The organism is Nonomuraea sp. NPDC049028 (genome assembly GCF_043197735.1).
Taxonomy (GTDB): Bacteria; Actinomycetota; Actinomycetes; order Streptosporangiales; family Streptosporangiaceae; genus Nonomuraea.
On record NZ_JBICTR010000023.1, the window covers coordinates 56,775 to 112,706 of the forward strand.

Genomic DNA, 55,932 nt, shown 5'->3' on the forward strand with positions numbered 1-55,932 from the left:
TGGCGTGCGCCTTGACGGCGTCATGCGTCACCTGGGCGAAGTCCTGGTCCTTCCAGTCACGCCTGGCGAACCCGACCAGCGAGAAACCGGGCGGCAGCAGCCCTCGGTTGCCCAGGTCGTAGATCGCCGGCAGCAACTTGCGCTTGGCCAGGTCACCCGTCACGCCGAACAACACCAGCACACACGGTCCGGCCACCCGGGGCAGCCGCTTGTCGCGCGGATCGCGCAGCGGGTTGGCGGCCGCCACTTCCAAGGTGGTGGAGGTGGCCGCGGCCGAGGTGGCTACCGTGGCCGCGATCGTCTCCTCAAAGTCGAGCGCCTCCTCCGAGGGTGTTTCCGGGTCTTTCATCTCAAGCCTCCTGTGCGGCTGCGAGCAGGTGCGCGACTCCGGCCGCGCGATCGGTCAGGTGCAGGCGTACGGCCGGCCGGCCGCGCCGCAGCAGTGCCCCGAGGTCGCCGAGGGCCTGCGCGAGCTCAAGCCCGCCCAGCGTGTACGGCCTGCCGGGCACCGGCACGTCGTCGGCCACGGCACCGGTGATCTGCAGGAACACCCCGTTCTGCGGGCCGCCCTTGTGATATTGGCCGGTGGAGTGCAGGAACCGCGGCCCCCACCCGAAGGTGACCGGCCGGTCGGTGCGCAGGGCCAGCAGCGCCCGCAGCGTGGCCGGGTCGGCCGCCATCCACGCGTCGGTCATCTGCTCGAAGTCGGCGCCGTCCGGCACGAACACATCGAAGGCCGACAGCCGGTCCAGATACGCCATCACGGCCAGGTAGCCGTCTTCGGGCACCGCTTCGAGCAGCTCGGTCAGCACGCCCGGCAGATCCCTGGCCTTGGTGGCGCCGTACACCTCCACGGGCCCGTCGACGAAGGCCGGCTCGCCCAGCGGCAGCGCCTCCATGTCGAGCAGCGCGGCCGTGTTGTCCTTGGACTCGGCGACGTTCGGCTGGTCGAACGGGTCGATCCCCAGCAGCAGCCCGGCCACGGCCGTGGCGTACTCCCAGATGAGGAACTGCGCGCCGAGCGGCCCGTCGACGCGCACGTCGCCGTCGTCGGAGTCGATCCCGACGACCAGCTCGTCACGGGCGCCGTTCGGCTCGGCGCCGGCGACCGGCAGGATGCCCAGGCCGTTCTTGCCCGTGGACTCGGCGACGAGCTGCTCGATCCAGTCCGACAGCCCGCTGATCACCGACAGCCGGTCGTCGACGATCAGCTTGTCGCGTCCGGCCAGCGCCGCCCCGCCGAGTGCCACGCCCAGGTCGAGCCCGGGGTTGCCGGCGTCGAGCGAGAGCAGCGGCAGCACCTCGTCGGCGTCGTCGAGCAGCCGTTCGACGTCGGCCCCGGCCAGCGCGCTGGGCACCAGGCCGAAGGCCGACAACGCCGAGTAGCGGCCGCCCACGTCGGGCACGGCCGGGACCAGGCGGTAGCCGGCGTCCACGGCCGTCTGCTCCAGCGGCGAGCCCGGGTCGGTGACGACCACGATGCGGTCGGCCGGGTCGATGCCCGCCTGGCGGAAGAGCTCCTCGTAGACGCGCAGGTGACTGTCGGTCTCGACCGTCGAGCCGCTCTTGCTGGCCACGACCACGATCGTGGCCTCCAGCGGCTCGGCCAGCGCCCGGCGTACCTGACCCGGGTCGGTGGTGTCCAGGACGGTCAGCGGCACGTCGGCGCTCGCGCAGATCACCTCGGCCGCCAGCGACGAGCCGCCCATCCCGGCCAGTACCACGTTGGTCAGGTGCTCGGCGCGCGCCCGCTCGGCCAGCTTGCCGAGCTCGGGCAGCAGCTCGCGCGAGGTGCGGGGCAGGGTCAGCCAGCCCAGCCGGACGGCCGCCCCCGCCTCCGCGTCGCTGCCCCACAGCGTGGGATCGCCGGCGGCGAGCCGCGCGGGCACGCCGTCGGCGACGAGCCGCCCCGCGGCGGAGGAGGCGGCGTTGGCCACCCCCTCCTCGCGGTACGAGACGGTCATCAGCGGGCCAGGTTCTTGCTGACGCTCTCGAGGAGTTCGTTCCAGGACGCCTCGAACTTCTCGACGCCCTCGTCCTCCAGCACGTTGACGACGTCGTCGTAGTCGACGCCGGCCTCCTTGAGCGCCGCCATGGTGTTCCACGCGTCCTCGTAGAAGGGGCGCACGGTGTCACCGGTGATGTTGGCGCCGGCGGCGGTCGCGTCGACCGTCTTCTCCGGCATCGTGTTGACGGTGCCGGGGGCGACGAGCTGGTCGACGTACAGCGTGGGCGAGTAGTCGGGGTTCTTGACGCCGGTCGAGGCCCACAGCGGGCGCTGCGGGCGGGCACCGGCGGCGCGCAGCCGCTGCCAGCGCTCGGAGTTCATCACTTCCTCGAACGCCGCGTAGGCCAGGCGCGCGTTGGCCACGCCCGCCTTGCCCTTGAGCTCCGGCCGGCCGAGCTGGTCGAGCCGCTTGTCGATCTCGGTGTCGACCCGGCTGACGAAGAACGACGCCACCGACTCGATCGAGCCCAGGTTGAGACCCTTGGCCTGCGCGGCCTCCAGGCCGGCCAGCCAGGCGTCCATGACCGCGCGGTAGCGCTCCAGCGAGAAGATCAGCGTGACGTTGACGCTGATGCCCTCGGAGAGCGCCTGCGTGATCGCGGGCAGCCCCTCGAGGGTCGCCGGGATCTTGATGAACAGGTTGGGCCGGTCGACCAGCCACCACAGCGCCCGCGCCTCGGCCACGGTCTTGTCGCTCTCGCGGGCCAGCCGCGGGTCCACCTCCAGGGACACGCGGCCGTCGACGCCGGCGGTGGCGTCGTAGACCGGGCGCAGCACGTCGGCGGCCCAGCGGATGTCGTAGGCGGTGATGGCGCGTACGGCCTCGCCGAGGTCGACCCCGCGCACGGCCAGGTCGTGCAGCTGGGTGTCGTAGGCGTCGCCCTTGCTGAGCGCGCCGGCGAAGATGGTCGGGTTGGAAGTGACGCCGACCACGTTCTTCTCGCGGATCAGCTGCTCCAGGTTGCCCGTGCGCAGGCGCTCACGGCTGATGTCGTCCAGCCAGATGGACACGCCCTGGGCGGACAGCTTCTTGAGGTTCTCGCTCATTTCGTTCAGTTTCCCGTCGTCTCGCCTTTGTCGTGGCCCAGCTTGGCGAGGCTCGCCTTGGCCGCGGCGGCCACGCGCTCCGCCGTCAGCCCGAATTGCTCGTACAGCGTCTTATACGGCGCCGACGCGCCGAAGTGTTCAAGGCTGACGACCTCGCCCCTCTCGCCGACGAACTCACGCCAGCCCAGAGCGATGCCCGCCTCGACCGCGACCCGGGCCTTGATCGCTGACGGCAGAACACTCTGCCGATACGCAATGTCCTGCCCTTGGAACCACTCCACACACGGCATCGACACGACCCGCGTCGGGATGCCTTCGGCTTCGAGGAGTTCGCGGCCGTTGACGGCCAGCTCCAGCTCGCTGCCCGTGGCGATGAGGATCACCTGGGGCTGCCCGCCGGACGCCTCGTGCAGGACGTAGCCGCCCTTGGCCACGCCCTCGGCGCTGGTGCCCTCGAAGATCGGCAGGTTCTGCCGGGTCAGGGCGAGCGCGGCGGGCCGGTCGTCGTGCTCGAGCACTGCCTGCCAGGCGTACGCCGTCTCGTTGGCGTCGCCGGGGCGCACCACGTCGAGGCCGGGGATCGCGCGCAGCGCCCACAGGTGCTCGACCGGCTGGTGGGTGGGGCCGTCCTCGCCCAGTCCGATGGAGTCGTGCGTCCACACGTAGGTGACCGGCAGCTTCATCAGCGCCGCCAGGCGCACGGAGGGGCGCATGTAGTCGGAGAAGACCAGGAACGTGCCGCCGTAGGGCCGGGTGCCGCCGTGCAGGGCGATGCCGTTGAGAATCGCGCCCATGCCGTGCTCGCGGATGCCGAAGTGCAGCGTGCGGCCGTAGCGGTTACCGGGGAACTCCTTGGTCTGGTATTCCTCCGGGATGAAGGACGGCTCGCCCTTCATCGTGGTGTTGTTGGACTCGGCCAGGTCGGCCGAGCCGCCCCACAGCTCGGGCAGCACCGGCGCGAGCGCGTTGAGCACCTCGCCCGACGCCTTGCGGGTGGCCATCGAGCCGCCCTTGTCGAAGGCGGGCAGCGCCTCGGTCCACCCGGCGGGCAGCTCGTGGCGGGAGATGCGGTCCAGCTCGGCGGCCCGCTCGGGGTTGGCCTCGCGCCAGGCGTCGTAACCCTTCTGCCAGGCGGCGTGCGCCTCGTGACCCCTGCGGGCCACCTCGCGCGCGTGCTCCAGCACCTCGGCGGGCACGTCGAAGCTCTTTTCCGGGTCCATGCCGAGGACCCGCTTGGTGGCGGCGACCTCGTCGGCGCCGAGGGCGGAGCCGTGGATCTTGCCGGTGTTCTGCTTGTTCGGGGCGGGCCAGCCGATGATCGTGCGCAGCCGGATGAACGTCGGCCGGTCGGTCTCGGCGCGGGCCGCCTCCAGCGCCGCGTGCAGCGCCTGGATGTCCTCCACGTACTCACCGGACTCGGTCCAGTCGACGCTGAGCGTGTGCCAGCCGTAGGCCTCGTAGCGCTTGACCACGTCCTCGGACTTCGCGATCAGCGTGTCGTCCTCGATGGAGATGTGGTTGTCGTCATAGATGACGGTGAGGTTGCCCAGCTTCTGGTGGCCGGCGATCGAGCTGACCTCGTGGCTGATGCCCTCCTCGATGTCGCCGTCGCTGACCATGCACCAGATGTGGTGGTCGAAGGGCGAGGCGCCCGCCTCCGCGTCGGGGTCGAACAGGCCGCGCTCACGGCGGGCCGCCAGGGCCATGCCGACGGCGTTGCCCAGGCCCTGGCCGAGCGGGCCCGTGGTGGTCTCAACACCGACCGTGTGCCCGTGCTCCGGGTGACCGGGGGTCAGGCTGTCCCACTGGCGCAACCCCTTCAGGTCGTCCAGGTCGAGTCCGTATCCGGACAGGAACAGCTGGATGTACAGCGTCAGGCTGGAGTGCCCGCACGACAGCACGAAGCGGTCACGCCCCAGCCACGTGGGATCCGTGGGGTCGTGGCGCATCGCGTGCTGGAACAGCAGGTACGCGGCGGGAGCCAGGCTCATGGCGGTGCCCGGGTGACCCGAACCCGCCTTTTCGACTGCGTCCATGGCCAAGGCTCGAACGACGTCGACCGCTTGCTTGTCTAGGTCGGTCCATTCGAGGTCTGGCACGAGTTCGGTGCTCAAGTGCTCGGTCTCCGGAATCTAGTTGTCATTGGTGGTACCGGTTGGCATATCCCGCCACACCGGACCCTAACTGAGTGGAGTCGGCGAAAGATTCCCCTTCCACCCCCGTGCGTGTCCCCCCATTGGCCGGACCGGACGACCCTGCTACTACAGTTTGGTTGTTCTCGTTGTCATCACAGGGACGCCGTGGCGTCCGTCCATGAGATTCCGCTCCAATCAGAGGTTACGCGTTGACTCCGCACGTGCTGGAAGCGCCTTGACGGTGCTGACGAACAGGCAGACGACGGCCCCCGCTCCCGCGGCCGAGCCGCCGAGGACGATCGGCATGCTCGTCAAGGCCTACATCGCTCTGACCAAGCCGCGGATCATCGAGCTCCTGCTGATCACGACCCTCCCTGTGATGTTCCTCGCGGCGGGCGGGCTGCCGCCGCTGTGGACGTCGATATCGGTCATGGTGTTCGGCACCCTGTCCGCGGGCAGCGCCAACGCGCTCAACTGCTACGTGGACCGCGACATCGACCAGAAGATGCGCCGCACCAGGCGGCGTCCGCTGGCCAGGCACCAGGTCTCGCCGACCGGCGCGCTCGTCTTCGGCATCGTGCTCGGCGTGCTGTCCTTGGTCGGCCTCTGGCTGACCACCAACTGGCTGGCCGCCATGCTCTCCACCGGCGCCATCCTGTTCTACGTCATCGTCTACTCGATGATCCTCAAGCGGCGCACCGCCCAGAACATCGTCTGGGGCGGCATCGCGGGCTGCATGCCGGTGCTGATCGGCTGGGCGGGCATCACCGGGCGGCTCGACTGGGCGCCGCTGGCGCTGTTCGGGGTGGTGTTCTTCTGGACGCCGCCGCACACCTGGACGCTGGCCATGCGCTACAAGGAGGACTACGCGGCGGCCAAGGTGCCGATGCTGCCCGTGGTGGCCACCGAGCGCCGGGTGATCCTGGAGTCGATCGCCTACACCTGGGCCACCGTGCTCTGCTCGCTGGCCCTGTGGCCGGTGGCGCACACCACGCTGTTCTACCCGATCGCCGCCGCCGCCCTGGGCGCCATGTGTCTGTGGGAGGTCCATCGCCTCCTGGCCCGCCTCAACTCCGGCAAGACCGGTGTCGACCTGCGCCCGATGCGCTTCTTCCACTGGTCCAACGCCTATCTGGCGCTGCTGTTCCTCGCCGTCGCCATCGACCCGCTGCTGAGCTGAGCCCACCGCCCGTTGCGGTGGGCTTCGTGCTGTCGTTATGGTGAACACATGAACAGCTCTTCAGGTGTTGTGGCTTCGCTCGACGGCTGCGTCGTTCAGGAGCCCGACGCCGAGCGCGTCGCGGCCACCCGCGACCGGCTGGTGACGCCGGACACCGGCTGGCCGACGCGCACGTACGGATGCTGCTCGACCTCAGCCGCGAGCATATGAGGGAGGAGCGCTGATGGGCCACGGTCACGGGCATGGTCACGGGCACGGCCACTCGGCCGACGCCGACAAGCGCTACCTGGTGGGCGCGCTCGCGCTGATCGTCGGCTACATGGCGATCGAGGTGATCGCCGGGCTGATCGCCAACTCGATCGCGCTGATCTCCGACGCCGCCCACATGCTCACCGACGCCAGCGCGATCGCGCTGGCCCTGGTCGCGATGCGCTTCGCCGCCCGGCCCGCCCGCGGCGCCTACACCTTCGGCTGGAAGCGCGCCGAGATCCTCTCGGCCCAGCTCAACGGCCTCACCCTGCTGCTGCTCGTGGCGTACTTCTGTTACGAGAGCGTGCGCAGGCTGCTGGAGCCGCCCGAGGTCTCCGGGCCCATCGTGGTCGTCACGGCCGTGGCCGGCATCGTGGTCAACGCGCTGGCCGCCTGGCTGCTGTCCAGGGCCGACCGGCGCAGCCTCAACGTCGAGGGTGCCTTCCAGCACGTGCTCAACGACATGTACGCCTTCATCGCCACCGCGATCTCCGGCGTCGTGGTGTGGCTGACCGGGTTCCGGCAGGCCGACGCGATCGCCGCGCTCGTGGTCGCCGCGCTCATGCTCAAGGCCGGCTGGGGGCTGCTACGCGATTCGTCCAGGGTGCTGCTCCAGGCCGCGCCGAGCGACCTCGACCCCGACGAGATCGGCGGGGTCCTGGCCGGCGACCCTGACGTGGTCGAGGTGCACGACCTGCATGTCTGGACGGTGACCAGTGGCTATCCGACGCTGTCGGCGCACGTGATCGTGGCCCGCGGGTCCGACTGCCACCAGGTCCGCACCCGCCTGGCTGACCTGCTGCACGATCGCTTCGAGATCGGCCACACCACGCTGCAGGTGGACCACGGTCTCAAGGACCGGACGGAGCATTGTGAGGACCCGCACGGACCGCGCCACCTGGGCAGGACAGCGCCTTTTTGATCCGTTACAGTCACGGTATGGCGTCCCGTGATCCACGCTGGGTGTTGAAGGACCGCCCGTCGTTCACGTTGATCATCGGGCTGATCGTGACCGGCCTGTGCGCACTCGTCTCCTTCGCCTTCGACGTGCTCAACGGCGCGCCCGTGCAGTTCTTCATCTCGCTGATCCTGGCGCTGGCGCCGGTGCCGCTGCTGCTGGCCGCCGTGCTGGCGCTGGACCGCATGGAACCGGAGCCGCGCAGCAACCTCATCTTCGCCTTCGCCTGGGGAGCGGGCGTGGCGGTGCTGGTCGCGGGCGTGATCAACTCGCTCAACCTGCACTACATCATCGACGCGGCCAACCTCAGCGCGGCCAGCGCGCGCAACGTCGCCGCCACCTTCGGCGCCCCCGTGGTCGAGGAGACGATGAAGGGGCTGGTGCTGCTCGGGCTGCTCAGATTCCGCCGGGCCGAGCTCGACGGGCCGACCGACGGCATCATCTACGCCAGCATGGTCGGCCTCGGCTTCGCGATGAGCGAGAACGTCAGCTACTACATCGCCGCGCTCAACTCCGACCAGGGCGGCATCGGGCTGGCCGTCACAGTGGTGCTGCGCGGCGTGCTGTCGCCGTTCGCGCACCCGCTGTTCACCTCGATGATCGGTGTCGCGGTCGCCTACGCCGCCCAGCGCCAGGGGTCGGACCGGGTCTTCTCCATCCTGGCCGGCTGGGTCGGCGCGATGCTCCTGCACGGCCTCTGGAACGGTCTGAGCTCCTACGGCGGCTTCCCCGGCCTGGTCATCGCCTACCTGGTGCTGCTGGTCGTGCTCGTGGTGCTGATCGCGCTGGTGATCAGTGATCGGCGGCGCATCGTCGCCCTGATCCAGCGCTACCTGCCGCCGTACGAGCCGACCAAGCTGGTCAACCCGGCCGACATCCACATGCTGTCCGCCCTGTCACGGCGTCGGCGGGCCAGGCAGTGGGCCAAGGTCCACGGCGGCAAGCGCGGGCTGCGCGCGATGAGCGACTACCAGCTCGCGGCGACCGAGCTGGGCCTGCTGCACGAGCGGGCGGCCCGGCGGATGATCGACGAGCAGACCTTCCACGAGGAGCAGCGGGCCCTGCTCGAATGCATGAGCACCGCCAAGGCGAGCTTCCCGGTGCCGCCCGCCCACCTCGGGGCCGCGGCGCGGGGCACCCCGCCACCGGGCTACGCGCCCGGCTGAGCCAGGATCGCGCGCAGCGAGGTCTCCCGCGGGCCGGGATAGACGGGGTCGGAGTGCAGCAGAAGCGCGTCGGCGAACGCCTTGCCGGTGGCGAACACCTCGCGGGCGGCCGAGGCGTAGGTGGTCGCCGCCCACTGCTTGACGGAGTCGTCGCCCACGCCGAAGGTCGTCAGTCCCGCCGTACGGCAGAGCGTGACCGCTCTCGGCAGGTGGAACACCTGAGTGACCACGGTCAGCCGCTCGGCGCCGAAGACCTTGCGGGCCCGCACGCACGAGTCCCAGGTGTCGAACCCGGCGTAGTCGAGCACCATCACCGCGTCCGGCACGCCCTTGGCCCGCAGGTAGTCGCGCATGGCCGTCGGCTCGTCGTACTCCTTGCGGCTGTTGTCGCCCGACAGCAGCAGCGCCTTGACCTTGCCCGCGTGGTAGAGCTCGGCCGCGATGTCGAGGCGGCGGGCCAGCATGGACGAGGGACGGCCGGCGTACAGGCCCGCGCCGAGCACGAGCGCCACCTGCGAGGTGGGCACCCGCGCCAGCCAGCCGGCGGTGTCGGCCACCTCGCGGTGGTCCGAGCTGTCGAGCCACGCCCAGGTCATCGGCGCCAGGACGAGCACGCTGAGGAGTACCAGTCCTTGGTACAGGCGGCGCAGGGTCTTCCGAGCGGGACGGGCCAAAGCCACTCAGGGACCTCACAAGGTAGAGGGAGGTAGTCCCTCATACCTTGGCATAGCGGGTCAAAAACCGGCTGGGGTTTCGGTGGGGGAGGGGTTCAGCGGGTCAGACTCTGGCCGGTGCTTCGGTGGGGGAGGGGGTGGCGGGGGCCGGTAGCGGGTCGCGGGTGCGCAGGCAGGTGACCACCCTCAGCGTGGCGATCCAGACCAGGGTCGAGCCGAGCACGTGCAGGCCCACCAGGAGGGCGGGCACCGCCAGGAAGTACTGGATATAGCCGATCACGCCCTGGGCCAGCTCCACCACGAGCAGCGCCAGCGCCGCCCGGCGGGCCGCTCTGGGCGCGTCGGTCACGTGCAGCGCGAACAGCAGCGCGAACGACAGCCCCAGCACGATGTAGACGATGTCGGAGTGCAGGCGCACCACACTCTCGATGTCGAGATCGAACCGGGAGGCCACCGCGTCGCCGGAATGCGGCCCCGTGCCGGTCACCAGCGCCCCGGCCAGGAGCAGCACCGCCACCGCCGCGACCAGCACGAAGCCGAGGCGCCGGATGTCGCGATGCGTCACCCGACGGGCCGGACCGTCGCCTTCGCCCGCCCGCACATAGAGCGTCCAGCAGGCGACGATCAGCGCGATGGAGGCCAGGAAGTGCACGCTGACCGTGACCGGGTTGAGCAGGCTTCTGACCACCAGCCCGCCCCACAGCGCCTGGAAGACGATGCCCGCGGGCTGCAGCAGGGCCAGCCAGAGCAGCTGAGGGCGCCGGGGGGCCAGCCGCATCGCCGCCACCACACAGGCGAACCCCACCGCCAGCACCAGGAACGTCAGCAGCCGGTTGCCGAACTCGACGGCCATGGTGACGGGCGAGATCTCGGGATGCGCGACGGGCACGAAGCTGTCGGGCGTGCACTTCGGCCAGGTCGGGCAGCCGAGCCCGGAGCCGGTGAGCCGCACGGCCGCGCCCGTCACGGTGATGCCCGCGTTGACCACCACAGACGCCAGAGCCCAGCCCCGCATCGACTCGGCGGTCGGCGCCCAGAAGGAGAACAGGCGCCGCACCAGGGCGTTTGGGTGGTCTGTGGGTAGTTTCACGTCGGAGAGCTTCACGTCATCGATGGTAAGGGGCTGGTCGTCCGGTCCTTGACCCGGGAACGTGCTTCTCAAGCGGCATGGGTATGTGACATATTACAGCTGGGAGGTGAGGATGTCGGATGTGATCGTCATCGGCGCCGGAGTGGTGGGCGCCGCGTGCGCCTATTACGCCGCACGGGCCGGACTGGACGTGACCGTGGTGGACCGCGGCCCCGTGGCCGGCGGCACGACGGGTGCGGGCGAGGGCAACGTGCTGGTCTCGGACAAGGAGCCGGGCCCGGAGCTGGACCTCGCGCTGCTGTCCAACCGCCTGTGGGGGGAGCTGGCCGCGCTGGGCGGGTTCGAGTACGAGCCCAAGGGCGGCCTGGTCGTCGCCGAGACCGACGAGGTCCAGCGGCAGCTCGTCGAACTGGCGGGCAAGCAGGGCGTCGAGTACGCCGTCGTGCCCGCCGACGGCTTGCCCGGCTACGAGCCGCACCTGGCCGAAGGGCTCGCGGGCGGCGTCCACTACCCGCAGGACGCCCAGGTGCAGCCCATGCTGGCCGCCGCGCAGTTGCTCCGGCACGGCGCGGAGAGCTACGGCCACGGCACGCTTCACCTGCGCACCGGCGTCACCGTGACCGGGTTCACGCGGTCCGGGGACCGGGTGACGGGCGTACGCACCGACCAGGGCGACATCCTCGGCGGCGCGGTGATCAACGCGGCCGGCACGTGGGGCGGCGAGATCGCCGGGCTCGCGGGCGTGGCGCTGCCGATCCTGCCCAGGCGCGGGTTCATCCTCGTCACCGAGCCGCTGCGCGAGCCGCTGATCCGGCACAAGGTCTACACCGCCGCCTACGTCACCAACGTGGCCAGCGACTCCGCCGACCTGGAGACCTCGGCCGTCGTCGAGGGCACCCCGGCGGGGACGGTGCTCATCGGGGCGAGCCGGGAGCGGGTGGGTTTCGACCGCACGACCTCGCCCCGGGTGCTGGCCCGGCTGGCGGCCCAGGCCGTCGCCCTGTTCCCGGCGTTGCGGGAGGTGCGGGTGATCAGGTCGTACTGCGGGTTCCGGCCGTACTGTCCGGACCATCTGCCGGTGATCGGGCCGGATCCGCGCGCGCCCGGGCTGTATCACGCGTGCGGGCACGAAGGGGCCGGGATCGGGCTCGCGCCCGCGACCGGGCTCCTGCTGTCCCAGCTGCTGACCGGCGCCCGCCCCGAACTCGACCTGTCCCCCTTCCGCCCGGACCGCTTCGCGACCTCGGCCGGATCCTCGTCCGGGAGTTCGTCGGGGTCCCCGTCCGGGAGCTCGTCCGGGTCCCCGACCGCGACCCATGGCGGATCCCCGACCGAGACGCCCGCCGGGTCCTCCCGTGCGACCGAGGAGTCCGCGTGACCTTCCAGATCACGATCGACGGCCGGGCCGTGCCGGTCGAGCCGGGGCAGACGATCGGCGCGGCCCTGCACGCCGCCGGAGTCCGCGCCTGGCGGACCACCCGCTTCGGCGGGCGGCCGCGCGGCCTGTTCTGTGGCATCGGCGTCTGCTTCGACTGCCTGATCACGGTGAACGGCCGCCCACCAGAACGCGCCTGCCTGCTGGAGGCCCGGCCCGGAGACGAGGTGACGACCGCATGAGCCCGACCGACGACCATGTGGGCGCGCCCCACGACCGCAGCCCCGGCGACGGCCTTCGCGATGACCGGGTTCGTGGCGATGACCGCGCTCGCGATGACCGCGCTCGCGATGACCGCGCTCGCGATGACCGCGCTCGCGACGACTATGTGAGTGTGAGCTGCGATCTCGCCGTTATCGGTGGTGGGCCCGCCGGAGTGGCGGGGGCCCTGACGGCGGCGCTGCGCGGCCTGAGCGTGGTCCTCGTCGACTCGGGTGCCCGCCTCGGCGGCCAGTACTTCCGCCACCCGGACGGAGCGGCGCGCGGCGGCACACCGGGTCTGGACCGGTTCCTGAGGCAGGCCCGCGCGCTCGGCGAGCGGGCCGAGGTCCTGCTCGGGCATCAGGTGTGGACCGTGACGCGGGACGGCGACCGGCTGACCGTCCATTGCCAGACGCCGGACGGCCGCGCGGTGGCGGTCCGCTGCCGTGACCTCCTGATCGCCACCGGCGCCCACGACCGGCCGCTGCCGTTCCCCGGCTGGGACCTGCCCGGCGTCCTGACGGCGGGCGGCGCCCAGGCGCTGCTCAAGGGCAACGGCGTCGTCGCGGGGGGCCGGGTGGTCGTCGCCGGCACCGGGCCGTTCCTGCTGCCCGTGGCCACCGGCCTGGCGGGGGCGGGGGCCGAGGTGCTGGGCGTGTTCGAGGCCAACGGCGGCCTGGGCCTGGCTCGGCATCCGCTGCTGGCCGCGGGCAAGGCGGGGGAGGCGGCGGGCTACGGGCTGGCCATGGCCAGGCACCGGGTGCCGTACCGGACGCACCAGGCGGTGATCGCCGCCCACGGCGAGCGCGAGCTGGAGGCGGTCACCGTCGCGCGGCTCGACGCCGACTGGAACGTGCTCGCCACCCGTGAGCTGGCCTGCGACACGCTGGCCGTCGGCTACGGCTTCGTCCCCCAGATCGAGCTCGGCGTCGAGCTCGGCTGTGAGACCCGCCAGGACGCGGACGGCATGCCGGTAATCGCGGTGGACGGCCGCCAGCGCACCACGGCGCACGGCGTCTGGGCGGCGGGCGAGCCGGTCGGCGTGGGCGGACGGTACCTCGCCGAGCTGGAGGGCCGTATCGCCGGCCTGGCCGTGGCCGGTGAGCCGGTGCCCGGCGTGCTGGCCAGACGGCGCCGGCGGATGCGCGCGTTCGGCGAGGCGCTGCATCACGCGTATCCGGTCAAACCGGGCTGGCAGGGCTGGCTGCGCGACGACACGCTGGTGTGCCGGTGCGAGGAGGTGCCGGTCGCCCGTGTACGCGCGGCGCTGGAGCTCGGCGCCACCGACGCGCGCTCGGTCAAGCTGCTGGCCAGGCCCGGCATGGGCTGGTGCCAGGGCCGCGTCTGCGGCTACGCGGTCGCCTGCCTGGCAGGGGAGTCGCCCCGGCCCCCTCGCCGCCCCATCGCGCAACCCATCTCTCTCGGCGCTCTCGCCGAGCTCGAGCTCGATACACCCTGATTTGGAGGACTCTTTAATGACAAATCGCATTAAATCCTGGCACGGTGTCATGGTGGCCACGGCTCTCCCTCTGCGTGAGGACCTGTCCGTCGACTTCGACGGCTATGCGGAGCACTGCCGCTGGCTGGTCGAGAACGGCTGCGACGGCGTGGTCCCCAACGGGTCGCTGGGCGAGTACCAGACGCTCACCGCCGAGGAGCGGGCCAAGGTCATCGAGACGGCCGTCGAGGCGGTCGGCGGGGCGAACGTGATGGCGGGCGTCGGCGCGTACGGCGCGGCGGAGTCGCGGCTGTGGGCCGAGCGCGCCGCCGCGGCCGGCTGCGGTTCGGTGCTGCTGCTGCCGCCCAACTCCTACCGGGCCGACGAGCGCTCCGTGATCGCGCACTACCGCGAGGTGGCCAAGGCCGGGGTGCCGATCGTGGCCTACAACAACCCGTACGACACCAAGGTGGACCTGACGCCCGCGCTGCTGGCCAGCCTGCACGGCGAGGGCCTGATCGTGGCCGTGAAGGAGTTCAGCGGCGACCCGCGCCGCTCCTACGAGCTCGGCGAGCTGGCTCCCGGCCTCGACGTGCTGATCGGGTCCGACGACGTGCTGCTGGAACTGGCGATCGCCGGGGCCGTCGGCTGGGTCGCCGGCTACCCCAACGCGCTGCCCGCCTCCAGCGTCGCCCTCTACCGGGCCGCGCTGGCCGGTGACCTCGAGACCGCGCTGCCCCTGTACCGTACGCTCCACCCGTTGCTTCGCTGGGACTCCAAGACGGAGTTCGTGCAGGCCATCAAGCTGTCGATGGACATCGCGGGCCGTCACGGTGGGCCCTGCCGCCTGCCGCGCGTGCCGCTGACCGAGACGCAGGAGGCGGCCGTACGCGGTGCGACGGAGAAGGCGCTCGCGGAGGGCATGCGATGAGGACGAAGCGGGTCTTCCACGCCGTCGACTCGCACACCGAGGGCATGCCCACCCGCGTCATCACCGGCGGCGTGGGCGTGATCCCCGGCGCGAGCATGGCCGAGCGGCGCGTCTACTTCCGCGACCATCTCGACCACATCCGCAGGCTGCTGATGAACGAGCCGCGCGGCCACGCCGCCATGAGCGGCGCCATCCTGCAGCCGCCCACCCGGCCCGACGCCGACTGGGGCGTGCTGTTCATCGAGGTGTCCGGGCTGCTGCCGATGTGCGGTCACGGCACCATAGGCGTGGCGACCGTGCTGGTGGAGACCGGCATGGTGGAGGTCGTCGAGCCGGTCACGACCGTGCGCCTGGAGGTGCCCGCCGGGCTCGTCGAGGTGGACGTGGCCGTCAAGGACGGCATGGCCATGTCGGTGACGCTGCGCAACGTGCCCGCCTACAGCGACAGGCTCGACGCCGTCGTCACGGTGCCCGGCTTCGGCGACATCCGCTACGACCTGGCGTACGGGGGCAACTTCTACGCCATCGTCGACCTCGACGACTACGGCCTGCCCTTCGACCGCAAGGCCAAGAACGAGATCCTGGCCGCCGGGCTGGCCACGATGGCGGCGATCGACGCGGCCGACGAGCCCGTGCACCCCGAGGACGACCGCATCCGGGGCTGCCACCACGTCTACTTCACCGCGCCGGGCTCGGACGAGCACCACTCGCGGCACGCGATGGCCATCTACCCGGGCTGGTTCGACCGCTCGCCGTGCGGCACCGGCACCAGCGCCCGGATGGCCCAGCTGCACGCCCGTGGCCGGCTGGCCGTGAGCGAGGGGCCGGGTAGCGGGGAGTTCGTCAACGAGTCGTTCATCGGCACCCGTTTCATCGGCCGTCTGCTGGGGGAGACCACCGTCGGCGGACGGCCCGCGGTCGTGCCGGCCATCACCGGGCGTGCCTGGGTCACCGGCACCGCCCAATACTTCCTCGACCCGCGCGACCCGTTCCCCGAGGGATTCGAGCTGTGAGCGTCACCACGGTCGACTACCACACCGCCGGCGAGCCGTTCAGGATCGTCACCGGTGGCGCCCCGGACATCCCGGGCGCCACCGTCCTCGAACGCCGGGCCGCCGCACCTGACGGCCCGGCCGAGCGGGTGCGGCGGCTGCTCTGCCACGAGCCGCGCGGCCACGCCGACATGTACGGCTGCTTCCTGGTCCCGCCCGACGACCCAGGCGCCCACTTCGGCGCGCTGTTCTGGCACAAGGACGGCTACTCCACCGCCTGCGGCCACGGCACGATCGCGCTCGGCGTGCACGCCGTCCGCGAGGGCCTGGTCGAGGCGGACCCCGGCGGCGAGACGGACGTGGTCGTGGACGTGCCCTCGGGCCGCGTCACGGCCCGCGTACGCGGCTCGCGGGACCGCGTCGAGTCGGTGACCTTCGTCAACGTCCCGTCGTACGCCATCGCGCGCGCCCTCCCCGTCGCCGGGGTCGAGGTCGACCTCGCCTACGGCGGAGCCATCTACGCCACCCTGCCCGCCTCGGCCGTCGGCCTGACCGTCGAGGCCGGGAGCCTGACGGAGTTCGTCGGCCACGGCCGCCGGATCAAGGCCGCCCTGGCGGGCCACCCGGCCACGCGGCACCCGGCGGACGACCGGCTGTCCGGCGTCTATGGGGTGATCTTCTACGAGGACGTTCCGGGCGAAGGACTGCGCCAGCGCAACGTGACCGTGTTCGCCGACGGCGAGGTGGACCGCTCGCCGTGCGGATCCGGCACGGCCGCCCGGCTCGCCCTGCTCTACGACGACGGTCACCAGGGTCCGCTGATCCACACCGGTATCGCGGGCGGCACGTTCGTCGCCACCGTGGGGAAGGTGACCGACCAGGGCGTGGTCGCCGAGATCGAGGGCATGGCCTACCGCACCGGGCGGCACACCTTCGAGCTCGATCCGGAAGACCCCCTCGGCACCGGGTTCGTGCTGCGGTGAACGCGCTGCCCTACCTCGACGCCGCCACCATCGAGCGGCTGGTGCCCGTGGCGCGGGCCGTACGCATCCTGGAAGAGGCCCTGCGGGACGGGCTCGATCCGGAGGAGACGCCGCTGCGGCCGATCGTCGAGCTGCCCGCCGGGCAGCTCCTGCTGATGCCCGCCGCCGCGGGACGGTACGCGGGCGTGAAGGCCGTCACCATCGCACCCGGCAACGCCGAGCGCGGGCTGCCCCGCATTCAGGGGACGTACCTGCTGCTCGACGGCGACACCCTGAGCCCGCTGGCCGCCATGGACGGCATCACGCTCACCTCGCTGCGCACCCCGGCGGTCTCGGCGCTCGCCGTCAAGCACCTGGCCGGGCCGGACGCCCGTAACCTGGTGGTGTTCGGCACGGGCCCGCAGGCGTGGGGGCACATCCTCGCGCTGGGCGCGGTCCGGCCGGTCGAACGGGTCACGATCGTCGGCCGTGACCCCGAACGCGCCGAGAGCCTGGCCGCCCGCTGCCGCGACCACGGCCTGCCGGCCCGCGCGGTGCACGGCCAGGCTCCGGACCTGAGCGCCGTGGCGGAGGCGGACCTGATCGCCTGCTGCACCACGGCCAGGGAGCCGCTCTTTCCCGGCGAGCTGGTCCGCGACGACGCCACGGTGGTCGCAGTCGGATCGCACGAACCGGAGGCGCGCGAGCTGGACGGAGACCTCGTCGCCCGCGCCACGGTCGTCGTCGAGGCCAGGTCGGCGGCGCTGGCCGAAGCGGGGGATGTGGTCATCCCGGTGCGCCAAGGTACGATCACCACCGGTCATCTCGCCGGGAACCTCGCCGACCTGATCGCCGGCCGGGTTCCTGCGGGCACCGGTCCCCGCGTGTTCAAGAGCACCGGGATGGCGTGGGAGGACCTGGTGGTCGCCGCGGCCGCGTACGAGGCGTGGGTTTAGCGGGGCGCCCCAGCGGGGGTGATCAGCGGGCGTGTACTGAGCGAAGGGATGGCCGGATGGCTGCCGAGGACCGGCTCGACCTGCCGATGGTGGGCGAGCGGCAGAGCTTGCGCGAGCAGGTCGCGCACGCGCTCCGCGCCGCGTTGATCACGGGTGAGATGCGCCCGGGGGTGGTCTACTCCGCGCCGGTGCTGGCCGCGCAGTTCGGCGTCTCCGCGACGCCGGTCCGTGAGGCCATGCTCGACCTGGCCAAGGAGGGACTGGTCGAGGCGGTGCGCAACAAGGGCTTCCGGGTCACCGAGCTGTCCGACCGCGATCTCGACGAGCTGACCGAGATCCGGCAGCTCATCGAGGTGCCCACCGTGACCCGCCTGGCCGACTCCTCGCGCGCGGCCGACTTCGAGCGGCTGCGGCCCGTCGCCGAGGAGATCGTCGCCGCCGCCGAGCGGGGTGACCTGCTCGCGTACGTGGACGCCGACCTGCGCTTCCATGTGGAGCTGCTGACGCTGTCGGGCAACGCCCACCTGGTCGAGGTGGTCAAGGACCTGCGCAACCGGGCCCGGCTCTACGGCCTGTCGCAGCTGTCGGAGCGCGGCACGCTGTCGGACTCGGCCCGCGAGCACGTCGCGTTGCTCGACGCGCTCAAGGCGGGTGACACCGAGGCGGCTCGCCACATCATGTCCGAGCACATCCAGCACGTCCGCGGCATCTGGGCCGACCCGCACTGATCACTTGTCCGGGCCGGCCCGCGCTGATCGCGGCCGCGGTATTCGGACCGGCCCGCACCGATCACGTCCGGGAGGCTACTTCTTCTTCGTCGCGCGGGTCGTGCCCAGGCTCGCGGCCACGATGCAGATGATCGCCGCCCACTGCTGCGCGTGCAGCATCTCGCTGAGCACCAGCACGCCGACCAGCGCGGCCGCCGCGGGCTCCAGGCTCATCAGGATGCCGAACACGTGCTTCGGCATCCGCCGCAGCGCCTGCAGCTCCAGCGAGTACGGGATCACCGACGACAGCAGCCCCACCCCCAGCCCGATCAGCAGCAGATGCGGCTGGAGCAGGTCGCCGCCGCCCGACGCGATGCCCACCGGGGCGACCACCACGGCCGACACGATCATCGCGACCGACAGCCCGGTGGTGCCGGGGAAGCGCCGCCCCACCGAGGCCGACAGCAGGATGTAGGCCGCCCAGAACACTCCCGCCCCCAGCGCGAACCCGATGCCGGCCCAGCTCACCGACGCCGACTGGCCCCAGGGCGCGAGCAGCGCCACGCCCGCCGCCGCCAGGCCGATCCACACCAGGTCGAGCCGCCGCCTGGAGGCCGCCACCGCCACGCCCAGCGGCCCGAGGAACTCGATCGCCACCGCGATCCCCAGGGGCAGCCGCGCTATCGCCTCGTAGAACGACAGGTTCATCAGCGCCAGCGTCACGCCGAAGGTGAGCCCGACCCCGAGGTCACGCCACGACATCCCCTTCAGCTTGGGCCTGGCCACCGCGCCCATGATCAACGCGCCCGCGGCGATGCGCAGGAACACCACCGCGCTCGGCGGCAGCGCCGCGAACAGCTCCTTGGCGAAGCCCGCCCCCAGCTGCACGGAGAAGATCGCCAGCAGCACCAGCCCGGAAGGCGGGATGGAGTCGGCGGCGCTGCGCAGCACACTGCCGGGTCTGGGCAGGCCGGATCCCCGGTCGAAGGGATCATCCAGGGCGAAGGCGCTCACAGCACTCCTCAGTAGGCATGGCGGGCTCAGTAGCGGGACGGCGGGTAGAACGGTACCGAGCTGGGCCGACATTCCCCACTAGGGTGGTACTTATACGCACTTAACCGTTGAAGCCGACAATTGACCATGGAGCCATGACCGCACCCCCGGCCTCCCTCGTCCGTCCCCCGCTCGTGCTGTCCGTGGCCACCTTCGTCAGCAGCTTCGACCGGTTCGCCGTGAACCCCATGCTCGTCCTGATCGCCGCCGACCTCGGCGTCCCGCTGTCGGCGGCGGTCGCGGTCGCCAGCGGCTACTACCTGGCCTACGGCCTGACGCAGCCGCTGTGGGGCGTGCTCTCCGACCGGTTCGGCCGGGTGCGGGTGATGCGGGCGGCGATGTTCGGCGCCGCGCTGGCCGGGGTGGCCTCCGCCCTGATGCCGGTGCTGGGCGCGCTGGTGGTGTCGAGGATCGTGGCGGGCGCCTGCTTCGGCGCGGTGATCCCCACCTCGCTCACGTACGTCGGTGACACGGTCGCGCCCGTCGTACGGCAGCGCGCCCTGTCGGACCTGATGGGCGCGGGAGCCCTGGGCATCGCCATGGCCACCGGTCTCGGCGGCGTGCTCGCCGACCTGGTGGACTGGCACGTGGCGTTCACCGTGCCCGCGGCCTGCGCGCTGGCCTGCGCGCTCGCGCTGCGCTCCCTGCCCGAGCCGCCCCGGGCCGAGATCGGCGGGCTGGGCAGGCACGTGGGCGCGGTGCTGCGTGAGCCGTGGGCGCTGCTGGTGTTCGGGCTGGCCTTCGTGGAGGGCGCGGTGCTGCTCGGCACGATGGCCTTCCTCGCCACGGCCCTGGAGCACAACGGTGTCAGGGCGGCGGTCGCCGGTCTGGCCACCGCCACCTACGGCGTGGGCCTGTGGGTGTTCACCAGACTGGTCAAACGCCTGTCGCGGACATGGTCCCCGCCCGTGCTCATCGCCGTCGGGGGAGCGCACCTCTGCGCCGGGTACGCGCTCGTGGCCGTCCACGTCAGCCTGGCGACCGTCGGCGCCACCGCGCTGCTGCTGGGCGTCGGGTGGTCGTTCATGCACTCCTCGCTGCAGACCTGGATCACCACGGTCGCGCCCAACGCCAGGGGGACCAGCGTGGCCTTCTTCGCCGCGGCGCTGTTCGTCGGCAGCGCGGTGTCGTCGTGGGCGGGCGGCCCGGCCGCCCAGGACGGCAGGTACGCGCTGCTGTTCGGCGTCTCGGCGGCCGTGGCGGTGCCGCTCACCGTGGTGGCCGTCATCGGCCGCCACCGCTACGGCGTCACCGGCCGCGCCTGACGCTCACTCCCAGCGGAACGTGCGCGCGGCGATGCCCAGCGACAGCACCGCCCAGGCGGCCAGCACCCCCAGCGCCCCCAGCGGCACGGCCGCGCCCCCGGCGAGCACGGAACGCAGCCCGCCGGTCAGCGCCGAGATCGGCAGCACCTCCAGGGCCGGCCGCATCCCGGCGGGGAACTTCGTCAGCGGGAAGATCACCCCGCCCGCCCCGAGCAGCACCAGATAGACGAGGTTGGCCGCGGCCAGCGTCGCCTCGGCCCGCAGCACGCCCGCCATGAGCAGCCCCAGCCCGCTGAACGCCGCCGTCCCCAGCAGCACGAGCAGCAGCGCGCCCACCGGCGAGCCCTGGGGCCGCCAGCCGAGCGCCAGCGCGACCGCCACGATCACCACGACCTGGACACCCTCGACCGCGAGCACCGCCACCGTCTTGGCCAGCAGCAGCCCGGCCCTGGACAGGGGAGTCGCGCCGAGCCGCTTCAGCACGCCGTAGCGGCGCTCGAAGCCCGTCGCGATCGCCTGCCCGGTGAACGCCGTAGACATGATCGCCAGCGCTAGCACGCCCGGCGCGAGGAAGTCGATCCGCCGGCCCCCGCCGACGTCGATCAGCGGAGCCAGCGAGAACCCGACGAGCAGCAGCACCGGGATGATCAGCGTCAGCAGCAGCTGCTCGCCGTTGCGCAGCGTCGCGCGCGTCTCGGCCGCCGCCTGCGCCAGCACCATGCGGGCGAACGGCGCCGCCGCCGGGGCGGGGGTGAAGTCGAGCGTGGTCATCGCAGCTCCCTGCCGGTCAGCTCCAGGAAGACGTCTTCGAGCGTGCGGCGCTCGATGCTCAGGTCGTCGGCCATGACGCCCTCGGCGGCGCACCAGGTCGTCACGGTCGCCAGCAGAGCCGGGCCCACCTGGCCCTCGATGATGTAGTGGCCGGCGGGCGACTCCTTGGCCGCGCTGCCCCCCGGCAACGCGTGGAGCAGCTCGTCCAGCGAGAGACCCGGCCGGGCTCGGAAGCGCAGCTGCCGCTCGGCCCCGGTCAGCGACGCCGGGCTGCCCTCGGCCACCACCCGGCCCCGATCGATGATCACCACATGGTCGGCCAGCCGTTCGGCCTCGTCCATGTGATGGGTGGTGAGCACCACGGAGACCCCCGCGGCGCGCAGCTCGCCCACCAGATCCCAGCAGGCGTGCCTGGCCTGCGGGTCGAGCCCGGCCGTCGGTTCGTCGAGGAACACCAGCTCCGGCCGGCCGATCACCGCCGCGGCCAGGGAGAGCCGTTGCTGCTGGCCACCCGACAGGCGGCGGTAAGGGGTGCGGGCGTGGTCGGCCAGGCCGAGGCGTACCAGAAGGGCTCCTGCGTCGAGCGGGTGGGCGTAGAAGCGCGAGACCAGGCGCAGCCACTCGCCGCAGCGCACCGCGGGCGGCACGCCGCCCGCCTGGAGCATCACGCCCACCCGGGGCCGCAGCTTGGGCTGGTCGGGCGGCAGGCCCAGGACGCGTACGGTGCCGGAGTCGGCCTCGCGGAACCCCTCGCAGATCTCGACCGTGGAGGTCTTGCCGGCGCCGTTGGGCCCGAGCACGGCGGTGACCGCGCCCCGCTCGGCGCGCAGCGACAGGCCGTCGACCGCGGTGGCGCCGCCGTAACGCTTGACCAGGTCGATGAGCTCGACGGCTGGGGATTCCATGGCCTCGAGTTTAGGGACTGTCCGCGGCGGTCCGCCTGGCAACCCTGCCCGGCCGCACCCGGCCGATCGCGGGGCCGATCGCGTGACTGATCGTGTGGCCGGATATGGACAGCTGTTGACCCGGCCGTTTCCCGGAAAGTCCCCACCAGGAGTGAAAGTCTGAGAGTGACGTCCACATCACAGGAGGTTGCCATGTCACAGCGCAGTGGCTATGAGCCCGGTGTTCCGTGCTGGGTGGATCTGTCGAGCACCGACGTCGAGGCGTCCGCCCGCTTCTACGACGACGTCTTCGGCTGGCAGGCGGAGATGATCGACGACCCGGCGGCCGGCGGCTACGGCCAGTTCACCTACGACGGCGAGAAGGTCGCCGGCGTGGGCCCGGCCATGGGGCAGGGCATGCCCTCGACCTGGAACACCTATATCGCCGTCGACGACGCCGCCGCCGCGGCCGACCGGGTCAAGAACTCGGGCGGGACCGTCATCATGGAGCCCATGCAGGTGTTCGAGGAAGGCACCATGGCCGTCTTCCAGGCGCCTGACGGGTCGTTCGTCTCGGTCTGGCAGGCCGGCCGCCACAAGGGCGCCGAGCTGGTCAACGAGCCGGTCGCGTTCTGCTGGAACGAGCTCGTCACCCGCGACGTCGCGAGCGCGGAGCGGTTCTACCCGGCCGTCTTCGGCTGGACCCCGCACCACCAGGAGATGGACGGCGTCAAGTACACCGAGTGGCACCTCGGGGACGCGAGCATCGCCGGCATGATCGAGCTGTCGCCGAACTATCCGCCGGAGACGCCGTCCCACTGGATGACGTACTTCGCCGTCGACGACCTCGACGCCACCGTCGCCGCCGCCGAGCGCGCGGGCGCCACGATCCTCGTCGGGGCCATGGACGCGCCTCCCGGGCGCTTCGCCATGCTCACCGACCCGCAGGGCGCGGCACTGTCCGTGATCCAACTCCACGAAGTCAGCTAAATATCCCATAACCGGGAATTAGGTAGACCGGATCTAGGTTCCATCCCTCGGCCCTCGTGGGCCACACGCCTGCGAGGGAGAGGGGTTCACGCATGTCCGTGGCAGAAGCCACGCCACTCACGTCACCTGTCGTCAAGGGGAACCGCCGCGGACTGCTGTTAATCATTCTCGGAGCGCTGTCGGCCATCGGCCCGCTCTCGATCGACATGTACCTGCCCGCGCTGCCCGCCATCACCGGCGAGCTGGTCAGCACCCCCGCCCAGGTACAGCTGACACTGACCGCCTGCCTCATCGGCGTCTCCGTCGGCCAGGTGGTCGCCGGGCCGGTGAGCGACGTACGCGGCCGCCGGCTGCCGCTGATCGTGGGCGTGGCCGGCTACACCCTCGCCTCGCTGCTGTGCGCCTTCGCCCCCTCGGTGCCGGTGCTCATCGTGTTCCGCCTGCTGCAGGGCATTCTCGGCGGCGCGGCCCTGGTCATCGTCCGCGCCGTCGTCCGCGACCTGTACGACGGCGCCGCCATCGCGCGCATCTTCGCCACCCTCATGCTCGTCAGCGGCCTCGCGCCGATCCTCGCCCCGATCGCGGGCGCGCAGCTGCTCGGCTTCACCTCCTGGCGCGGGGTGTTCGTCGCGCTGAGCCTGGCCGGGATCGTGCTGCTCGTGGCCGTACTCGGCGGGGTGCGTGAGACGCTGCCCGCGTACGAGCGGGAGAGCGGCGGGCTCGGCCACACCGTGCGCACCTTCTGGCAGCTGCTGCGCGACCGCTCGTTCATGGGCGGCGCGCTGACCGCCGGGCTGGCCTTCGCCGCCATGTTCGGCTACATCTCCGGCTCACCGTTCGTGCTGCAGGAGGTCTACCACGCCACACCGCAGCAGTATTCGCTCATCTTCGGGCTCAACGCGCTCGGCCTGACCCTCATGGCCCAGGTCGGCGGGCGGCTCTCGGGGCGGGTGCCGCCGGCCCGGCTGGTGGCCATCGGCCTGTGCGTGGGCCTGACCGGCGCGGCGCTGCTGCTGGCCGCGGCCATGATCGGCATGGGGCTGGCGGGCATCGTCGCCGGGCTGTTCGTCATCATGTGCGGCCAGGGCCTGGTGCTTCCCGGCACCGGCGCGCTGGCCCTGGCCAGCCAGCCGCAGCAGATCGCGGGCAGCGCCTCCGCCCTGCTCGGCGTGCTCCAGTTCGCGCTGGGCGCCCTGGCCGCGCCGCTGGTCGGGCTGGTGGGATCGGGTACGGCGGTGCCGATGGCGTCGGTGATGCTGGGGCTCATCGCCTGCTCGGCCGTGACGTTCCTGGTCATCGGCAGAGTTAGGTAAGCCTACCCTGCGTGAGAAATTCCATTCCTCCGTCTTCCTGGATCCATTTGTGAATCGGGAAGGAATTACGGCACACTGATGTTGTGAAAAACGTGCCCACGTCGATCGAGCCCGGACACGAGCGCGGCACCCGCGCCCGTGTGGCTCGGCTGATCCTTGAGCACGGTCCCGTCGCGGCTGCCGCGCTGGGCGAGCGGCTCGGGCTCACGCCCGCCGCCGTCCGCCGTCATCTCGACGCGTTGCTGGCCGACGGGATGATCGAGCCTCGCACCGTGCGTCCGCACGGGCAGCGCGGGAGAGGGCGGCCGGCCAAGCTGTTCGCCATCACCGACGCGGGGCGCAGTGCTTTCGAGCACGCCTACGACGACCTGGCCGGCAGCGCGCTGCGTTTTCTGGCCGAGCGCGTGGGTGAGGAAGCCGTGACCGACTTCGCCCGTTCGCAGGTGTCCAGCCTGCTGCGGCGCCTGGAGCCGGTCATGCGGACGGTGCCGGCCGACCAGCGCGTACAAGTGCTGGCGCAGGCGCTGTCGGCGGATGGATACGCCGCCTCGGCCACCAAGGCCAATCTGGGCGGCGACCAGCTCTGCCAGCACCACTGCCCGGTGGCGCACGTGGCCGCGGAGTTCCCGCAGCTGTGTGAGGCCGAGACCGAGGCGTTCGCGCAGCTGCTCGGCACCCCCGTGCAGCGCCTGGCCACGATCGCGCACGGCGACGGGGTCTGCACCACACATGTGAGCCCGCACGCGCTGGGTCTTGCGACGAGCAGGGCCACCCATAGCGACAAAAGCAAGGAGACCGGAAGGTGACTGTCACCGACCGCCCGGAGCTGGAAGGCCTCGGGAATTACAAGTTCGGCTGGTCCGACTCGGATGCCGCAGGGGCGGTGGCCAAGCGTGGCCTGTCCGAGGAGGTCGTCCGCAACATCTCCGCGCTCAAGAACGAGCCGGAGTGGATGCTCGACCTTCGCCTGAAGGGCCTCCGCCTGTTCGGCAAGAAGCCCCTGCCCACCTGGGGCTCCGACCTCACGGGCATCGACTTCGACAACATCAAATACTTCGTGCGCTCGACCGAGAAGCAGGCCGCTTCCTGGGACGAGCTGCCCGACGACATCAAGAACACCTACGACAAGCTCGGCATCCCCGAGGCGGAGAAGCAGCGCCTCATCGCCGGTGTCGCCGCCCAGTACGAATCCGAGGTCGTCTATCACAAGATCCGTGAGGACCTCGAGGAGAAGGGCGTCATCTTCGTCGACACCGACACGGGCCTGAGGGAGCACGAGGAGCTCTTCAAGGAGTACTTCGGCTCGGTCATCCCGGTGGGCGACAACAAGTTCGCCGCCCTCAACAGCTCCGTGTGGTCCGGTGGCTCGTTCATCTACGTGCCGCCGAACGTCGAGGTCGAGATCCCGCTGCAGGCCTACTTCCGGATCAACACCGAGAACATGGGCCAGTTCGAGCGGACCCTGATCATCGTCGACGAGGGCAGCTACGTCCACTACGTCGAGGGCTGCACCGCGCCGATCTACTCCTCCGACTCGCTGCACTCCGCGGTCGTCGAGATCGTCGTGAAGAAGAACGCCCGCTGCCGTTACACGACCATTCAAAACTGGTCCAACAACGTCTACAACCTGGTCACCAAGCGCGCCGTCGCCTACGAGGGCGCGACCATGGAGTGGATCGACGGCAACATCGGCTCCAAGGTCACCATGAAGTACCCGGCCGTCTACCTGATGGGCGAGCACGCCAAGGGTGAGACGCTGAGCGTCGCCTTCGCGGGCGAGGGCCAGCACCAGGACGCCGGGTCCAAGATGGTGCACCTGGCTCCGCACACGAGCTCCACCGTGATCTCCAAGTCGGTGGCGCGCGGCGGCGGCCGCACCTCCTACCGCGGTCTCGTGCAGATCGAGGAGGGCGCCCACGGCAGCGCCAGCACGGTCAAGTGCGACGCGCTCCTGGTCGACCAGATCAGCCGCTCCGACACCTACCCCTACGTCGACGTCCGCGAGGACGACGTCTCGATGGGTCACGAGGCCACGGTCTCCAAGGTGAGCGAGGACCAGCTGTTCTACCTCATGAGCCGCGGTCTCAACGAGGACGAGGCGATGGCGATGATCGTGCGCGGCTTCGTCGAGCCGATCGCCCGCGAGCTCCCCATGGAGTACGCCCTCGAGCTCAACCGCCTCATCGAGCTGCAGATGGAAGGAGCCGTCGGCTGATGGGCCTGACCGAGAAGCCCTTGTCGACCCTGCACGAGAAGGCGTCCTACGACCTGGACGACTTCGAGGTCCCGACGGGGCGCGAAGAGGCGTGGCGCTTCACGCCGCTGTCCCGCCTGAAGGGCCTGCACAGCGGCAAGGCGGAGATCACCGGCCGGGTGCTCACCCAGGCCTACACCCCGGCGGGCGTCACCGCCGAGTGGGTCGGGCGTGAGGACGCGCGCATCGGCAAGGCGTACGTGCCGGCCGACCGGGTCAGCGCGCAGGCCTACAACGCCTTCGAGAAGGCGCTGGTCGTGACCGTGCCCAAGGAGGCCGTGCCCGCCGAGCACATCCGCATCGAGGTGCGCGGCGGCGGCAACGACGGGGCCACCTACGGCCACATCGTGGTCGTGGTCGAGCCGCTGGCCGAGGCCGTGGTCGTCATCGAGCACCAGGGCAGCGCGGTCTACGCCGACAACATCGAGTTCGTCGTCGGCGACGGCGCCACGCTCAAGGTCGTCAGCCTGCAGGACTGGGACGACGACGCCGTACACGTCTCCCACCACCACGCCCAGCTCGCCAAGGACGCCACGTTCAGGGGCTTCGCGGTGACCCTGGGCGGCGACCTGGTGCGCCTGTCGCCGAGCGTGTCCTACACCGGCCCCGGCGGCGACGCCGACCTGTCCGGCGTCTACTTCGTCGACGCGGGCCAGCACCTGGAGCACCGCCTCCTGGTCGACCACTCGCAGCCCCACTGCAAGAGCAACGTCGACTACCGCGGCGCCCTGCAGGGTGAGGACGCGCACGCCGTGTGGATCGGCGACGTGATCATCAGGGTCGAGGCCGAGGGCACCGACACCTATGAGCTCAACCGCAACCTGATCCTCACCGACGGCGCCCGCGCCGACTCGGTGCCCAACCTGGAGATCCTCACCGGCGAGGTGGCCGGCGCCGGCCACGCCAGCGCCTCCGGGCGCCTCGACGACGAGCACATCTTCTACCTGCAGGCCCGCGGCATCCCCTTCGACGAGGCCCGTCGCCTGGTCATCCGGGGCTTCCTCGGCCAGCTCATCGAGAAGATCCAGGTGGCGGAGATCCGTGACCGCGTCATGAACGCGGTGGAGGCGGAGCTCGCCCGATGAGTTTCGAGAAGGTGTGCAAGGTCGAGGACATCCCCGACGGCGGGGTCCTGGGCCTCGAGGTCGGGGAGACCCCGGTCGCGCTCGTCCGCAAGGGCGGCGAGGTGTTCGCCCTGCACGACGTCTGCTCCCACGCCGAGGTGAAGCTCAGCGAGGGTGAGGTCTACGACGGCACACTCGAGTGCTGGCTGCACGGCTCGTGCTTCGACATCCGCTCGGGCAAGCCCACCGGCCCGCCCGCCATCCGACCCGTGAACGTCTACACAGTCCAGATCGACGGCGACGACGTCCTCGTCTCGCTCTCGAAGGAGTCATAAACACATGTCCACCCTTGAGATCCGTGACCTGAAGGTCGCCGTCGAGGACAAGGAAATCCTGCGCGGCGTCAACCTCACCGTGCAGTCGGGCAAGACCCACGCCGTGATGGGGCCGAACGGCTCGGGCAAGTCCACGCTCGCCTACGCCATCGCCGGTCACCCCAAATACACCATCACCGGCGGTGAGGTGCTGCTCGACGGCGTCGACCTGCTGGAGCTGACCGTCGACGAGCGGGCCCGCGCCGGCCTGTTCCTCGCCATGCAGTACCCGGTCGAGGTGCCCGGCGTGTCGGTCTCCAACTTCCTGCGCTCCGCGGTCACCGCGGTCCGCGGCGAGGCGCCCAAGCTGCGCCAGTTCGCCAAGGACCTCAAGACCGGCATGGACGCGCTGGCCATCGACGCCGAGTTCGCCCAGCGCAACCTCAACGAGGGCTTCTCCGGCGGCGAGAAGAAGCGCCACGAGATCCTCCAGCTGGAGCTGCTCCAGCCGAAGATCGCGGTGCTCGACGAGACCGACTCCGGCCTCGACGTCGACGCGCTGCGCGTGGTGTCGGAGGGCATCAACCGCTTCCGCGCCGCGGGCGACACGGGCATCCTGCTGATCACGCACTACACCCGCATCCTGCGGTACGTGAAGCCCGACTTCGTCCACGTCTTCGCCGGCGGCAAGATCGTGGAGGAGGGCGGGCCGGAGCTGGCCGACAAGCTCGAGGCCGAAGGCTACGAGCAGTACACGAAGGCGCTTGCATGACTTCCACCAGCTTGGACGTGGAGAGGATCAGGAAGGACTTCCCGGTTCTCTCCCGCGAGCTGCCCGGCGGGCGTCCGCTCGTCTACCTCGACTCGGGCAACTCCTCACAGAAGCCCACGGCGGTCGTCGAGACCATCCGTGAGCACCTGGCGATGCACTACAGCAACGTCGGGCGGGCCATGCACGCGCTCGGCGCGGAGTCGACCGAGGCCTACGAGAGCGCGCGCGACAAGGTGGCCGGGTTCATCGGCGCCCCGTCGCGCGACGAGGTGATCTTCACCAAGAACGCCTCCGAGGCGCTCAACCTGGTCGCCTACTCCTTCGGCAACCCGGGCAACACCGACCCCCGCTTCACCCTCGGCCCCGGCGACGAGGTGGTGATCTCCGAGATGGAGCACCACTCCAACATCGTGCCGTGGCAGTTCCTGGTGCAGCGTACGGGGGCGACCCTGAAGTGGTTCGGCGTCACGGACGACGGCCGCCTCGATATTTCGGATATTTCAGGACTGATCACCGAGCGCACGAAGATCGTGTCGATCGCGCACCAGTCCAACGTGCTCGGCACCATCAACCCGGTCGCCGACGTGCTGCGCCGGGCCCGCGAGGTGGGCGCGCTGGTGATGCTCGACGCCTCCCAGTCGGTCCCGCACCACGCCGTCGACATGGCCGCGCTGGGCGCCGACTTCGTGGCCTTCACCGGCCACAAGATGGTCGGCCCCTCGGGCATCGGCGTCCTCTGGGGCCGGGCCGAGCTGCTCGACGCCATGCCCCCGTTCATGGGCGGCGGCGAGATGATCGAGGCCGTCTGGATGGACCACTCGACGTACGCGCCGGTTCCGCACAAGTTCGAGGCGGGCACGCCGCCGATCGTCGAGGCCATCGGCCTCGGCGCGGCCGTCGACTACCTGACCGGTGTCGGCATGGAGGCCATCGAGGCGCACGAGCGCGGCCTGACGGCCTACGCGCTCGACGCGCTGCGCCAGGTGCCCACGCTGCGCCTGATCGGGCCCGACTCGCTCGACCAGCGGGGCGCCACCCTGTCGTTCACGCTGGAGGGCATCCACCCGCACGACGTCGGGCAGCTGCTCGACGACGAGTTCGGCATCGCGGTGCGGGTCGGCCACCACTGCGCGCGACCGCTGCACCTGCGTTTCGGAATACCGGCGACCACCAGGGCGTCGTTCTATCTGTACAACACCACGGACGAGATCGACGCCTTGGTCCGCGGCCTCCATCACGTTCAGAAGGTGTTCGCATAGCCATGATCGGCGAGTCGATGTACCAGGAACTGATCCTGGAACACTACAAGCACCCGCAGGGGCGGGGGCTGCGTGATCCCTACGACGCCGAGGTTCACCACGTGAACCCCACGTGCGGCGACGAGATCACGCTCCGGGTCAAGCTGGGCGACGCCGGCAAGATCGAGGACGTCTCCTACGACGGGCAGGGCTGCTCGATCAGCCAGGCCGCCGCCTCCGTGCTGCACGAGCTGACCACCGGCTCGACGGTCGAGGAGACGCTGTCGGTGGTCGACGAGTTCACCCGGCTCATGCAGGGCAGGGGCAAGGTGGAGGCCGACGAGGACGTGCTCGGCGACGCGGTGGCGTTCGCGGGCGTGGCCAAGTTCCCGGCGCGCGTCAAGTGCGCGCTGCTGTCGTGGATGGCCTACAAGGACGCTGTAGTGAGGAGTGCTGCGCGATGAGCAAGCCGGTGGAGACACCGACCGGGTTCGACGGTGAGGCCACCGTCGACGAGGTCATGGAGGCGCTCAAGGACGTCGTCGACCCCGAACTCGGCATCAACGTCGTCGACCTGGGCCTGATCTACGGGCTCAATCTCGACCCCGCCGAGGGCGGCCGGCCCGTGGCCACCATTGACATGACGCTGACCAGCGCGGCCTGCCCGCTGACCGATGTCATCGAGGATCAGGCGCATTCCGCGCTCGAGGGCATGGTTTCGGATGTTAAGATCAATTGGGTCTGGCTCCCGCCGTGGGGACCGGACAAGATCACTGACGAAGGGCGCGAGCAACTTCGTATGCTAGGCTTCAACGTCTGATCGTTGCTGTACGGCTGGCATCTCGGTGTCAGCCGCTTCAGCCTGCCAAAGTCTGAAATTCAGACAAGTCGGGGAATACATGGTGTCTTCCTCGTGTTGGCAACACGTGCACCTAGCGCACCAATGTGCGTTTCAACGCCGCCTGCGGCCGGCAAATGGGTGCGCGTAGACGGCCTGTCCTCCGGGCCAGTCCCCACCCAGCAGGTGCCGACCACCTGCGCCTCGCAATGAAGTACGGCACCGCCGTACGTCCCGGCTCGTCCTTTTCGCAGAAGTGACGCGCCACTTCGACTGAAAGGCACGAAGTTCGTGACCATGCTTGATGCTGTCCTGCCCGAGTTCAACGAGGTCCTGCCCGAGCTCGACGAGAGCACCCCGGAGGCGGGTCCTGGGTTCGAGGAGCTCGGCCTGCCCAAGCCGCTCGTCACCGGGCTGGCCAAGCAGGGCATTGCCAGCCCGTTCCCGATTCAGAGCGCGACCATCCCCGACGTCCTCACCGGCGCCAATGTGCTCGGCCGTGGCCAGACCGGCTCCGGCAAGACCCTCGCCTTCGGGCTGCCCCTCATGGCCCGCATCTCCGGCGTCCGGCCCACCCCGGGCCGCCCCCGCGCGATGATCCTCGTCCCCACCCGTGAGCTCGCGCTCCAGGTGCACGACGCTCTCGAGCCGCTCGGCCGGGGCCTCGGCCTGCGGATGAAGGTCATCGTCGGCGGCATGTCGATGGGCAAGCAGATCGAGGCGCTGCGCCGCGGCGTCGACGTCGTCATCGCCACCCCCGGCCGCCTGGGCGACCTCATCCGGCAGGGCGAGTGCTCGCTGGGCGACATCGAGGTCAGCGTCCTCGACGAGGCCGACCACATGTGCGACCTCGGCTTCTTCCCCGTCGTCACCGAGCTGCTCGCGCAGACTCCGGCTGACGGGCAGCGGCTGCTGTTCTCGGCCACGCTCGACGGCGACGTCGACAAGCTGGTGCGGCGCTTCCTCAAGGACCCGATCACGCACTCGGTGGCTCCCGCGACCTCCCCGGTCGAGCTCATGGAGCACCACGTGATCCAGGTGACGCGCGACGACAAGTTCGACGTCACAGCGGAGATCGCCAACCGCGAGGGCCGTACGATCATCTTCGTCCGCACCCAGCACGGCGTCGACCGGCTGTGCAAGCAGCTGGCCCGCGTCGGCATCAAGTCGGGCGGCCTGCACGGCGGCAAGCGCCAGAACCAGCGCACCCGCATCCTGGCCGAGTTCCGTGAGGGCTCCGTCAACGTGCTCGTCTGCACCGACGTCGCGGCGCGCGGCATCCACGTCGACAACATCAGCCTCGTGCTGCACGTCGACCCGCCGCAGGACCACAAGAGCTACCTGCACCGCGGCGGCCGCACCGCCCGCGCCGGCGAGAAGGGCACCGTGGTCACCCTGGTGCTGCCGAGCGAGCGCCGTTCGACCGACCAGCTCACCCGCCGGGCCGGGATCCACCCGTTCCGCCTCAAGGCCGAGCCGGGCCACCCCCGCCTGGCCGAGGTGACGGGCGCCCGCGTCCCGAGTGGCGAGCCCATCCCCGTCTGGGAGCCCGACGTCCGCAAGCCGCTGCGTCCCCGCCGCGAAGGCGGCCACAGTGGCTCCGAGCGTCGCGGGCGCCGTCCGCGCCGCGAGTTCGACGGCGAGCGCCGGCCGCGCCGCCACGAGGACGGGCAGCGTCCCTTCGCCTCGGGCGACGACCGGCGCCCCCGCCGTCACGACGGTGACGACCGCTACCCGCGCCGGCACGCCGAGGGCGGCTCGCAGGAGCCCCGCACCTTCGGCGAGGACCGGGGCGGCGACCGCGGCCAGGGCGGCGGCTACCGTGGCGGTGACCGTGGCCCGCGTGGCGGCGGCTACCGCGGCGACGACCGCCCGGCCCGCTCGGACGCCCCGCGCGGCGGCTACCGCTCCGACGACCGTCAGAGCGGACCGCGCTCGGAGGACCGTCAGGGTGGCGGCTACCGCTCCAACGACCGTCAGGGCGGTTACCGCTCCAACGACCGTCAGGGCGGTTACCGCTCGGACGACCGTCAGGGTGGCTTCCGTTCCGACGACCGCGGCTCCCGCGCCGCCGGTGGCGACCGTGGCCGCCCGTTCTCGGCCGACCGCGACCGTCCCGCCCGCACCGACGACCGTCCGCGCGACGGCTACCGCTCCGGCGGGGCCCGCTCGGACGAGCGTGGCGGCTACCGCTCCGACGACCGTGGCAACGGCGGTTTCCGCAGCGGCACCGGCCGCCGCTTCGACCGCTGACCCCGGCGGGCCACCGGTGAACGCCGGTGGCCGACACTAGGCCACCGGTTGGCGCCGGTGGCCGACGCTGATCAACGCACGGCGCTGCCCGCCGTACCCCTTCATCGGGGGTACGGCGGGCAGCGCCGTTTCCGCTCAGGAGTCGGGCACGTGTTCCCGGCGGGGCCGCAGCGCGCGGATCGCGGCCCCGGGATCGTCGGCGAAGAAGCGGATCACCCTGGCCTCGGCGCGGCGGCCGAGGGGGCGGACGGCGATGATCGGTTCGGTCAGTTCGAGGATCAGGTTGGTCTGGGAGGCCACCGCCACGACCAGCCGATCGCCCTTCACCTCCACCTTGATCGTGCCGTTCTCGTTGAAGTTGCGGACCTGGCGTACCTGGGCGATCCGCTCGCGCGGGACGCGCAGGTCGAAGAACGCGCCGTAACGGATGCGTACCTCGTCGGCGGAGACGACGTGGGGCCGGGTGACGCAGGCCGCGATGACCGCGAGCACGACCAGGACCGTATAGGCGTCCACCACGAGGAACACGGCGCGCAGGCCGACCGGCGCGCCGAACGCCCGCAGCAAGATCTCCGCGACGATCAACTCCATGACCATCGCGAACAGGAAGATCATCATCGTGGAGGTCTGCGCGCGGGAGTAGGAGAGGGCGGTGGCGCCACGCGGCACGCCGTGGCGGCGCCGCGCGACCCACAGGGCGAGGCTGACCATGCCCTTCGCGTCGAACCCCACGATCCGCCGCACCTGATCGGGAACCAGCCGGCCATAGGCCGCCCGCAACGCCGTCCGCCGGTCCGCGCCGCCCCGGCGCTCGGCGCCGAACAGCCGGTACAGGGTCGCCGCCTCCAGCACGAGCACGGCGACGACGGCCGCCTCGGCCGCGGCGACCAGCGGGCCGGGCAGCGGCACGCCGGACACGAGCAGGACCGCGAGCAGCAGCTCCATGGGCAGCATGGCGAACAGCACGGCCCGCGCGATCCGCACCATCACGCTCGCTCCTTCAGCATGACCATCACCCTCGCTCCTTCAGCATGACCATGACCAGCCGGAACACCTCGGCCTGGGCGGCGGACAGCTCGCCGTACATCGTCGTCAGCCACTGCCCGCCATCCGCGTCCTCGGGGGTGGCCGGGCGCATGTGGTCGGGAGCCGAGTCCAGGTTCGCGAGCATCGCCGTCGCCATCTCGTCGGGAAAGTGCGCGGCGAGGTCGGCGGCGAGCGTGCTGACGCGGGGGTCGCCGGGGTCGGCGTCGGCGAGCTCGTCCAGCCGCGCGTAGAGGGCGTGTCCCCGTGCGAGCGCTTCGGGCTCGGTGAGCGGGCGGAACAGATCGATGAACTCGGCCCGGTCGGCGGGGTCGGCCACGGTGTCCATCAGAGCCAGCAGCTCCCGGTCCATTTCGGCGAACTTCGAGCCTTCGACGGAGAGATCGCGCAGGACCGTCGCCATTTCCGGCGACACCGTCGAGTCGGGATGCAGGTCCGTCTCCGCCAGGAGCGCGGCCAGCCGGTTCCGTCTGACGCCGATCGTCTCCTGCTGCCGGGCCAGGTCGGCGTCCAGCTCCAGGAGCACTTCCCGCAGCTCCCGGCCCTGGTCGTCGGCCAGGACGTCGCGGATCTCGTCCAGGGACATGCCCAGCTCGGCCAGCCTGCGTACGCGGGTGAGGGCCACGGCGTCTCGCAACCGGTACTCCCGGTACCCGTTGGCCAGCCGTTCTGGCTCGGGGAGAAGGTTCAAGTGGTGGTAGTGGCGCACGGTCCGGGTGGACACCCCGGCCAGTGCGGCAAGCTCGCCGATCCTCATGGGGCCTATTGGACACGTTGACGCTACGGCAAGGTCAAATCGCACGGTCCGTTGTGGCCGGGGTCCTTTGAGGGGGATACCCCCTTCGGGGGAGGGGAAGGAGCCGGGTTGGTCGTGGCTGGTTTCCGTTGGCGGGAAGGACTTGCCGTCTCGGGTGGCGGACAGGGGCCTGGTGACCCGTGCGCGCAGACTAGGCTTGTCACGCATGCCAGCCGACCGACGAGAGAGATCATGAAGACCTTCGAAGAGCTGTTCGCCGAGCTGTCAGAGAAGGCACGCACCCGACCCGAGGGTTCGGGCACCGTGGCCGCCCTCGACGCCGGCGTCCATGCCATCGGCAAGAAGGTCGTCGAGGAGGCCGCCGAGAGCTGGATGGCCGCCGAGCACGAGTCGAGTGACCGAGCCGCCGAGGAGATCTCCCAGCTGCTCTACCACGTTCAGGTGCTCATGCTCGCCAAGGGCATCGGGCTGGACGAGGTGTACAAGCATCTCTAGGGCGCCCGCGCCCGTCAGCCCGTACACCTAACATCCCGCGAGACACCAAGGACACCACGGACATGTTGCGTCTGGCCGTACCCAACAAGGGCGCGCTCAGTGAGGCCGCCCAGACCATGCTCAAGGAGGCCGGCTACCGGTCCCGCAAGGACAGCAAGGAGCTCGTCGTCGTCGACGAGGACAACGGCTGCGAGCTGTTCTTCCTGCGCCCGCGCGACATCGCGGTCTACGTCGGCGAGGGCACGCTCGACGCCGGCATCACCGGCAGGGACATGCGCGTCGACTCCGGCGCCCCCGTCGAGGAGATCATGCCCCTGGGCTTCGGCGGCTCCACCTTCCGGCTGGCCGCCAGGGCGGGTGCCATGACGTCGGTCAAGGACCTCGACGGCCTGCGCATCGCCACCTCCTACGCCGGGGTGCTCGGCAAATACCTGTCGGAGTCCGGCGTCGACGCCCGCGTCATCAAGCTCGACGGCGCGGTCGAGACCGCCATCAGGCTGGGCGTCGCCGACGCGGTCGCCGACGTCGTGGAGACCGGCACCACCCTGCGCAACGTCGGCCTGGAGGTGTTCGGCGAGCCGATCATGCGCTCCGAGGCCGTGCTGATCAGGCAGCAGGGCAACGGCGCGGACACCGGCATCGAGCAGCTCGTCCGCCGCCTGCAGGGCGTCGTGCACGCCCGCGACTTCGTGATGATGGACTACGACATCCGCGCCGAGCGGATCGAGGAGGCCATCGCGCTCACGCCCGGCATGGAGGGGCCCACGGTCTCGCCGCTGCACCGCGAGGGCTGGGTCGCCGTCCGGGTCATGGTCCGGCGGCGCGGGCACCAGCAGGTGATGGACCAGCTCTGGGAGATCGGGGCAAGGGCCATCCTGGCCACCGACATCTACGCCTGCCGCCTCTGAGATCTGTCCGCTAGGTGATGTCCCGTCCGGGAATCAGCTAGCTGTGGGTGACGAAACGCTTGCTCGTAGTTATGTCCCGTTCTGTGACGCTGCCGCCTCGCAGGCCTGGGAGGCATTGCAGCGCGGCAACCGGCGTTGGGCGGCGGGCGCGTCCCGCCGCCCCCGCCAGGATCCCGCCCGCAGGAGGCAGGTCGCGGCGGGGCAGTCTCCCTACGCGGTGGTGCTGTCGTGCATCGACTCGCGGGTGCCGCCCGAGGTCGTCTTCGACGCCGGGCTGGGCGATCTGCTCGTCGTCCGTACGGCGGCGCACACCGTCGACCGGCTCGTCACCGCGGCGGTCCAGTACGGGCCGCAGGACTTACGCGCCAGCCTCGTCGTCGTCCTGGGACACCAGCGCTGCGGCGCCGTCACCGCGGCGTCCAGGGCGCTGCGCGAGCGGGAGACGCTGCCGGGGGAGTTGCCCAGCATCGTCGCCGCCCTCGAACCCGTCTACACCGGTTCGGGAGGCGAGGTGGAGGCGATGGTGCGCGCGCACATCGTACGGACCGTGTCGGGGCTGAGGGCCGACACCCTGTTATCCGGCAAGGCCACCGTGGTCGGCGCCTACTACAGCCTCGACACGGGACTGGTGCGGCGCGTCGCCTGACAAATGTCACCGTCAACCCCGGAAGTAACGCACTAACCAGGCAAGATCCACCGCCCTAGCGTTGATGTCATGAACGCCATCGTGTTCGACCACGTCAGCAAGGACTACGGGGACGTCCTTGCCGTCGATGATGTGTCCCTGGAGATAGAGCCCGGCAAGACCGTGGCCCTGCTCGGTCCCAACGGCGCGGGCAAGTCGACCTCCATCAACATGCTGCTCGGCCTGCTGCGGCCGTCCAAGGGGACGGTCAGCGTGTACGGCCGCACTCCCCGCCAGGCCGTCGCGGCCGGCCAGATGGGCGCCATGCTGCAGAGCGGCCAGCTCATCCCCGAGCTGACGGTCCAGGAGCTCATCGACCTGGTCCGCAACCTGTACCCCCAGCCGCTGGACCTGGCGGAGATCCTCAAGCTGGCCGACCTCACCGACCTGGTGAAGCGGCGCGCGAACAAGCTGTCGGGCGGCCAGTCCCAGCGCGTCAGGTTCGCCCTGGCGATCGCGGGCGCGCCCAAGACGCTGCTGCTGGACGAGCCGACCGCGGCCATGGACGTGGAGTCCCGGCTGCGGTTCTGGGAGAGCATGCGCGCGTACGCGGCGGGTGGCCGGACCGTGCTGTTCGCCACGCACTACCTGGAGGAGGCCGACGAGCACTCCGACCGGGTGATCGTCATCGCCAGGGGCAAGGTGGTCGCCGACGGCACCGCCGCGCAGATCAAGGCGGGCGTCGGCGGGCAGGTCATCCGCTTCACCCTCGGCGAGCAGCCCGCGGCCGGGCTCGACCTGCTGCCCGGCGTCACGGCGGTCGAGATCGCCGCGGGCACGGCCACGCTGCGCACCTCCGACGCCGACGCGACCCTCGCCGGCCTCTACCGGGGCACCACGCTCGACGTGCGCGGCCTTCACCTCGCCGGCGCCGACCTAGAGGACGCCTTCCTCGCCCTCACCAGGGAGTCCTGATGCTCTACTACGCCAAGACCGAGGCGCTGCGGATGCTGCGCAACCGCCGGTACATCATCTTCGTGGTGCTGTTCCCCGTCGTGTTCTACCTGATCAACGCCAACATCTACGGCACCCAGACGGACTCGGCCGGCGTGCGGATGAGCACCTACCTGCTGGTGTCGATGGCCGCCTACGGCGCGCTCGCCTCGTCCATGATGAGCTCGGCCGTGCCCTGGGCGCAGGAGCGTCAGTCCGGCTGGCTGCGTCAGCTGCAGATCACCCCGCTACCGAGCTGGGCGATCATCGTCACCAAGCTCGGCGCCGCGATGGTCCTTGTGCTGCCGTCCCTGCTGCTGGTCAGCGTGGCGGCCGTGCTGCAGCAGGGCGTGTCGATGCCCGCCGGGCAGTGGGTGGCGCTGCTGCTGTCGCTGTGGGTGGGGGCGATCCCGTTCATCGCGCTCGGGTTGTTCATCGGCTCCCTGCTGAGCGCCGACGCCGCCCAGCCCGCCGCGATGATCTGTATGTTCGCCCTGTCGCTGCTCGGCGGCCTCTGGTTTCCCATCGACGCCATCGGCGGCACGATGCGGACCATCGCCGGCTTCATGCCGTCCTACCACTACGCCAGCCTCGGCTGGAACGTGATCGCGGGCCACGGCGTGTCCATGTCCGACGCGCTGATCGTGGTGGTGTGGGGGATCGTGCTCGGCGGCGCGGCCGCCTACGCCTACCGGCGGGCTACTGTTCGGGCATGAGCTGGACCAACCGGTTTACCTTCGGCGGGACGGGTGAGACCTCGTCCCGCTACCGGCGGCTGTATGGGATCTGCTTCGGAATGGTCTACCTGTACCTCCTGGTGGCGGAGATCCTGAGCGGGGAGTTCACCGGGGCCAAGGCCATCTGGGCGTGGCTGTCGCTGATCGCGTTCGTGCTCTCGTACCTGGCGACCGTCGTGAGCCCGCGCAGCATGACGGAGCGGTCGCGGTCGACGTACCCGCTGCTCGCCCTCACCACGGCGCAGGCGGTGGTCGGCGCGTTCGTCTTCGGCGGCGGCTGGCTGGCCCTGCCCATCTACTCCACGGTGCTCTTCGCCATGATCCTGCCGCCACGGCGGGCGGGCTTCGGCATCGCCGGAATGCTGGCGGTCGTCGTCGGCAGCGGGCTGCTGCACCATTCCGACAGCACCACCCTCCTCATCCTGGGGCTGGAGGTGGTCACGCTGGGCGTGCTGTTCATCGGCGTACGCAACACCAGGCTGCTGGCCGTGCAGCTGCGCGAGGCGCAGGGCGAGGTGGCCCGGCTCGCCGCGGCGGACGAGCGGCTGCGCATCGCCCGCGACCTGCACGACCTGCTCGGCCACAGCCTGTCGCTGATCGTGCTCAAGAGCGAGCTGGCCGGGCGGCTGGCCGAGGACTCCCCGAAGGTGCTCCAGGAGATCCAGGACATCGAGACCGTCGCCAGGAAGGCGCTGACGGAGGTGCGCGAGGCCGTCACCGGCTACCGGCAGCGCAGCCTGCCGGAAGAGCTCGACAACGCCAGGGCCGTGCTGCGGGCGGCGGGCGTGGAGCCGCTGGTGCGGGTCTCGGGCACGCCGCTGCCCGGCCTGCTCGACGGCCTGTTCGGCTGGGCGGTACGCGAGGGCACCACCAACGTCGTACGGCACGCGCGGGCGAGTAGCTGCCGGATCGAGGTGACGTACGACGGCGAACACGCCATCCTGGAGATCATGGACGACGGGCAGGGCGATGAGCCGCTCCGGCTCGGCAGCGGTTTACAGGGGCTGACCGAGCGGGTGCGCGAAGCGGGCGGGAACGTCGAGGTGGGCCCGGGGGCCAAGACGGGCTTCCGGCTGCGGGTGCTGGTCCCCAGGGGAGCGGCGGCGTGATCCGCGTGATCCTGGCCGAGGACCAGGCCATGGTGCGCGGCGCCCTGGCGTCGCTGCTCGGCCTGGAGCCCGACATCGAGGTCGTCGGCGAGGCGGCCGACGGCGAGGCGGCCGTGGCCGTCGCGGTCCAGAAACTCCCTGACATCGCGCTGCTCGACATCGAGATGCCCGTCATGGACGGCCTCAGCGCGAGCGCCAAGATCACCTCACAGGTGCCCGGCTGCCGGGTGATGATCCTGACCACGTTCGGCCGTCCCGGTTACCTGCGGACCGCCATGGAGGCGGGGGCGGTGGCCTTCCTGGTCAAGGACAGCCCGGCCCGGGAGCTGGCGGCGGCGATCAGGCGCGTACACGCGGGGGAGCGCGTCATCGACCCGGGCCTGGCGGCGGCGGCGCTCAGCGCGGGGCCCAATCCGCTGTCGGCGCGCGAACGGGACGTGCTGGCCGCCGCGGTGGACGGCTCGACCATCGGCGACATCGCCCGGCACCTGCACCTGTCGGAGGGCACCGTACGCAACTACCTGTCGTCGGCCATCCAGAAGACGCATGCCCGCAACCGCATCGAGGCGGTCCAGCGCGCCAAGTCACAAGGGTGGCTCTGAGGTTCTAATAACGCAGCTCGGCCAGGACCGCGTAGTGGTCGGAGGCGGGCTCAGGCCCGTCGCCCACCACCTCGCAGCGCACCGGGTGGCCCGCGCCGCCTGCCCGCGGCCAGGCGCTCAGCACGTAGTCGATGCGGCGAGGCGGGTACAGGCCGGGCCGGGCCCACTGGTTGGCGTTGCTCCAGGTATGCCCGTGACCGCCGGGACCGGCCACCTCCCAGGCGTCGTAGAACACCACACCGGGCGTGCCTGGCGCGCTCTTGCCGGTCAGCATCCTCATCTCGTCGCTGTCCGGCGGCGCGTTGAAGTCGCCGCACACCAGTGCCGGATGCCGCCGGGAGGCGGTCGCGGCCACGTACGCCGTCAACTCGCGTACCTGCGCCTGGCGTACCTCCGACTCGTCGAGCCGGAACGAGCCGATGATGACGCTGAAGACCTGGAGCGGCCCGCGCGGACCCGCCAGCTCGCAGAACAGCACACTGCCCGCCATCGCGCCGCCCGCTTTCCCCGTGCCCGCTGTCACGCCGCCTGGCAGAGCGTGCTCCTCCCGGCGGATGATCGGCCAGCGTGACAGCACCGCGCAGGGCAGCGGGCCCGAGGAGTGCGCCTCGTGGTAGCCGAGGCCCGTCGCCTGGCCCGCCCACTCCTGCATGGTGATCACGTCGGGGTCGAGGTCGCCGACGAGCTTGCCGATGCCCGCGGACCGTTCGGCGTGCGGGCCGTACTCGCCCCAGACGTTCCAGGTCAGCACGCGCATGGTGGTCTCGATCAGCGGTCCGTACGGCTGGGCCCAGTCCATGCCACTACTTTTATCCTGTATTGATCATCCTGCCCAGGCCACGTGCCGGATGAGGTCCGACACCCGCACGATGCCCAGGCAGCGGTTCAGCTCGTCGGTCACCACGAGGCCGTCGTAGACGCGGCCCGAGCCCCGGCCCGCCGCCTGCATGGCCGCCACGGTGGGGGTGCCCTCCGGCATCGTACGCAGCCCGTCGAGCGCCCTCTTCAGCACCGGCCGGTCGGCTGGCCCGCTCGGGCCTGTAAGCAGCACGATGGCCTCGCGCGGGTGCCTGCCCCGACCCTCGCATCGCCTCGTGCAGCGGAGCCAGCACGTCCGCTCCCGCCAGCACGATCCGCATGGGCAGCTCGAGCGCCATGGGCAGTAAATCGGCTTGGAGGTAGCCCGCCGCGTCGATGACTGCCGGGCGCACTATCACGGCTCCCGTGTCGAGGCCCACTACGGGGGGAGTGAGCAGGGAAGACACTTGACGCGCTCTCCGGAATGGATCCCGGGGATTCCGCCTGTGCCGCATGGTGTCATGCGGCATTTCGGTGGCTTCCTGCTTCGTCGGCCGTGCCCCGTGCCCGGCGCTTGCGCGCTGGGTGTGGGGTCTTACCTGCCTCCACAGGCGTTTGGGGTCTCCGCTTCCCGCCCATTTCAGGTTCGGGTTTCCGTCCAGCGGCGACCTGCCGCCTCCCGGCGGCCAAGATGTTGATCGCGGCATTCGCATCCCGGTCATGCCTCACGCCACAGGCGCACACCCACTCCCGCACGTTCAGCGGCATCACCTGCGCCAGGTTCCCGCACGCCGAGCAGAGCTTGGAGGAGGGATGGAACCGGTCGATCCGGGCGAACGTGCGACCGTAGAGTTTCGCCTTGTACTCCAGCATGCCCACAAACGCCGACCAGCCCGCATCGTGCACGCTCTTGGCCAGCCGCGTACGGGCCAGTCCCTTGACCGCCAGGTCCTCCACATAGATCGCTTGGTTCTCGCGAACTATCCGCATCGAGGCCTGATGGTGGAACTCCCGGCGCGCATCGGCGACCCTCGCATGCTGCTTGGCGACCTTCATCCGGGCCTTGACCAGATTCGCCGACCCCTTCTCCTTACGCGACAACACCTTCTGAAGACGCTTGAGCTTCTTCTCCGCCCGACGCAGAAACCGGGGCGAGTCGACCTTCCGGCCATCGGCCAGCACCGCGAAATGCCCCAACCCCAGATCGATACCGGTCTCAGCCTCGATACGGGGCAACGGCCGTTCAGCGACGACGACCACGAACGACGCGAAGTACCGGCCCGCCGCATCCTTGATCACCGTCACGCTGGACGGATCGGACGGCAGGCGGCGTGACCAGCGCACCATGATTTCACCGATCTTCGGCAGGAACAGCTTGCCGCCTGCCGTGATCTTGAACCGGGCGTTTCTGGTGAACCGGATGGCCTGCTGGTTGTCCCGTCGAGAGCGGAACCGGGGTAGGCCGACCTTCGGCCCCTTCCGCGTGCCGGACAGACTGGCGAAGAAGCTGCGGTAGGCCATGGCGGCGTCCGCGAGGGCCTGCTGGAGCACCACATGAAAGAGCTATGAGATCCGTGTGCGCCAACTTCGGAAACCGAACTCCGATAGTTCAACGGCCATGACGACCACGTCCATCTCCTTGTGAACTTCCCACCCAAGATCGCCTTGTCTAGGCTGATCGACAGCTCCTCAAATGTGTGTCGCCCTGGCGGGCGCGGCAATAGTTCCCCGACCTGGCCGCCCACTACTACCGGGCCGTCAAGCTGTGGTCAGGCTCCTACTTCGCCGGATCCCTCGGTGCTGCACCATGTCGATCCTGCGCCAATACATCGAGCAGCAGAACCGACCAGTCTGAGCCGAAGAGACGCCGATCCGCCCGGCGGCGAATCAGCTGTTCTTGCCCCGCTACGCGGGCTGGTCGGCTTCACCCCCGGCCTGACGGCCAGAGCACTGCCGACGCGAACCCGGTAGCGATGATCGGGGCGCGCCACCGTGGGCAGAAGGGGTTTGAAATGGAATTCACCTATATCTTTCCCTGAGTTCCCGACCTCAGGGGAAGCGTGGGCGCGGTCTCCGGTCAGTTACCCTTCCGGCATGAGTGCGCGACCGGCGAAGGGTGGCGGGCGATGGGTGTCCGTGGTGCCCGAGCGCGTGCACCCGTGGATCGACGGCTTCGCCGACCGGCACGGCCCGTTCGAGGCCGCCGGTGACGAGGAGGTCGTGCGCCTGGTGGCCGCCGACGGGGCGCTGGCGGAGCTGCACGTGCCCTTCCCGCCCCTGCCGCTCGGGCCACCGTACGTGACCAGGCTCGTCACCCACGCGCGGGCCGATCGGCGTGTGGGGGTGATCCTGGTACGGATGGGCGGCTACGCGACCGGCATGTTCCACGGGTCGCGGCTGGTGGTGTCCAAGGTCGGGTCTCGCCTTGTCCAGGGGCGTACCGCGGCGGGCGGGTGGTCGCAGCAGCGCTTCGCCAGACGCCGCCAGAACCAGGCGGATCAGGCCTTCGAGGCGGCGGCCGAGACCGTGGTGCGCGTCCTGTCGCCGTGCCTGGGCGAGCTGGACGCGGTCGTGCTCGGCGGCGATCGCCGGGCCGTGGACGCGCTGCGCGCCGACCGGCGTCTGGCCGGCCTGCTGGCACTGGAGACGGAGCCGTTCCTCGTCGTCCCCGACCCGAAGCTGGCCGTACTCAAGGACACGCCCGCGCTGTTCCGCGCGGTACGCATTCGCGTGGTGGACCCACCCGCTACGGGCGATGAATCGTAGGCGACATCGTCAGCGGTGACCCCTGAGAGCAACGCCCGTCGGGGGAGCACTGACTGTGAGTGTATGCTCGCCGGAAGATCGGTGTCTTGAGTCGATTCAAAAAGATCATGAGTAAGGCTATGATAAGCCGCGTTCAACGTTGGAGCGGCCTCGTGAGGATCAATGTCGACCACGAACATCAAGGAGGTCGCGCAGCGGGCACGCGTCTCCGTGGGCACTGTGAGCAACGTGCTCAACCGCCCCGAGATCGTCTCCCCCGCCACGCGTAAGCGCGTCTTCGACGCGATCCGCGAGCTGGGTTTCGTCCGCAACGAGGTGGCCCGCCACCTGCGGGTCGGCCGCAGCCGCACGGTCGGCCTGATCGTGCTCGACGTGGCCAACCCGTTCTTCGCCGACGTCGCGCAAGGCGCCGACGCCCTGGCGGACGAGCACGACACCATGGTGGTGCTGTGCAACAGCGCCGCCGACCCGGCCCGTGAGCTGCGCCATCTCGACCAGCTCGAACAGCAGCGGGTCATGGGCATACTGATCACGCCGGTCGACGCGAGCAGCCCGAGACTGGCGGAGCTCGCCGCCAGGGGCACGCCCGTGGTGCTCGTCGACAGCGCGGCCACCGGGCTCCAGTGCTCGGTGGCGGTCGACGATCGGCTCGGCGGCCACATCGCCGGAGTTCATCTGATCGAGCGGGGCCATCGCAAGATTTTGTTCGTCGGCGGGCCGCGGTCGATCAAGCAGGTGGGGGACCGGCATTTAGGGATCACGAGCGCCGTCTCCGAGGCGCGGGACACCGAGCCGGGTGGGGGAGTCGAGCCCGGCGGCGGGCCGGGTGGCGGGGTCGAGCTGATCGCTTGGTTCATGCCCGCGCTGAGCGTGGCCCACGGGCGGATCGCGGGCGAGCGCGTGGCGGCGCTGCCCGTCGAGGAGCGGCCGACGGCCGCCTTCTGTGCCAACGACCTGCTCGCCCTGGGGTTCCTGCAGGCCATGGCCGCGCATGGGCTGCGGGTGCCGCATGACATGGCGATCGTCGGCTACGACGACATCGACTTCGCCGCGGCGGCGACCGTGCCCCTGTCGTCGGTCGGCCAGCCGCGCGAGCTGCTCGGGCGTACGGCCATCGACCTGCTGCTGGAGGAGGTGGCGGAGCCCGAGCTGCACCGGCATCGGCAGGTCATCTTCCAGCCGGACCTGGTGGTGCGGCAGTCCAGCGACCTGCACAGGAGCCCACCTTGATGGAGATCGGCCCCGACGACCCGCACAGGAGCCCACCTTGACGGAGATCTACCGCAACCCGCTCGCCGGCCCCGACGACCTGGCGGGATTCCGGCTGGAGGGGGACGGGGCGACGACGTTCCCGATGGGGCGGATGCGGCTGGAGAGCCTCAGACCGCCCGCTGACGGGCAGGCGGCCAACGTGGTGCTGTGGTGCCCCGAGGACCTGCCCGCCGACGTACGGATCGAATGGGACTTCTGGCCGGTCAGGGAGCCGGGGCTGTGCATCATGTTCTTCCATGCCCGCGGCCGGGGTGGTGAGGATCTGTTCGATCCGGGCCTCGCGCCGCGTAACGGGCCGTACGAGCAGTATCACCACGGCGACATCGATGCCTACCACGTGTCCTATTTCCGGCGGATGTGGCCGTCGGAGCGCGCTCTGCACACCTGCAATCTGCGTAAGAGCCACGGGTTTCACCTGGTCACGCAGGGTGCCGACCCGCTGCCCGCGGCGCTGGACGCCGTCGGGCCGTACGCCGTGCGCCTGGACGTCCTGGACGGCGAGATCACCTTCTCGATCAACGATGTGGTCTCGTTCCGCTGGACGGACGACGGGAGCACGGGTGGTCCCGCGCTGCGTGGCGGCAAGATCGGATTCCGGCAGATGGCCCCGATGATCGGGGAGTATGCGAATCTGCGGGTTTCACGTCATTGACATTGAGTCGATTCAACACTAATTTCGCACCAACCGCCGTTCACCCGTACGAAACGGACTAGGAACGGCGGCGCAACACTCCACCCCCGTGTCCGCGCACACGCCACGAGAAGGTGGTGCCGGATGAACCATCCCGCCACGTCGATCAGAATTCAAGCTGCCTGCTCAGAGCTCATCTGGGCGGCCCGGCTGAACCTCCTCTGGATCGTGTTCACCCTCCTGGGTGGCGTGATCCTCGGGCTCGGGCCCGCCACCGTCGCCGCCTACACGCTGGCCCGGCGGCACAGCCAGGGTGAATCGTTTCAGGCTTGGCCGGAATTCTGGACCGTCTACCGGCGGGAGTTCGTCCGAGCCTCGCTGCTGATCCTGCCGGTGGCGGTGCTCGGCACCATCCTCGTGGGCAACTACCTGTACTTCTCCGCTCTCGGGCCCGGCTCGGAAGCGTTGCGGGTCGCGACCTTGGTGGCGATGGTGGCGCTGGCCGGGGTGGGAACCTATCTCGGGCCGCTCTACGCGCACTATGAGCTACCGCTGTGGGCCTACCTGCCCAAAGCGTCGCTGTTAGCGCTCACCCGGCCGGCCTCGTCAGTGGTGCTGCTGTTCGCGCTCGCAACCATCGTCTTCGTGACCTCGGCGGCGCCCGTTCTCACCGCGGTGATCAGCATCGGTGCGTGGATCTATCTCAACACGTGGCTCTGCCTGCGTTTCTTCGAGGAGAACGAGGCGCGCCTGCATTCGAAAGGGAACTCATGAGCGCATCTCGTCGCCGGCTGGTCGCCGGTGCACTAACGCTGACGGCGGCGCTACTCGCGTCCGCGTGCTCCAGCGGCGGTGGGGGCAGTGAGGCCGACAGCGGCACGGTGACCATGATGGTCCCGCTGTTCGGCACGGCCCCCGACCCCAAGGGCGAGATGCAGCAGGCGGTCGAAAAGCTCGTCGGCAAGAAGCTCCAGATCACCTGGGTGCCCAACGCCGACTACAACGACAAGACCAACGTCACGCTGGCCTCGGACAAGATGCCGCAGATCATGGTCATCCAGGGCGACAAGACCTCGTCGTTCGTCCGCGCCGCCCAGGCTGGGGCGTTCTGGGACCTGACCGACAAGCTGGACAAGTTCCCGAACCTGAAGAACCGGGACGCGCAGACGGTCCGGAACTCCTCCACCAACGGCAAGATCTACGGTCTCTACCGGATCCGCCCCCTGCTCCGCTCGGCGGTCGTGATCAACAAGCAGTGGATGGAAAAGCTCGGGCTGAAGACGCCGGAGACCGTCGACGACCTCTACGACATCGCCAAGGCGTTCACGGAGAAGGACCCCGACGGCAACGGTAAGAAGGACACCTACGGACTGATCATCCCGAAGTGGCCGTCCCCGCAGTACGCCAGCTCCAGCCCGTACGACGTGATCGAGACCTGGTTCGGCGCCCCGAACGGCTGGGGTGAGCGGGGCGGCAAGCTCGTCCCCGGCTTCGACACCCCCGAGTTCGTCGAGGCGAACAAGTTCGTCAAGAAGATGGTCGACGAGGGTCTGGTCAACCCCGACTACGCCACCCTCGACTCGGCCAAGTGGAACGACCCGTTCATCCAGGGCAAGGGCGGCATCATCATTGATGTCAACGTCCGCGGCACCAACCTCCTCGACCTGCTCAAGGAGCAGGACCCCAACGACTTCGACAAGGTCCTCACGGTCGGCAACCTCAAGCGCTCGGACGGCAAGAAGTTCTCCTCCCCGTTCACCGGCTACAACGGCGTCATCGCCATCCCGCGGCAGAGCGTGCAGACCGAGCAGCAACTCGACGAGGTGCTGACGGTCCTGAACAAGATGGCCTCCAAGGAGGGCGGGATCCTGCTGAGCAACGGGCTCGAGGGCCGCAACTTCAAGGTCCAGGACGGCTACGCCGCCCGCATCAACCAGGACGACCCCAAGGTCAAGCAGATCCAGCAGGACGTGGACAAGGCGTTCATCCAGCTCGGCACCACCGCCAGCGTCGGCCTCGGCGCCTACCCGGACCTGTACCCGGACAAGCCGCACCAGGACCAGGTCACGCTGCGCACCAAGCTGGCCGAGGAGGACCTGAAGACCGCCGTGCACAACCCGGCGCTCCCGGTCATGGCGCCCACCACCATCGCCAAGGGCCAGACCCTCGACCCGATCATCACCGACGCCCGGATCAAGTTCATCTCCGGCGCGATCGACGAGGCGGGGCTGAAGGCGGAGATCAAGCGCTGGTACGACAACGGCGGCACCCAGATCGCCGCTGAGACCAACGACCTGGTCTCCAAGCTCGGCAACTGATCTCGCCCAAGGGGCCCGGGACACTCCCGGGCCCCTTCTGTGAAAGGAGGTGGCTGTGGCCACCGACCTGGCGCCGCCTCCCGTGAAGGCGGCCACCAAGCCCGGGCGTCCCCGCGAGAGGCTGACCTTCCGGACCGCCATGCTGCGTTACCGCTGGCTGTACCTGATGCTGCTGCCCGGTCTCGCGTACTTCGTCGTCTTCAAGTACCTGCCGATGTACGGCGTGACCATCGCCTTCCAGGACTTCCTGCCGTTCCTCGGCTACTCCGGCAGCCCGTGGGTCGGCTTCAAGCACTTCGAGGAGCTGTTCAACGGGCCGGACTTCGGCCGCCTGATGTTCAACACGCTCATCCTGGCGCTGCTGACGGCGGTCTTCGTCTTCCCGGCGCCGATCATCGTCGCGCTCATGCTGAACGAGCTGCGGCACAGCGTGCTCAAGCGGTCGATCCAGTCGCTGGTCTACATTCCGCACTTCCTGTCCTGGACGATCGTCGCCTCGCTGACGTATCTGCTGTTCTCCGTGGACTTCGGGGTGATCGCCACCTTCTTCCACGAGCTGCTCGGCGGCAAGAAGGTCGACTATGTGGCCCAGCCCGACTGGTTCCGGCCGATCATCGTCTTCCAGCTGCTGTGGAAGCAGACCGGCTGGGGCACGATCATCTACCTGGCCGCGCTGGCGGGCGTGAACACCGACCTGTACGAGGCGGCCCGCATGGACGGCGCCGGGCGCTTCCGGCAGTTCTGGCACATCACGTTGCCCGCGATCCGGCCCACGATCGTGGTGATGGCCGTCCTGACCTCGGGTCACCTGCTCGACACCGGTTTCGAGCAGATCTGGCTGATGACCGGCGCGCTGAACCGCTCGTCGGCGGACGTGTTCGACACCTTCGTCTACTACATGGGCATCACCCAGGGCGCCTTCAGCTACTCCACGGCCGTCGGCCTGTTCAAGGGACTGGTGGGCGTCCTCCTGATCTTCGGCTCCAACTGGCTGGCCAAGCGCCTCGGCCAGCGTGGCCTGTTCTAAGGAGCGCTTGAATGCCCAACCAGTCGCCCACACACCAGCACACGCTCGGCAGCCGCGTGTTCGATGTGCTCAACATCGCCGTGCTGCTGTTCCTGGCGCTGATCACGATCCTGCCGCTGCTGTACGTGCTGGCCGGATCGTTCGCCTCGGAGGCGGAGATCGCCTCGCGGCCGTTCTTCCTGTGGCCGGAGAAGTTCGTCACCACCACCTACGAATACATCTTCGACTCGGGCACGTTCGTCCGGGCACTGCTCACCACGATCTGCGTGACGGCGGTGGGCACGGTGGTGCAGGTGCTGCTGACGTTCACGATGGCCTACCCGCTGGCCAAGCGGTACCTGCCGGGACGGACACTGGTCCTGAACCTGGTCATCTTCACGCTGGTCTTCACCGGCGGCATGATCCCCACCTACCTGGTGGTGCGGGACCTGGGGCTGCTCGACAGCTACTGGGCGCTGATCCTGCCGCTGGCGATCAACCCGTTCTATCTGATCATCGTGAAGAGCTTCTTCCAGGAGTTGCCGCAGGCGCTGGAAGAAGCGGCGCGCATCGACGGCTGCAACGAGATGGGCGTCTTCTTCAAGATCGTGCTGCCTCTGTCGAAGCCGATCATCGCGACGTTCTCGCTGTTCTACGCGGTGGGCATCTGGAACGACTACATGTCGCCGTTGTTGTACATCGACGACTCCAAGAAGTGGACGCTGCAGGTGCTCGTCAGGCAGCTGACCAGCCCTGACGCCCAGAACGCGATGGCCATGCTGGAGTCGGTGTTCTTCCCCACCCAGGGACTGAAGTTCGCGGTGGTCGTCATCGCGACGCTGCCGATCCTGTTCTTCTACCCGTTCCTGCAGAAGCACTTCTCCAAGGGCGTGCTGCTCGGGTCGGTCAAGGAGTGACCCGCACCGTGCTGCTGGCCGGTGACTCGACGGTCGCCTCCTGCCCGGCGTTCGAGGCGCCGATGTCGGGCTGGGGGGCGCAGCTCGGCGCCCATGTCGGCGGCCCGGTGCGCAACTTCGCCAAGGGTGGCGCCACCACGGCCAGCCACCGGGCGGAGGGGTTGTGGGCGGCGCTCCTGCGGGAGGCCGCCCTCGGCGACGTCGTGGTGCTCCAGTTCGGGCACAACGATCAGAAGGAGCCCGGCCTGCCGTACCGCGACAACCTGCGCGCCTTCGTCGAGGAGGCGCGCAGGGCGGGGGCGCTGCCGGTGCTGTGTACGCCGGTGCAGCGGCGCAGGTTCGACGGCGACCGGCTGGTGCCGACGCATGGCGACTATCCCGGCCAGGTGCGCGAGCTGGCGGCGGCCGAGAGTCTGCCGCTGATCGACCTGACCGCCGCGACCACTGAGCTGTACGAGCGGCTCGGCCCCGAGGGCTCCAAGGCCCTGTTCACCCATTTCGCGCCCGGCGAGCACCCGCTCCATCCCGACGGCGTCGCCGACGACACCCACTTCTGCTTTCGCGGCGCCGACGAGGTGGCGGCGATCGTCGCCGGGCGACTCAAGGAGATCTGTTGACCACGCTGAACTGGCTCGACCGGCCCAAGGAACAGGGCGTGACCTGGGGGGTCCCGTGGGCGCGCGGCACGGTGGAGCGCGACTCCCCGTTCGCGCTCACCGACCCCGAGGGCCGTGCGGTGCCGGTGCAGAGCTGGGTGACCGCCACCTGGCCGGACGGGTCGGTCAAGTGGTCGGCACACGCCATCGGGCCGCAGGCCCAGCCCGCCGCGTCGTACGAGCTGACGGCGGGACGGCTGGCCGCCGACCAGGACGACGCGGCAGGAGTGCCGGAGCAGCCCGTCACCGTCGTCCGTGCGGGCGGCGTGCTGCGGGTCAGCACCGGACCCGTCACCTGGACGATCGAGGAGGCGGGCGACACGCTCGCCCGCTCCGTCTCCCACGGTTCCCGCGAGATCGCCAGGGACGTCCGCCTGATCAGCCTCCACCAGGACGGCCCCACCCCGGACGAGGGCGGCACCGTCACCCGCGAGCCGGCCACGGGCATCGTCCGTGACGTCACCGTCGAGCAGGACGGACCCGTCCGGGCCGTGATCCGCCTGACGGGTGACCACGGCGGCCGGCTGCCGTTCACCGTCCGCCTGTACTTCTACGCGGGCGCCGAGGACGTGCGCGTCATGCACACCTTCGTCTGGGACGGCGACCCGGAGCGCGACTTCCTGGCCGGGCTCGGCCTGCGCGCCGACGTGGTCATGCGCGACGAGCTCCACGACCGCCATGTACGGCTGGCCGGGCAGGACGGCTTCCTCACCGAGGCGGTACGCGGCCTGACCGGGCTGCGCCGCGACCCGGGGGAAGCCGTACGGCGGGCCCAGGTCGAGGGCAGGCCGTGCGGCCCGATCGGCAACCCCGAGGTGGCCGATCGCCTGCACCTCATCCCCGCGTGGAACGACTACACCCTCGACCAGACCTCGGCCGACGGCTTCACCCTGCGCAAACGCACCGCCGACGGCCACGCCTGGGTGGCCGTGCCGTCGGGCACCCGCTCGGCCGGGTACGGCTACCTCGGCGGCGCGAGCGGCGGCCTCGGTTTCGGGCTGCGCGACTTCTGGCGGCTGCACCCGACCCGGCTCGACGTCAGAGGCGCCGCCACGGACCTGGCCACCGCGACCGTCTGGCTCTGGTCGCCCTCCGCGCCCGCCATGGACCTGCGCTTCTACCACGACGGCATGGGCCAGGACACCTTCGCCGAGCAGCTGGAGGGCCTGGAGATCACCTACGAGGACTACGAGCCGGGCTTCGGCCACGCCCAGGGCATCGCGCGTACCCACGAGCTCACCCTGCGCGTCCACGACGCCACGCCCTCAGCAAAGTCTCTGGCCGGGCACGCCGACGCGATGAACGAGCCCGCGTTGCTGGCCGCCTCCCCGCAACGCGTCCGCGAGGCGGGCGTGTTCGGCGACTGGGCGCTGCCCGACCGCGCCACGCCCGCCCAGGCCGCGATCGAGGACCGGCTGGACCTGCTGTTCGACTTCTACCGGCGCGAGCGGGAACAGCGCAGGTGGTACGGGTTCTGGGACTACGGCGACGTCATGCACACCTATGACGCCGACCGGCACACCTGGCGCTACGACGTCGGGGGCTACGCCTGGGACAACTCCGAGCTCTCGCCCGACCTGTGGCTCTGGTACCAGTATCTGCGTACGGGACGGGCCGACGTCTTCCGCTTCGCCGAGGCCATGACCCGCCACACCGGCGAGGTCGACGTCTATCACCTCGGCCGCTGGAAGGGCCTGGGCACCAGGCACAACGTGCAGCACTGGGGCTGCAGCGCCAAGCAGCTGCGCATCTCCAACGCCGCCTACCGGCGCTTCCTGTACTACCTGACCGCCGACGAGCGCACCGGCGACCTGCTCGACGAGCTGGCCAGGCCCGAGGAGACGTTCCTCGTGATCGACCCCACGCGCAAGGTGCGCGAGGACGTCTACACCCCCGATCCGTCCGCCCTGGCGGTAGGGCTCGGCACCGACTGGGGCGCGCTCGCGGCGGCCTGGCTCACCCGGTGGGAGCGGTACGGCGACGAGCACGCCAAGGACAGGCTGCTGGGCACGATGGCCGGCATCGGGGCGCTGCCGCGCGGGTTCCTGACCGGCGAGGCCCGCCTCGACCTGGCCACGGGCCGCTTCGACACCTCGCGGGACCAGATCTCCGTCTCCCACCTGTCGTCGGTGTTCGGGCTGCCCGAGATGTGCTCCGAGCTCATCGCGCTCGACCTGGACGTCCCCGGGTTCGAGCAGGCGTGGCTGGACTACTGCCGGCTCTACCTGGCCTCCCCGGAGCGGCAGGCCGCCGAGGTGGGTCACCCGCTGAGCGGCATCTCTCTGGTGCAGGCGCACAGCCGCCTGGCCGCGTACGCCGCGGCCCGCTCGGGCGACGCCGAGCTGGCGGACCTGGCCTGGCGCAAGTTCTTCCTCGACGAGGGCGACCAGCTCAACCGCAATCCCCTGCAGCGCGAGCCGGACTGGCGCCTGACCCGGGTCGAGGGGCCCCATGTCCTCGCGTACGTGCTGGAGGCGCCGTTCGTCTCCACCAACGACGCCGCCCAGTACGGCCTGGCCGCGATCCAGAACCTCGCGCTGATCGGAGACCACTTGCCGGCCGATTAAGCAGAGGTGGGGCTCCCGGCGAGGGCTCTACACTGATCTGTATGCACACTCCCGATTGACCGGCGTCCCCCCACGCCCACCTCTTCTTACCCCTAGCTCGGGAGTGTTCCGTCAATCATGATCATCGCCAGTGACATCGAGCTGCGCGCGGGCGCGCGGCTACTCATAGAGAACGCCTCGTTCCGGGTCAATCCCGGCGACAAGATCGGGCTCGTCGGCCGCAACGGCGCGGGCAAGACCACGCTGACCAAGGTGCTGGCCGGCGAGGGCATGCCCGCCGCCGGCAGCGTCACCACCAGCGGCGCCGTCGGCTACCTGCCGCAGGACCCGCGCACCGGTGACCTGCAGGTGCTCGCCCGCGACCGCATCCTGTCGGCCAGAGGGCTCGACGAGGTGCTGCGCAAGCTGCGCGAGGCCGAGCTCGGCATGTCCTCCGCCGACGTGCGCACCCGCGACAAGGCCGTCAAGCAGTACGGCCGGCTCGAGGACCAGATGCACGTGCTCGGCGGCTACGCGGCCGAGTCCGAGGCCGCCTCCATCGCCTCCAGTCTGGGCCTGCCCGACCGGGTCCTCGGGCAGCCACTGGAAACGCTTTCTGGCGGCCAGCGAAGGCGCGTGGAATTGGCACGCATTCTTTTCAGCGGAGCGGAAACTCTCCTTCTTGACGAGCCGACAAACCACCTAGATGCGGACTCAATCGGGTGGCTTCGTGATTTTTTGCGATCGCATCAGGGCGGCTTGGTGATCATCAGCCACGACGTGGGCCTTCTTGAAGCGACGGTCAACAAGGTGCTGCACCTCGACGCCAACCGCAGTGTGATCGACCACTACAACGTCGGCTGGAAGGCCTATCTGGCGCAGCGCGAGACCGACGAGAAGCGCAGGAAGCGCGAGCGGGCCAACGCCGAGAAGCAGGCGGGCGCGCTGCTGTCGCAGGCCGACAAGATGCGGGCCAAGGCCACCAAGGCCAAGGCCGCTCAAGACATGATGCGCCGCGCGCACCGGCTGCTGGCCGGCACGGAGGAGGAGCGCCAGAGCGACAAGGTCGCCAAGCTGCGCTTTCCCGACCCCCTGCCCTGCGGGCGCACCCCGCTCACGGGCACGGGCCTGTCCAAGTCCTACGGCTCGCTGGAGGTCTTCACCGACGTCGACGTGGCCATCGACCGAGGTCACCGGGTCGTGATCCTCGGGCTCAACGGCGCGGGCAAGACCACCCTGCTGAGACTGCTGGGCGGGGTCGAAAAGCCCGACAGTGGCGAGATCAGGCCCGGCCACGGCCTGAAGATCGGCTATTACGCCCAGGAGCACGAGACGCTCGACGGTGAGCGCACCCTGCTGGAAAACATGCGCTCGGCCGGCGACAAGTTCACCGACACCGAGTTGCGCAAGGTCCTCGGCTCCTTCCTGTTCTCCGGCGACGACTCCGACAAGCCGGCGGGCGTGCTGTCCGGCGGCGAGAAGACCCGGCTGGCGCTGGCCATGCTGGTGCTGTCCAGTGCGAACGTACTTCTGCTCGATGAGCCCACGAACAACCTAGATCCGGTCAGCCGCGAGCAAGTTCTGAACGCTCTGAGGTCATATTCAGGAGCGATCGTGCTCGTCACCCATGACGAGGGTGCCGTTGACGCCTTGTCACCGGATAGGGTGATCTTGCTACCAGACGGAACTGAAGACGCGTGGAGCGAGGAATTTTCCGATCTTGTGGCACTTGCCTGATCTTAATTTGGGTGGGTACGGATCTTTTCCCGTGGAGTAGGTAGCCGATCCCGCTGAAATGACTGATCATGGCGGAGTAACGCTGCGGAAGTCCGGCACTACAGGAGGTACTCGTGGCCGAGACACTGAAGAAGGGCACCCGGGTAACCGGGGCCGATCGTGAAAAACTGGCCGGCGATCTCAAGAAGCGCTACGCCGCGGGCGAGAGCATCCGCGCCCTGGCCGCTTCGACCGGTCGGTCTTACGGGTTCATCCACCGCATCCTGAGCGAGTCCGGTGTGACTCTGCGCGGGCGCGGCGGAGCGACCCGAGGCAAGTCCAAGCGCTGACGGCCGCCTCGGAACGTGCGACCGCAGCCGCTCGTCCCAAGTCAGCCGCCGTCGCGCCCGAGTCCCAGAATGACATTCTGTAGGCTCGGGCGCGACGGCTAAGGCAATGAGGGAGCGGGCGATGGCGGAAGCGCAGGCGCCACAGCGTGGGGGGTACATGGAGGACGTCTCTGCCGAAAGGCTGGCGGAGATCGGACTTCGCTTCGAGGTGGACGGTGAGATCGCGACGATCGCGCTGGATCGGCCCAGTAAGCGAAACGCACAGACGTTCGCGACCTGGGCGGCACTGGCTGACATCGGGGGCAACCTGCCTGAGCAGGTGCGCATCGTCGTCGTGAAAGGCGAGGGACCGTCCTTCTCAGCAGGCATCGACCTGCGAATGTTCACGCCCGAGGGAGTGCCCGGACAGGGCTCGTTCAGCTCGGCGGCACAACTCGACACAACAGCGTTCGAGAAGCAGATCAGGAAGGCCCAACAAGGGTTCCTGTGGTTCCGCCGACCGGAGATCGTCTCCATAGCGGCCGTGCAGGGGCACGCGATCGGCGCGG

Annotated in this window: 57 protein-coding genes and 1 pseudogene (2 of these 58 running past the window's edge); 44 read left to right on the forward strand and 14 right to left on the reverse strand. The window is 70.2% G+C overall.

Annotated elements, in window-relative coordinates; translation table 11 throughout:
- The 4 genes in view from zwf to tkt are tightly spaced (at most 5 nt apart) and all read right to left on the reverse strand, a layout consistent with a single transcriptional unit that may run on beyond the window.
- A protein-coding gene (zwf, locus tag ACGFJ2_RS56320; RefSeq protein WP_357958404.1) for a glucose-6-phosphate dehydrogenase crosses the window boundary here: on the reverse strand, window positions 1-349 show its 5' portion. The gene continues 1,274 nt to the left of window position 1, outside the view; the window shows 349 of its 1,623 coding nt (coding positions 1-349); its start codon is at window positions 347-349; its stop codon lies off the left edge, out of view.
- 1 nt (window position 350) lies between these two features.
- Window positions 351-1,964 carry a glucose-6-phosphate isomerase gene (locus tag ACGFJ2_RS56325; RefSeq protein ID WP_393483177.1) on the reverse strand — a complete coding sequence of 538 codons (1,614 nt, stop codon included), beginning with the start codon at window positions 1,962-1,964 and terminating at the stop codon, window positions 351-353.
- The gene (gene tal / locus ACGFJ2_RS56330) at window positions 1,964-3,055 is read right to left on the reverse strand and encodes a transaldolase (protein WP_357958408.1); all 1,092 of its coding nucleotides are present in this window, start codon (window positions 3,053-3,055) and stop codon (window positions 1,964-1,966) included. The genes ACGFJ2_RS56325 and tal overlap by 1 nt, the downstream gene beginning before the upstream one ends.
- Before the next feature lie 5 nt (window positions 3,056-3,060).
- A complete protein-coding gene (gene tkt, locus ACGFJ2_RS56335; protein ID WP_393483180.1) occupies window positions 3,061-5,091 on the reverse strand; it encodes a transketolase in 2,031 nt (676 codons plus the stop codon).
- A 334-nt stretch (window positions 5,092-5,425) separates the two neighbouring features.
- Here tkt and ACGFJ2_RS56340 point away from each other — a divergent pair, with 334 nt between their 5' ends.
- The 4 genes from ACGFJ2_RS56340 to ACGFJ2_RS56355 are packed head-to-tail and all read left to right on the forward strand — an operon-like array spanning window position 5,426 to window position 8,743.
- Window positions 5,426-6,370: a heme o synthase gene (locus ACGFJ2_RS56340; protein WP_357958412.1), complete on the forward strand. Its 945-nt coding sequence runs from the start codon at window positions 5,426-5,428 to the stop codon at window positions 6,368-6,370.
- Window positions 6,371-6,418: 48 nt separating this feature from the next.
- On the forward strand, window positions 6,419-6,580 hold the full coding sequence (locus ACGFJ2_RS56345; protein WP_393483183.1) for a hypothetical protein: 162 nt from the start codon (window positions 6,419-6,421) through the stop codon (window positions 6,578-6,580).
- Between the two features lie 13 nt (window positions 6,581-6,593).
- Window positions 6,594-7,541: a cation diffusion facilitator family transporter gene (locus ACGFJ2_RS56350; protein ID WP_393483186.1), complete on the forward strand. Its 948-nt coding sequence runs from the start codon at window positions 6,594-6,596 to the stop codon at window positions 7,539-7,541.
- 17 nt (window positions 7,542-7,558) lie between these two features.
- Window positions 7,559-8,743 carry a PrsW family intramembrane metalloprotease gene (locus tag ACGFJ2_RS56355; RefSeq protein WP_393483189.1) on the forward strand — a complete coding sequence of 395 codons (1,185 nt, stop codon included), beginning with the start codon at window positions 7,559-7,561 and terminating at the stop codon, window positions 8,741-8,743.
- Here ACGFJ2_RS56355 and ACGFJ2_RS56360 read toward each other — a convergent pair.
- A complete protein-coding gene (locus ACGFJ2_RS56360) occupies window positions 8,728-9,423 on the reverse strand; it encodes an ElyC/SanA/YdcF family protein (RefSeq protein WP_357958420.1) in 696 nt (231 codons plus the stop codon). The genes ACGFJ2_RS56355 and ACGFJ2_RS56360 overlap by 16 nt on opposite strands.
- Before the next feature lie 97 nt (window positions 9,424-9,520).
- A complete protein-coding gene (locus ACGFJ2_RS56365) occupies window positions 9,521-10,522 on the reverse strand; it encodes a heme A synthase (protein ID WP_393483192.1) in 1,002 nt (333 codons plus the stop codon).
- Between the two features lie 97 nt (window positions 10,523-10,619).
- Here ACGFJ2_RS56365 and ACGFJ2_RS56370 point away from each other — a divergent pair, with 97 nt between their 5' ends.
- The 8 genes from ACGFJ2_RS56370 to ACGFJ2_RS56405 all read left to right on the forward strand — a co-directional run bounded on the left by ACGFJ2_RS56370 (window position 10,620) and on the right by ACGFJ2_RS56405 (window position 18,150).
- On the forward strand, window positions 10,620-11,885 hold the full coding sequence (locus tag ACGFJ2_RS56370; RefSeq protein WP_393483195.1) for an NAD(P)/FAD-dependent oxidoreductase: 1,266 nt from the start codon (window positions 10,620-10,622) through the stop codon (window positions 11,883-11,885).
- Complete coding sequence (locus ACGFJ2_RS56375) at window positions 11,882-12,124, forward strand: (2Fe-2S)-binding protein (RefSeq protein WP_225291383.1); 243 nt, start codon at window positions 11,882-11,884, stop codon at window positions 12,122-12,124. Before ACGFJ2_RS56370 ends, ACGFJ2_RS56375 begins: the two co-directional genes overlap by 4 nt.
- A gap of 152 nt (window positions 12,125-12,276) precedes the next feature.
- Window positions 12,277-13,602 carry an NAD(P)/FAD-dependent oxidoreductase gene (locus ACGFJ2_RS56380; protein WP_393483198.1) on the forward strand — a complete coding sequence of 442 codons (1,326 nt, stop codon included), beginning with the start codon at window positions 12,277-12,279 and terminating at the stop codon, window positions 13,600-13,602.
- A 16-nt stretch (window positions 13,603-13,618) separates the two neighbouring features.
- On the forward strand, window positions 13,619-14,512 hold the full coding sequence (locus ACGFJ2_RS56385) for a dihydrodipicolinate synthase family protein (protein ID WP_393483201.1): 894 nt from the start codon (window positions 13,619-13,621) through the stop codon (window positions 14,510-14,512).
- Window positions 14,509-15,525 carry a proline racemase family protein gene (locus ACGFJ2_RS56390; protein ID WP_357958430.1) on the forward strand — a complete coding sequence of 339 codons (1,017 nt, stop codon included), beginning with the start codon at window positions 14,509-14,511 and terminating at the stop codon, window positions 15,523-15,525. The genes ACGFJ2_RS56385 and ACGFJ2_RS56390 overlap by 4 nt, the downstream gene beginning before the upstream one ends.
- Window positions 15,522-16,487 (forward strand): proline racemase family protein, encoded by a 966-nt coding sequence (locus tag ACGFJ2_RS56395; protein ID WP_393483204.1) that lies wholly within the window; start codon window positions 15,522-15,524, stop codon window positions 16,485-16,487. The genes ACGFJ2_RS56390 and ACGFJ2_RS56395 overlap by 4 nt, the downstream gene beginning before the upstream one ends.
- Entirely contained in the window at window positions 16,484-17,422 is a 939-nt protein-coding gene (locus ACGFJ2_RS56400) for an ornithine cyclodeaminase family protein (protein ID WP_393483207.1), read from the forward strand. The genes ACGFJ2_RS56395 and ACGFJ2_RS56400 overlap by 4 nt, the downstream gene beginning before the upstream one ends.
- A gap of 56 nt (window positions 17,423-17,478) precedes the next feature.
- Complete coding sequence (locus tag ACGFJ2_RS56405) at window positions 17,479-18,150, forward strand: GntR family transcriptional regulator (protein WP_225291377.1); 672 nt, start codon at window positions 17,479-17,481, stop codon at window positions 18,148-18,150.
- A gap of 75 nt (window positions 18,151-18,225) precedes the next feature.
- Here the strand turns inward: ACGFJ2_RS56405 and ACGFJ2_RS56410 are convergent, their stop codons facing one another.
- The gene (locus ACGFJ2_RS56410; protein WP_393483211.1) at window positions 18,226-19,143 is read right to left on the reverse strand and encodes a DMT family transporter; all 918 of its coding nucleotides are present in this window, start codon (window positions 19,141-19,143) and stop codon (window positions 18,226-18,228) included.
- A 134-nt stretch (window positions 19,144-19,277) separates the two neighbouring features.
- Between ACGFJ2_RS56410 and ACGFJ2_RS56415 the strand changes: the two genes are divergently transcribed.
- A complete protein-coding gene (locus ACGFJ2_RS56415) occupies window positions 19,278-20,447 on the forward strand; it encodes an MFS transporter (RefSeq protein WP_357958438.1) in 1,170 nt (389 codons plus the stop codon).
- A gap of 3 nt (window positions 20,448-20,450) precedes the next feature.
- On the opposite strand, the gene ACGFJ2_RS56420 is transcribed toward ACGFJ2_RS56415, so the two are convergent.
- Window positions 20,451-21,218 (reverse strand): ABC transporter permease, encoded by a 768-nt coding sequence (locus ACGFJ2_RS56420; RefSeq protein ID WP_357958440.1) that lies wholly within the window; start codon window positions 21,216-21,218, stop codon window positions 20,451-20,453.
- Window positions 21,215-22,123 (reverse strand): ABC transporter ATP-binding protein, encoded by a 909-nt coding sequence (locus ACGFJ2_RS56425; RefSeq protein ID WP_358195388.1) that lies wholly within the window; start codon window positions 22,121-22,123, stop codon window positions 21,215-21,217. Before ACGFJ2_RS56425 ends, ACGFJ2_RS56420 begins: the two co-directional genes overlap by 4 nt.
- A 192-nt stretch (window positions 22,124-22,315) precedes the next feature.
- On the opposite strand from ACGFJ2_RS56425, the gene ACGFJ2_RS56430 reads away from it, so the two are divergent.
- From ACGFJ2_RS56430 to ACGFJ2_RS56480, 11 genes are all read left to right on the forward strand, one after another.
- Window positions 22,316-23,092 (forward strand): VOC family protein, encoded by a 777-nt coding sequence (locus tag ACGFJ2_RS56430; protein WP_393483215.1) that lies wholly within the window; start codon window positions 22,316-22,318, stop codon window positions 23,090-23,092.
- 92 nt (window positions 23,093-23,184) lie between these two features.
- Entirely contained in the window at window positions 23,185-24,405 is a 1,221-nt protein-coding gene (locus ACGFJ2_RS56435; RefSeq protein WP_393483218.1) for a multidrug effflux MFS transporter, read from the forward strand.
- A gap of 92 nt (window positions 24,406-24,497) precedes the next feature.
- Window positions 24,498-25,211: a metalloregulator ArsR/SmtB family transcription factor gene (locus tag ACGFJ2_RS56440; protein ID WP_225291448.1), complete on the forward strand. Its 714-nt coding sequence runs from the start codon at window positions 24,498-24,500 to the stop codon at window positions 25,209-25,211.
- Window positions 25,208-26,620, forward strand: coding sequence for a Fe-S cluster assembly protein SufB (gene sufB / locus ACGFJ2_RS56445; protein ID WP_357958449.1), 1,413 nt, complete (start codon window positions 25,208-25,210; stop codon window positions 26,618-26,620). The genes ACGFJ2_RS56440 and sufB overlap by 4 nt, the downstream gene beginning before the upstream one ends.
- On the forward strand, window positions 26,620-27,744 hold the full coding sequence (gene sufD / locus ACGFJ2_RS56450) for a Fe-S cluster assembly protein SufD (RefSeq protein WP_357958451.1): 1,125 nt from the start codon (window positions 26,620-26,622) through the stop codon (window positions 27,742-27,744). The genes sufB and sufD overlap by 1 nt, the downstream gene beginning before the upstream one ends.
- Window positions 27,741-28,058, forward strand: a complete 318-nt coding sequence (locus ACGFJ2_RS56455; protein WP_225291368.1) for a non-heme iron oxygenase ferredoxin subunit — start codon at window positions 27,741-27,743, stop codon at window positions 28,056-28,058. The genes sufD and ACGFJ2_RS56455 overlap by 4 nt, the downstream gene beginning before the upstream one ends.
- A 4-nt stretch (window positions 28,059-28,062) precedes the next feature.
- On the forward strand, window positions 28,063-28,809 hold the full coding sequence (sufC, locus tag ACGFJ2_RS56460; protein ID WP_357958453.1) for a Fe-S cluster assembly ATPase SufC: 747 nt from the start codon (window positions 28,063-28,065) through the stop codon (window positions 28,807-28,809).
- Complete coding sequence (locus tag ACGFJ2_RS56465; RefSeq protein WP_357958455.1) at window positions 28,806-30,068, forward strand: cysteine desulfurase; 1,263 nt, start codon at window positions 28,806-28,808, stop codon at window positions 30,066-30,068. The genes sufC and ACGFJ2_RS56465 overlap by 4 nt, the downstream gene beginning before the upstream one ends.
- A gap of 2 nt (window positions 30,069-30,070) precedes the next feature.
- Window positions 30,071-30,511 carry a Fe-S cluster assembly sulfur transfer protein SufU gene (sufU, locus tag ACGFJ2_RS56470; protein ID WP_225291366.1) on the forward strand — a complete coding sequence of 147 codons (441 nt, stop codon included), beginning with the start codon at window positions 30,071-30,073 and terminating at the stop codon, window positions 30,509-30,511.
- On the forward strand, window positions 30,508-30,867 hold the full coding sequence (locus ACGFJ2_RS56475; RefSeq protein ID WP_214636283.1) for a metal-sulfur cluster assembly factor: 360 nt from the start codon (window positions 30,508-30,510) through the stop codon (window positions 30,865-30,867). The genes sufU and ACGFJ2_RS56475 overlap by 4 nt, the downstream gene beginning before the upstream one ends.
- Window positions 30,868-31,182: 315 nt before the next feature.
- Window positions 31,183-33,138, forward strand: coding sequence for a DEAD/DEAH box helicase (locus tag ACGFJ2_RS56480; RefSeq protein ID WP_393483225.1), 1,956 nt, complete (start codon window positions 31,183-31,185; stop codon window positions 33,136-33,138).
- A gap of 135 nt (window positions 33,139-33,273) precedes the next feature.
- On the opposite strand, the gene ACGFJ2_RS56485 is transcribed toward ACGFJ2_RS56480, so the two are convergent.
- Together ACGFJ2_RS56485 and ACGFJ2_RS56490 are read right to left on the reverse strand one after the other, a co-directional pair.
- The gene (locus ACGFJ2_RS56485) at window positions 33,274-34,125 is read right to left on the reverse strand and encodes a hypothetical protein (RefSeq protein WP_393483296.1); all 852 of its coding nucleotides are present in this window, start codon (window positions 34,123-34,125) and stop codon (window positions 33,274-33,276) included.
- A 25-nt stretch (window positions 34,126-34,150) separates the two neighbouring features.
- Window positions 34,151-34,939: a MerR family transcriptional regulator gene (locus ACGFJ2_RS56490; protein WP_393483228.1), complete on the reverse strand. Its 789-nt coding sequence runs from the start codon at window positions 34,937-34,939 to the stop codon at window positions 34,151-34,153.
- A gap of 231 nt (window positions 34,940-35,170) precedes the next feature.
- Here ACGFJ2_RS56490 and ACGFJ2_RS56495 point away from each other — a divergent pair, with 231 nt between their 5' ends.
- The 7 genes from ACGFJ2_RS56495 to ACGFJ2_RS56525 all read left to right on the forward strand — a co-directional run bounded on the left by ACGFJ2_RS56495 (window position 35,171) and on the right by ACGFJ2_RS56525 (window position 40,408).
- Window positions 35,171-35,434, forward strand: coding sequence for a phosphoribosyl-ATP diphosphatase (locus ACGFJ2_RS56495; RefSeq protein WP_357958461.1), 264 nt, complete (start codon window positions 35,171-35,173; stop codon window positions 35,432-35,434).
- Between the two features lie 62 nt (window positions 35,435-35,496).
- Entirely contained in the window at window positions 35,497-36,342 is an 846-nt protein-coding gene (hisG, locus tag ACGFJ2_RS56500) for an ATP phosphoribosyltransferase (protein ID WP_357958463.1), read from the forward strand.
- A gap of 43 nt (window positions 36,343-36,385) precedes the next feature.
- A complete protein-coding gene (locus ACGFJ2_RS56505) occupies window positions 36,386-36,988 on the forward strand; it encodes a carbonic anhydrase (protein WP_357958466.1) in 603 nt (200 codons plus the stop codon).
- Window positions 36,989-37,057: 69 nt separating this feature from the next.
- Window positions 37,058-37,942 (forward strand): ABC transporter ATP-binding protein, encoded by an 885-nt coding sequence (locus ACGFJ2_RS56510; RefSeq protein WP_357958469.1) that lies wholly within the window; start codon window positions 37,058-37,060, stop codon window positions 37,940-37,942.
- Window positions 37,942-38,676, forward strand: a complete 735-nt coding sequence (locus tag ACGFJ2_RS56515; protein WP_225291357.1) for an ABC transporter permease — start codon at window positions 37,942-37,944, stop codon at window positions 38,674-38,676. The genes ACGFJ2_RS56510 and ACGFJ2_RS56515 overlap by 1 nt, the downstream gene beginning before the upstream one ends.
- Window positions 38,673-39,806: a sensor histidine kinase gene (locus tag ACGFJ2_RS56520; RefSeq protein ID WP_393483233.1), complete on the forward strand. Its 1,134-nt coding sequence runs from the start codon at window positions 38,673-38,675 to the stop codon at window positions 39,804-39,806. The genes ACGFJ2_RS56515 and ACGFJ2_RS56520 overlap by 4 nt, the downstream gene beginning before the upstream one ends.
- Window positions 39,803-40,408, forward strand: a complete 606-nt coding sequence (locus tag ACGFJ2_RS56525) for a response regulator transcription factor (RefSeq protein ID WP_358195497.1) — start codon at window positions 39,803-39,805, stop codon at window positions 40,406-40,408. Before ACGFJ2_RS56520 ends, ACGFJ2_RS56525 begins: the two co-directional genes overlap by 4 nt.
- Before the next feature lie 4 nt (window positions 40,409-40,412).
- Here the strand turns inward: ACGFJ2_RS56525 and ACGFJ2_RS56530 are convergent, their stop codons facing one another.
- The 3 genes from ACGFJ2_RS56530 to ACGFJ2_RS56540 form a co-directional block, all read right to left on the reverse strand.
- Window positions 40,413-41,207: an endonuclease/exonuclease/phosphatase family protein gene (locus ACGFJ2_RS56530; protein ID WP_393483236.1), complete on the reverse strand. Its 795-nt coding sequence runs from the start codon at window positions 41,205-41,207 to the stop codon at window positions 40,413-40,415.
- A 24-nt stretch (window positions 41,208-41,231) separates the two neighbouring features.
- Window positions 41,232-41,459 carry a hypothetical protein gene (locus tag ACGFJ2_RS56535; protein ID WP_357958481.1) on the reverse strand — a complete coding sequence of 76 codons (228 nt, stop codon included), beginning with the start codon at window positions 41,457-41,459 and terminating at the stop codon, window positions 41,232-41,234.
- A 266-nt stretch (window positions 41,460-41,725) separates the two neighbouring features.
- Window positions 41,726-42,760 carry an RNA-guided endonuclease InsQ/TnpB family protein gene (locus tag ACGFJ2_RS56540; RefSeq protein WP_393483240.1) on the reverse strand — a complete coding sequence of 345 codons (1,035 nt, stop codon included), beginning with the start codon at window positions 42,758-42,760 and terminating at the stop codon, window positions 41,726-41,728.
- Window positions 42,761-42,969: 209 nt separating this feature from the next.
- Between ACGFJ2_RS56540 and ACGFJ2_RS56545 the strand changes: the two are divergent.
- The 13 genes and pseudogenes from ACGFJ2_RS56545 to ACGFJ2_RS56605 all read left to right on the forward strand — a co-directional run.
- Window positions 42,970-43,061: pseudogene (locus ACGFJ2_RS56545) on the forward strand (transposase); the annotation flags it as partial.
- 239 nt (window positions 43,062-43,300) lie between these two features.
- Window positions 43,301-43,972: an acVLRF1 family peptidyl-tRNA hydrolase gene (locus ACGFJ2_RS56550; RefSeq protein WP_357958486.1), complete on the forward strand. Its 672-nt coding sequence runs from the start codon at window positions 43,301-43,303 to the stop codon at window positions 43,970-43,972.
- A 162-nt stretch (window positions 43,973-44,134) separates the two neighbouring features.
- A complete protein-coding gene (locus ACGFJ2_RS56555; RefSeq protein WP_357958489.1) occupies window positions 44,135-45,202 on the forward strand; it encodes a LacI family DNA-binding transcriptional regulator in 1,068 nt (355 codons plus the stop codon).
- A gap of 37 nt (window positions 45,203-45,239) precedes the next feature.
- Window positions 45,240-45,896, forward strand: coding sequence for a DUF1961 family protein (locus ACGFJ2_RS56560; protein ID WP_357958491.1), 657 nt, complete (start codon window positions 45,240-45,242; stop codon window positions 45,894-45,896).
- A gap of 189 nt (window positions 45,897-46,085) precedes the next feature.
- Window positions 46,086-46,649: a YesL family protein gene (locus tag ACGFJ2_RS56565; RefSeq protein ID WP_393483299.1), complete on the forward strand. Its 564-nt coding sequence runs from the start codon at window positions 46,086-46,088 to the stop codon at window positions 46,647-46,649.
- Entirely contained in the window at window positions 46,646-48,193 is a 1,548-nt protein-coding gene (locus ACGFJ2_RS56570; RefSeq protein WP_393483245.1) for an extracellular solute-binding protein, read from the forward strand. Before ACGFJ2_RS56565 ends, ACGFJ2_RS56570 begins: the two co-directional genes overlap by 4 nt.
- 55 nt (window positions 48,194-48,248) lie before the next feature.
- Complete coding sequence (locus ACGFJ2_RS56575; protein WP_225291348.1) at window positions 48,249-49,220, forward strand: sugar ABC transporter permease; 972 nt, start codon at window positions 48,249-48,251, stop codon at window positions 49,218-49,220.
- 11 nt (window positions 49,221-49,231) lie between these two features.
- Window positions 49,232-50,116, forward strand: a complete 885-nt coding sequence (locus ACGFJ2_RS56580) for a carbohydrate ABC transporter permease (protein WP_357958498.1) — start codon at window positions 49,232-49,234, stop codon at window positions 50,114-50,116.
- A complete protein-coding gene (locus tag ACGFJ2_RS56585; protein WP_393483249.1) occupies window positions 50,113-50,733 on the forward strand; it encodes a rhamnogalacturonan acetylesterase in 621 nt (206 codons plus the stop codon). The genes ACGFJ2_RS56580 and ACGFJ2_RS56585 overlap by 4 nt, the downstream gene beginning before the upstream one ends.
- Entirely contained in the window at window positions 50,730-53,339 is a 2,610-nt protein-coding gene (locus ACGFJ2_RS56590; RefSeq protein WP_393483252.1) for a Tat pathway signal sequence domain protein, read from the forward strand. The genes ACGFJ2_RS56585 and ACGFJ2_RS56590 overlap by 4 nt, the downstream gene beginning before the upstream one ends.
- Before the next feature lie 117 nt (window positions 53,340-53,456).
- Window positions 53,457-55,055 carry an ABC-F family ATP-binding cassette domain-containing protein gene (locus ACGFJ2_RS56595; protein WP_357958507.1) on the forward strand — a complete coding sequence of 533 codons (1,599 nt, stop codon included), beginning with the start codon at window positions 53,457-53,459 and terminating at the stop codon, window positions 55,053-55,055.
- A 113-nt stretch (window positions 55,056-55,168) separates the two neighbouring features.
- Window positions 55,169-55,384, forward strand: a complete 216-nt coding sequence (locus ACGFJ2_RS56600) for a helix-turn-helix domain-containing protein (RefSeq protein WP_020547488.1) — start codon at window positions 55,169-55,171, stop codon at window positions 55,382-55,384.
- Window positions 55,385-55,541: 157 nt separating this feature from the next.
- Window positions 55,542-55,932 carry the beginning of an enoyl-CoA hydratase/isomerase family protein gene (locus tag ACGFJ2_RS56605; protein WP_393483255.1) on the forward strand. It continues 401 nt past the right edge of the window, so the window shows 391 of its 792 coding nt (coding positions 1-391); its start codon is at window positions 55,542-55,544; its stop codon lies off the right edge, out of view.

Coding starts and splice junctions, on each gene's coding strand:
- ACGFJ2_RS56465 (WP_357958455.1), top strand. CDS start 28,806: ATGACTTCCACCAGCTTGGACGTGGAGAGGATCAGGAAGGACTTCCCG.
- ACGFJ2_RS56370 (WP_393483195.1), top strand. CDS start 10,620: ATGTCGGATGTGATCGTCATCGGCGCCGGAGTGGTGGGCGCCGCGTGC.
- ACGFJ2_RS56355 (WP_393483189.1), top strand. CDS start 7,559: ATGGCGTCCCGTGATCCACGCTGGGTGTTGAAGGACCGCCCGTCGTTC.
- ACGFJ2_RS56520 (WP_393483233.1), top strand. CDS start 38,673: ATGAGCTGGACCAACCGGTTTACCTTCGGCGGGACGGGTGAGACCTCG.
- ACGFJ2_RS56435 (WP_393483218.1), top strand. CDS start 23,185: ATGTCCGTGGCAGAAGCCACGCCACTCACGTCACCTGTCGTCAAGGGG.
- ACGFJ2_RS56495 (WP_357958461.1), top strand. CDS start 35,171: ATGAAGACCTTCGAAGAGCTGTTCGCCGAGCTGTCAGAGAAGGCACGC.
- sufU (WP_225291366.1), top strand. CDS start 30,071: ATGATCGGCGAGTCGATGTACCAGGAACTGATCCTGGAACACTACAAG.
- ACGFJ2_RS56550 (WP_357958486.1), top strand. CDS start 43,301: ATGAGTGCGCGACCGGCGAAGGGTGGCGGGCGATGGGTGTCCGTGGTG.
- ACGFJ2_RS56570 (WP_393483245.1), top strand. CDS start 46,646: ATGAGCGCATCTCGTCGCCGGCTGGTCGCCGGTGCACTAACGCTGACG.
- ACGFJ2_RS56580 (WP_357958498.1), top strand. CDS start 49,232: ATGCCCAACCAGTCGCCCACACACCAGCACACGCTCGGCAGCCGCGTG.
- ACGFJ2_RS56390 (WP_357958430.1), top strand. CDS start 14,509: ATGAGGACGAAGCGGGTCTTCCACGCCGTCGACTCGCACACCGAGGGC.
- ACGFJ2_RS56455 (WP_225291368.1), top strand. CDS start 27,741: ATGAGTTTCGAGAAGGTGTGCAAGGTCGAGGACATCCCCGACGGCGGG.
- ACGFJ2_RS56350 (WP_393483186.1), top strand. CDS start 6,594: ATGGGCCACGGTCACGGGCATGGTCACGGGCACGGCCACTCGGCCGAC.
- ACGFJ2_RS56530 (WP_393483236.1), bottom strand. CDS start 41,207: ATGGACTGGGCCCAGCCGTACGGACCGCTGATCGAGACCACCATGCGC.
- ACGFJ2_RS56490 (WP_393483228.1), bottom strand. CDS start 34,939: ATGAGGATCGGCGAGCTTGCCGCACTGGCCGGGGTGTCCACCCGGACC.
- ACGFJ2_RS56415 (WP_357958438.1), top strand. CDS start 19,278: ATGACCGCACCCCCGGCCTCCCTCGTCCGTCCCCCGCTCGTGCTGTCC.
- ACGFJ2_RS56420 (WP_357958440.1), bottom strand. CDS start 21,218: ATGACCACGCTCGACTTCACCCCCGCCCCGGCGGCGGCGCCGTTCGCC.
- ACGFJ2_RS56480 (WP_393483225.1), top strand. CDS start 31,183: ATGCTTGATGCTGTCCTGCCCGAGTTCAACGAGGTCCTGCCCGAGCTC.
- sufD (WP_357958451.1), top strand. CDS start 26,620: ATGGGCCTGACCGAGAAGCCCTTGTCGACCCTGCACGAGAAGGCGTCC.
- ACGFJ2_RS56405 (WP_225291377.1), top strand. CDS start 17,479: ATGGCTGCCGAGGACCGGCTCGACCTGCCGATGGTGGGCGAGCGGCAG.
- sufC (WP_357958453.1), top strand. CDS start 28,063: ATGTCCACCCTTGAGATCCGTGACCTGAAGGTCGCCGTCGAGGACAAG.
- ACGFJ2_RS56485 (WP_393483296.1), bottom strand. CDS start 34,125: ATGGTGCGGATCGCGCGGGCCGTGCTGTTCGCCATGCTGCCCATGGAG.
- ACGFJ2_RS56385 (WP_393483201.1), top strand. CDS start 13,619: ATGACAAATCGCATTAAATCCTGGCACGGTGTCATGGTGGCCACGGCT.
- tkt (WP_393483180.1), bottom strand. CDS start 5,091: ATGGACGCAGTCGAAAAGGCGGGTTCGGGTCACCCGGGCACCGCCATG.
- hisG (WP_357958463.1), top strand. CDS start 35,497: ATGTTGCGTCTGGCCGTACCCAACAAGGGCGCGCTCAGTGAGGCCGCC.
- ACGFJ2_RS56510 (WP_357958469.1), top strand. CDS start 37,058: ATGAACGCCATCGTGTTCGACCACGTCAGCAAGGACTACGGGGACGTC.
- ACGFJ2_RS56555 (WP_357958489.1), top strand. CDS start 44,135: ATGTCGACCACGAACATCAAGGAGGTCGCGCAGCGGGCACGCGTCTCC.
- ACGFJ2_RS56325 (WP_393483177.1), bottom strand. CDS start 1,964: ATGACCGTCTCGTACCGCGAGGAGGGGGTGGCCAACGCCGCCTCCTCC.
- ACGFJ2_RS56595 (WP_357958507.1), top strand. CDS start 53,457: ATGATCATCGCCAGTGACATCGAGCTGCGCGCGGGCGCGCGGCTACTC.
- tal (WP_357958408.1), bottom strand. CDS start 3,055: ATGAGCGAGAACCTCAAGAAGCTGTCCGCCCAGGGCGTGTCCATCTGG.
- ACGFJ2_RS56425 (WP_358195388.1), bottom strand. CDS start 22,123: ATGGAATCCCCAGCCGTCGAGCTCATCGACCTGGTCAAGCGTTACGGC.
- ACGFJ2_RS56345 (WP_393483183.1), top strand. CDS start 6,419: ATGAACAGCTCTTCAGGTGTTGTGGCTTCGCTCGACGGCTGCGTCGTT.
- ACGFJ2_RS56475 (WP_214636283.1), top strand. CDS start 30,508: ATGAGCAAGCCGGTGGAGACACCGACCGGGTTCGACGGTGAGGCCACC.
- ACGFJ2_RS56515 (WP_225291357.1), top strand. CDS start 37,942: ATGCTCTACTACGCCAAGACCGAGGCGCTGCGGATGCTGCGCAACCGC.
- ACGFJ2_RS56430 (WP_393483215.1), top strand. CDS start 22,316: ATGTCACAGCGCAGTGGCTATGAGCCCGGTGTTCCGTGCTGGGTGGAT.